This window comes from Microbacterium arabinogalactanolyticum (genome assembly GCF_030268005.1).
GTDB classification, from domain to species: domain Bacteria; phylum Actinomycetota; class Actinomycetes; order Actinomycetales; family Microbacteriaceae; genus Microbacterium; species Microbacterium arabinogalactanolyticum.
In genome coordinates, this window is sequence record NZ_BRZC01000007.1 from 718,739 (window position 1) to 776,409 (window position 57,671).

The 57,671-nt window shown below is 70.6% G+C and carries 48 protein-coding genes and 1 pseudogene (2 of these 49 running past the window's edge); 28 read left to right on the forward strand and 21 right to left on the reverse strand.

Annotated elements, in window-relative coordinates:
• The 5 genes from MIAR_RS15035 to MIAR_RS15055 all read right to left on the reverse strand — a co-directional run.
• Positions 1-679 carry the 5' portion of a DUF624 domain-containing protein gene (locus MIAR_RS15035; protein ID WP_285637634.1) on the reverse strand. The gene continues 2 nt to the left of window position 1, outside the view, so only the first 679 of its 681 coding nucleotides appear in the window; the start codon lies at positions 677-679; only part of the stop codon is in view: it crosses the left edge, with 1 base visible at position 1.
• 3 nt (positions 680-682) lie between these two features.
• Complete coding sequence (locus tag MIAR_RS15040) at positions 683-1,588, reverse strand: carbohydrate ABC transporter permease (RefSeq protein WP_285637635.1); 906 nt, start codon at positions 1,586-1,588, stop codon at positions 683-685.
• Positions 1,588-2,508: a carbohydrate ABC transporter permease gene (locus tag MIAR_RS15045; protein WP_285637636.1), complete on the reverse strand. Its 921-nt coding sequence runs from the start codon at positions 2,506-2,508 to the stop codon at positions 1,588-1,590. Before MIAR_RS15045 ends, MIAR_RS15040 begins: the two co-directional genes overlap by 1 nt.
• A 112-nt stretch (positions 2,509-2,620) precedes the next feature.
• Entirely contained in the window at positions 2,621-3,913 is a 1,293-nt protein-coding gene (locus MIAR_RS15050; protein WP_285637637.1) for an ABC transporter substrate-binding protein, read from the reverse strand.
• A 48-nt stretch (positions 3,914-3,961) separates the two neighbouring features.
• Positions 3,962-5,905, reverse strand: a complete 1,944-nt coding sequence (locus tag MIAR_RS15055; RefSeq protein ID WP_285637638.1) for a DUF2264 domain-containing protein — start codon at positions 5,903-5,905, stop codon at positions 3,962-3,964.
• A gap of 174 nt (positions 5,906-6,079) precedes the next feature.
• Between MIAR_RS15055 and MIAR_RS15060 the strand changes: the two genes are divergently transcribed.
• Positions 6,080-7,102, forward strand: a complete 1,023-nt coding sequence (locus MIAR_RS15060; RefSeq protein WP_285637639.1) for a zinc-dependent alcohol dehydrogenase family protein — start codon at positions 6,080-6,082, stop codon at positions 7,100-7,102.
• 6 nt (positions 7,103-7,108) lie between these two features.
• Here the strand turns inward: MIAR_RS15060 and MIAR_RS15065 are convergent, their stop codons facing one another.
• Positions 7,109-8,074, reverse strand: a complete 966-nt coding sequence (locus MIAR_RS15065) for a LacI family DNA-binding transcriptional regulator (RefSeq protein ID WP_285637640.1) — start codon at positions 8,072-8,074, stop codon at positions 7,109-7,111.
• 65 nt (positions 8,075-8,139) lie between these two features.
• Here MIAR_RS15065 and galT point away from each other — a divergent pair, with 65 nt between their 5' ends.
• From galT to MIAR_RS15085, 4 genes are all read left to right on the forward strand, one after another.
• Positions 8,140-9,318 (forward strand): galactose-1-phosphate uridylyltransferase, encoded by a 1,179-nt coding sequence (gene galT, locus MIAR_RS15070; protein WP_285637641.1) that lies wholly within the window; start codon positions 8,140-8,142, stop codon positions 9,316-9,318.
• Between the two features lie 35 nt (positions 9,319-9,353).
• Positions 9,354-10,541: a galactokinase gene (galK, locus tag MIAR_RS15075; protein WP_285637642.1), complete on the forward strand. Its 1,188-nt coding sequence runs from the start codon at positions 9,354-9,356 to the stop codon at positions 10,539-10,541.
• 149 nt (positions 10,542-10,690) lie between these two features.
• On the forward strand, positions 10,691-11,668 hold the full coding sequence (galE, locus tag MIAR_RS15080; RefSeq protein WP_285637643.1) for a UDP-glucose 4-epimerase GalE: 978 nt from the start codon (positions 10,691-10,693) through the stop codon (positions 11,666-11,668).
• Positions 11,669-11,674: 6 nt separating this feature from the next.
• On the forward strand, positions 11,675-12,208 hold the full coding sequence (locus MIAR_RS15085; RefSeq protein ID WP_285637644.1) for a GNAT family N-acetyltransferase: 534 nt from the start codon (positions 11,675-11,677) through the stop codon (positions 12,206-12,208).
• Positions 12,209-12,371: 163 nt separating this feature from the next.
• Here MIAR_RS15085 and MIAR_RS15090 read toward each other — a convergent pair whose 3' ends face one another.
• The gene (locus MIAR_RS15090) at positions 12,372-13,802 is read right to left on the reverse strand and encodes a gamma-aminobutyraldehyde dehydrogenase (protein WP_285637645.1); all 1,431 of its coding nucleotides are present in this window, start codon (positions 13,800-13,802) and stop codon (positions 12,372-12,374) included.
• Positions 13,803-13,901: 99 nt separating this feature from the next.
• Here MIAR_RS15090 and MIAR_RS15095 point away from each other — a divergent pair, with 99 nt between their 5' ends.
• From MIAR_RS15095 to MIAR_RS15110, 4 genes are all read left to right on the forward strand, one after another.
• Positions 13,902-14,369, forward strand: a complete 468-nt coding sequence (locus MIAR_RS15095) for an Lrp/AsnC family transcriptional regulator (protein ID WP_285637646.1) — start codon at positions 13,902-13,904, stop codon at positions 14,367-14,369.
• Positions 14,369-15,766, forward strand: coding sequence for an NAD(P)/FAD-dependent oxidoreductase (locus MIAR_RS15100; protein ID WP_285637648.1), 1,398 nt, complete (start codon positions 14,369-14,371; stop codon positions 15,764-15,766). The genes MIAR_RS15095 and MIAR_RS15100 overlap by 1 nt, the downstream gene beginning before the upstream one ends.
• Positions 15,763-16,119: a cupin domain-containing protein gene (locus MIAR_RS15105; RefSeq protein ID WP_285637650.1), complete on the forward strand. Its 357-nt coding sequence runs from the start codon at positions 15,763-15,765 to the stop codon at positions 16,117-16,119. Before MIAR_RS15100 ends, MIAR_RS15105 begins: the two co-directional genes overlap by 4 nt.
• A gap of 123 nt (positions 16,120-16,242) precedes the next feature.
• On the forward strand, positions 16,243-16,668 hold the full coding sequence (locus MIAR_RS15110; protein WP_285637651.1) for a VOC family protein: 426 nt from the start codon (positions 16,243-16,245) through the stop codon (positions 16,666-16,668).
• 170 nt (positions 16,669-16,838) lie between these two features.
• Here the strand turns inward: MIAR_RS15110 and MIAR_RS15115 are convergent, their stop codons facing one another.
• On the reverse strand, positions 16,839-18,413 hold the full coding sequence (locus MIAR_RS15115; RefSeq protein WP_285637653.1) for a PucR family transcriptional regulator: 1,575 nt from the start codon (positions 18,411-18,413) through the stop codon (positions 16,839-16,841).
• Between the two features lie 103 nt (positions 18,414-18,516).
• On the opposite strand from MIAR_RS15115, the gene MIAR_RS15120 reads away from it, so the two are divergent.
• The 4 genes from MIAR_RS15120 to MIAR_RS15135 all read left to right on the forward strand — a co-directional run bounded on the left by MIAR_RS15120 (position 18,517) and on the right by MIAR_RS15135 (position 24,036).
• Entirely contained in the window at positions 18,517-20,001 is a 1,485-nt protein-coding gene (locus MIAR_RS15120) for a CoA-acylating methylmalonate-semialdehyde dehydrogenase (RefSeq protein ID WP_285637655.1), read from the forward strand.
• A gap of 13 nt (positions 20,002-20,014) precedes the next feature.
• On the forward strand, positions 20,015-21,400 hold the full coding sequence (locus MIAR_RS15125; RefSeq protein ID WP_285637656.1) for an aspartate aminotransferase family protein: 1,386 nt from the start codon (positions 20,015-20,017) through the stop codon (positions 21,398-21,400).
• A gap of 252 nt (positions 21,401-21,652) precedes the next feature.
• Positions 21,653-22,435, forward strand: a complete 783-nt coding sequence (locus MIAR_RS15130; RefSeq protein WP_285637657.1) for a nucleotidyltransferase domain-containing protein — start codon at positions 21,653-21,655, stop codon at positions 22,433-22,435.
• 164 nt (positions 22,436-22,599) lie between these two features.
• A complete protein-coding gene (locus tag MIAR_RS15135; protein ID WP_285637658.1) occupies positions 22,600-24,036 on the forward strand; it encodes a carboxylesterase/lipase family protein in 1,437 nt (478 codons plus the stop codon).
• Positions 24,037-24,212: 176 nt separating this feature from the next.
• On the opposite strand, the gene MIAR_RS15140 is transcribed toward MIAR_RS15135, so the two are convergent.
• Entirely contained in the window at positions 24,213-27,683 is a 3,471-nt protein-coding gene (locus MIAR_RS15140; protein ID WP_285637659.1) for a bifunctional proline dehydrogenase/L-glutamate gamma-semialdehyde dehydrogenase, read from the reverse strand.
• An 89-nt stretch (positions 27,684-27,772) separates the two neighbouring features.
• Between MIAR_RS15140 and MIAR_RS15145 the strand changes: the two genes are divergently transcribed.
• Positions 27,773-28,666 (forward strand): LysR family transcriptional regulator, encoded by an 894-nt coding sequence (locus MIAR_RS15145; protein ID WP_285637660.1) that lies wholly within the window; start codon positions 27,773-27,775, stop codon positions 28,664-28,666.
• Positions 28,667-28,761: 95 nt separating this feature from the next.
• Complete coding sequence (locus MIAR_RS15150; protein WP_285637662.1) at positions 28,762-30,507, forward strand: PHP domain-containing protein; 1,746 nt, start codon at positions 28,762-28,764, stop codon at positions 30,505-30,507.
• 10 nt (positions 30,508-30,517) lie between these two features.
• Here MIAR_RS15150 and MIAR_RS15155 read toward each other — a convergent pair whose 3' ends face one another.
• From MIAR_RS15155 to MIAR_RS15180, 6 genes and pseudogenes are all read right to left on the reverse strand, one after another.
• On the reverse strand, positions 30,518-31,447 hold the full coding sequence (locus tag MIAR_RS15155) for a DNA-methyltransferase (RefSeq protein ID WP_285637666.1): 930 nt from the start codon (positions 31,445-31,447) through the stop codon (positions 30,518-30,520).
• Between the two features lie 117 nt (positions 31,448-31,564).
• Positions 31,565-32,614 (reverse strand): lipoate-protein ligase LplAB, encoded by a 1,050-nt coding sequence (gene lplAB, locus MIAR_RS15160; RefSeq protein ID WP_285637668.1) that lies wholly within the window; start codon positions 32,612-32,614, stop codon positions 31,565-31,567.
• A 23-nt stretch (positions 32,615-32,637) separates the two neighbouring features.
• Positions 32,638-33,329 (reverse strand): annotated as a pseudogene (gene pnuC, locus MIAR_RS15165) (nicotinamide riboside transporter PnuC).
• 8 nt (positions 33,330-33,337) lie between these two features.
• On the reverse strand, positions 33,338-34,222 hold the full coding sequence (locus MIAR_RS15170) for an alpha/beta hydrolase (RefSeq protein WP_285637670.1): 885 nt from the start codon (positions 34,220-34,222) through the stop codon (positions 33,338-33,340).
• 70 nt (positions 34,223-34,292) lie between these two features.
• The gene (locus MIAR_RS15175; RefSeq protein ID WP_285637672.1) at positions 34,293-34,706 is read right to left on the reverse strand and encodes a PRC-barrel domain-containing protein; all 414 of its coding nucleotides are present in this window, start codon (positions 34,704-34,706) and stop codon (positions 34,293-34,295) included.
• A 115-nt stretch (positions 34,707-34,821) separates the two neighbouring features.
• Positions 34,822-35,580, reverse strand: coding sequence for a copper homeostasis protein CutC (locus MIAR_RS15180; RefSeq protein WP_285637674.1), 759 nt, complete (start codon positions 35,578-35,580; stop codon positions 34,822-34,824).
• 88 nt (positions 35,581-35,668) lie between these two features.
• Between MIAR_RS15180 and MIAR_RS15185 the strand changes: the two genes are divergently transcribed.
• From MIAR_RS15185 to MIAR_RS15225, 9 genes are all read left to right on the forward strand, one after another.
• The gene (locus tag MIAR_RS15185) at positions 35,669-36,100 is read left to right on the forward strand and encodes a MarR family winged helix-turn-helix transcriptional regulator (RefSeq protein ID WP_285637676.1); all 432 of its coding nucleotides are present in this window, start codon (positions 35,669-35,671) and stop codon (positions 36,098-36,100) included.
• Positions 36,101-36,165: 65 nt separating this feature from the next.
• The gene (locus MIAR_RS15190) at positions 36,166-37,497 is read left to right on the forward strand and encodes an MFS transporter (RefSeq protein ID WP_285637678.1); all 1,332 of its coding nucleotides are present in this window, start codon (positions 36,166-36,168) and stop codon (positions 37,495-37,497) included.
• A complete protein-coding gene (locus MIAR_RS15195) occupies positions 37,494-38,687 on the forward strand; it encodes a multidrug effflux MFS transporter (protein ID WP_285637680.1) in 1,194 nt (397 codons plus the stop codon). The genes MIAR_RS15190 and MIAR_RS15195 overlap by 4 nt, the downstream gene beginning before the upstream one ends.
• Positions 38,688-38,728: 41 nt before the next feature.
• Positions 38,729-40,252 carry a molybdopterin-dependent oxidoreductase gene (locus MIAR_RS15200; protein ID WP_285637682.1) on the forward strand — a complete coding sequence of 508 codons (1,524 nt, stop codon included), beginning with the start codon at positions 38,729-38,731 and terminating at the stop codon, positions 40,250-40,252.
• Between the two features lie 88 nt (positions 40,253-40,340).
• Positions 40,341-41,327: an ABC transporter ATP-binding protein gene (locus MIAR_RS15205; protein ID WP_285637684.1), complete on the forward strand. Its 987-nt coding sequence runs from the start codon at positions 40,341-40,343 to the stop codon at positions 41,325-41,327.
• Positions 41,327-42,940 (forward strand): ABC transporter permease, encoded by a 1,614-nt coding sequence (locus MIAR_RS15210; RefSeq protein ID WP_285637686.1) that lies wholly within the window; start codon positions 41,327-41,329, stop codon positions 42,938-42,940. The genes MIAR_RS15205 and MIAR_RS15210 overlap by 1 nt, the downstream gene beginning before the upstream one ends.
• 68 nt (positions 42,941-43,008) lie before the next feature.
• Entirely contained in the window at positions 43,009-43,491 is a 483-nt protein-coding gene (locus MIAR_RS15215) for a GbsR/MarR family transcriptional regulator (RefSeq protein WP_285637688.1), read from the forward strand.
• Between the two features lie 128 nt (positions 43,492-43,619).
• Positions 43,620-45,497: a BCCT family transporter gene (locus MIAR_RS15220; RefSeq protein WP_425561606.1), complete on the forward strand. Its 1,878-nt coding sequence runs from the start codon at positions 43,620-43,622 to the stop codon at positions 45,495-45,497.
• Positions 45,498-45,548: 51 nt separating this feature from the next.
• Complete coding sequence (locus MIAR_RS15225; protein ID WP_285637690.1) at positions 45,549-45,860, forward strand: hypothetical protein; 312 nt, start codon at positions 45,549-45,551, stop codon at positions 45,858-45,860.
• A gap of 69 nt (positions 45,861-45,929) precedes the next feature.
• On the opposite strand, the gene ddaH is transcribed toward MIAR_RS15225, so the two are convergent.
• Together ddaH and MIAR_RS15235 are read right to left on the reverse strand one after the other, a co-directional pair.
• Positions 45,930-46,805, reverse strand: coding sequence for a dimethylargininase (gene ddaH, locus MIAR_RS15230; protein WP_285637692.1), 876 nt, complete (start codon positions 46,803-46,805; stop codon positions 45,930-45,932).
• Between the two features lie 178 nt (positions 46,806-46,983).
• Positions 46,984-50,634: a bifunctional proline dehydrogenase/L-glutamate gamma-semialdehyde dehydrogenase gene (locus tag MIAR_RS15235; protein WP_285637694.1), complete on the reverse strand. Its 3,651-nt coding sequence runs from the start codon at positions 50,632-50,634 to the stop codon at positions 46,984-46,986.
• 79 nt (positions 50,635-50,713) lie between these two features.
• Here MIAR_RS15235 and MIAR_RS15240 point away from each other — a divergent pair, with 79 nt between their 5' ends.
• The 3 genes from MIAR_RS15240 to MIAR_RS15250 are packed head-to-tail and all read left to right on the forward strand — an operon-like array spanning position 50,714 to position 52,547.
• Positions 50,714-51,397: a hypothetical protein gene (locus MIAR_RS15240; protein ID WP_285637696.1), complete on the forward strand. Its 684-nt coding sequence runs from the start codon at positions 50,714-50,716 to the stop codon at positions 51,395-51,397.
• A complete protein-coding gene (locus tag MIAR_RS15245; protein WP_285637697.1) occupies positions 51,394-51,942 on the forward strand; it encodes a DUF4352 domain-containing protein in 549 nt (182 codons plus the stop codon). Before MIAR_RS15240 ends, MIAR_RS15245 begins: the two co-directional genes overlap by 4 nt.
• The gene (locus MIAR_RS15250; protein WP_285637698.1) at positions 51,939-52,547 is read left to right on the forward strand and encodes a hypothetical protein; all 609 of its coding nucleotides are present in this window, start codon (positions 51,939-51,941) and stop codon (positions 52,545-52,547) included. The genes MIAR_RS15245 and MIAR_RS15250 overlap by 4 nt, the downstream gene beginning before the upstream one ends.
• On the opposite strand, the gene MIAR_RS15255 is transcribed toward MIAR_RS15250, so the two are convergent.
• The 3 genes from MIAR_RS15255 to MIAR_RS15265 form a co-directional block, all read right to left on the reverse strand.
• Complete coding sequence (locus MIAR_RS15255; protein ID WP_285637699.1) at positions 52,430-53,884, reverse strand: hypothetical protein; 1,455 nt, start codon at positions 53,882-53,884, stop codon at positions 52,430-52,432. The genes MIAR_RS15250 and MIAR_RS15255 overlap by 118 nt on opposite strands.
• A gap of 38 nt (positions 53,885-53,922) precedes the next feature.
• On the reverse strand, positions 53,923-55,086 hold the full coding sequence (locus MIAR_RS15260; RefSeq protein WP_285637700.1) for a hypothetical protein: 1,164 nt from the start codon (positions 55,084-55,086) through the stop codon (positions 53,923-53,925).
• 63 nt (positions 55,087-55,149) lie between these two features.
• Positions 55,150-55,710, reverse strand: coding sequence for an acyl-CoA thioesterase (locus tag MIAR_RS15265; protein WP_285638539.1), 561 nt, complete (start codon positions 55,708-55,710; stop codon positions 55,150-55,152).
• Between the two features lie 119 nt (positions 55,711-55,829).
• On the opposite strand from MIAR_RS15265, the gene MIAR_RS15270 reads away from it, so the two are divergent.
• Complete coding sequence (locus MIAR_RS15270; protein WP_285637701.1) at positions 55,830-56,336, forward strand: GNAT family N-acetyltransferase; 507 nt, start codon at positions 55,830-55,832, stop codon at positions 56,334-56,336.
• 62 nt (positions 56,337-56,398) lie between these two features.
• On the opposite strand, the gene pntB is transcribed toward MIAR_RS15270, so the two are convergent.
• On the reverse strand, positions 56,399-57,671 hold the 3' portion of the coding sequence (pntB, locus tag MIAR_RS15275) for a Re/Si-specific NAD(P)(+) transhydrogenase subunit beta (protein WP_285637703.1). The gene runs 128 nt beyond the window's last position; only the last 1,273 of its 1,401 coding nucleotides appear in the window; the start codon falls outside the window, past its right edge — the gene reads right to left on this strand; its stop codon occupies positions 56,399-56,401.

Below are 57,671 nucleotides of genomic sequence, written 5' to 3' on the forward strand. Positions count from 1 at the left end.
ACGCTGCCGCTTCGTCCCGAGCGGGCACCTCGCCGAGCACGGGCCGCAGCACGTAGCGCGCGTTCGCCCAGGCGACGTAGAGCGCCGGCGCCGCGGTCAGACCGATCGCGATCGCGGGCATGGTGGTGAACACCGCGATCTGCACGCCGAGCACCGCGAACGTGAGCAGCTGGAAGTACCAGCGCCGCACGCCCAGATACAGGCTCGAGCGCAGCACGTCCCGCAGCCGGGCCGTCGGCACCTCGGCGAGCGCCACGGCTCCGAGCAGGGCGGTCGAGGCGGTCAGCGCCGCCAGGAGCAGCAGCACGGGCACGATCACCACCGAAGCGGCGGAATCCGCCAGCATCCGCACGTCGACCAGCAGCACCACCGCGAGTCCGACAGCCAGCGCACCCAGCAGCATCCCCTTCCGCCAGGTCGCACGCCAGGAGCGCAGATAGGCGCGCACCACCCGGGTCTCGCCCTCGTCGTGCGCCCGGTACGCGCCGAACGCGGCGGTCAGGGCCGGCGCGGCGGGCACCGCAGCGACCGCCAGCAGCGGCCAGGAGCGCATCGGGTCGGTGGTGATCAGCAGCACCACCAGGGGGGATGCCGCCACGAGCACGAGCAGGTTCACCATCAGCCCCAGATACAGCACGCCCAGGATCGAGGCCCAGGTGTCGTGCGCGACGCGCTTCACGGCTCAGCCCTTCATGCCACTGGTCGCGATGCCCTCGACGAAGTACTTCTGCCCGAGCATGAAGATGATCGCGATCGGCACGACCGAGATGCACAGGCCCGCGAAGAGCAGGGCGTAGTTCGTGTCGAACAGGTTGGAGACGAAGCTCTTCAGACCCAGCTGGATCGTCCACAGGTCGGGGTTGCGCAGGTAGATCAGCGGCCCCAGGTAGTCGTTCCACGTGTTCACGAAGGTCAGCAGCGTCAGGCTCGCGATCGCGGGCACCGACAGCGGGATCATGATGCGCCGCCAGATGCCGTACTCGCTCAGGCCGTCCAGCCGTGCGGCCTCGCTGAGCTCCTCCGGGATGGTCTCGTAGTACTGCTTCATCAGGAACACGCCGAAGGCGCCGAACGCCTGGATGAGGATGATCGCCCAGAGCGTGTTGGACACCTTGAGGTTGGACAGCAGGATGAACTGCGGGATCATGTACGACTGCCACGGCACGGCGATCGTGCCGATGTAAGCCAGGAACAGCACATCGCGTCCGGGGAATCGCATGCGCGCGAAGCCGTAGGCCGCGAACGACCCGGTCAGCACCTGCAGGAAGGTCACCACGACCGCCAGCAGCAGGGTGTTGCGGATCCAGGTCAGCATCCCGGACTTCGACCAGATGTCGAGGTAGTTCTGCCAGACGAACGTCTCGGGCCACCACACGATCGGCGCGCTGAACACCTCGTTCGAGGTCTTCAGCGAGCTCAGCAGCATCCAGGCGAACGGCGCGAGCAGGGCGATCGCGGCGACGATCAAGGCGGCGTAGCCGAACACGCGGCCGACGCGACGCGCACCCTGGGAGGAACCGATCGGCGCGGGCTCGGAGAGCCTGCGCATCCGCTTCTCCCCGGTGACCATGAGCTGGGTCTCGGACATCAGGCGCTCCTCCTCTTGTTCCAGAGGAACTGGGCGATGGTGACGATGATGCACAGCAGGAACAGCGCGACAGAGGCGGCGGAGGCGTAGCCGAACTGCGACTCCACGAAGCCCTTGCGGTAGATGAACTGCGACAGCACCATGGTCGCCTGACCAGGACCGCCGTTCGTCATGACGAGGATCAGGTCGAAGATCTTCAGCGAGTTGATGGTGAGCATCACGGTGACGAAGAACATCGTCGGGCGCAGGCACGGCAGGGTCACGTTCAGGAAGCGCTGCCAGACGTTCGCGCCGTCGACGCGCGCGGCCTCGTGCAGCTCGCGCGGCACGGTCTGCAGCCCGGCGAGGAACAGGATCATGTAGTAGCCCATGTCGCGCCAGGTGCTGACGATGACGACGGCGGGCATCGCCCAGTCCTTCGAGGTGAGCCAGCCGGGCGGGTGCGCGATGCCGATCGAGCGCAGCACGGCGTTGATCGGGCCGAAGTCGGGGCTGAACAGCAGGTTCCACACCACGGCGATCGCGACGATCGAGGTGATGTACGGGAAGAAGGCGGCGGTGCGGAAGAACGCCACCCCGCGCAGCTTGCTGTTCAGCAGCAGCGCGAGCCCGAGTGAGACGACGATGGTGAGCGGGATGTGCATCACCGAGTAGTAGATGGTGTTCCAGAACGAGATCCGGAAGCTGCCGTCGCCGAGCAGCCGCTGGAAGTTGGCGAACCCGACCCAGTCGGCCTTGCCGAAGACGTTCCAGTTCGTGAACGCCATGTAGAACAGGATCAGCACGGGCACGAGCGTGAAGGCCGCGAAACCGGCGAAGTTCGGGAGGATGAACGTCCACCCGATCAGGGTGTTCCGGCGGCGCAGCGCCGAGCGCCGGCGCGGCGGCCGGTTCGGGGGCGGGGCGACGGTGCTGGTCATGGGGATTCCTTCGTCGGGCTGAAGACGGATGGCGGACGCGGGGCGGCGGATGCCGGGGTGCGTCACGCGCGGGAAGCGGGGCCGGCCTCGTCGGCCGGCCCCGCGCAGCGGGTCAGTCCAGGCCGACCTCGTTGGAGACGCGGTCCTGTGCCTCCTTGATCGCGGCGTCGACCGGCGTGGAGCCGGACATGATCGCCGTGTGCATGTCGCTCAGGATGCCCTGGATCGCCGCGGTCTTGCTCGAGGTGGGGTTCTCGGCGAGCACCTTGTGCGTCGACCATGCGAACTTCGACAGGTCGTCGGTCGGCGCGCCCTTGACACCGAAGTAGGTGTCGGCGACGGTGCTGCTGTTCAGCGCCGGGGTGATGCCGATGCCGGCGAGTACCTGCGCGGCGTCCTCGCTGGACGCGAAGGCGAGGAACTTCTTCGCGGCCGCGGCCTTCTCCGGGCTGGCTGCGGCGTTGACGCCGAAGCCGGTCGGGTCGCCGAAGGTGACCGGGGTGTTGTCGAGCCCCGCCGTCTTCGCGCTGAGCTGCGGGATCGGCGCGATGCCCCATGAGAAGGCATCCGCGTCGCCCGAGGCCTGCTGCGCGATGAGCGTGGCGACGAACCAGGTGCCCATCGGCATCATCGCGGCCTTCTGCTTGCCGAACTCGCCCTGGTAGGTGAGCTGATTGGCGCTGGAGGTGTTGAAGTCGACGACGTCGCCGTCCTTCTGCAGCTTGAGCACGCGCTCGTAGAACGGCGTCATGTAGTCGTACTTGCCCTTGAGCACGTTCGACCCGGTCTGCGAGTTGGCGAAGCCCTGCACGACCGACTGCCAGCGGTGCAGGTAGGCGCCCTTCGCGCCGCCGGCGCCGGCGGTCAGCTCGGCGGCGGCCTTGTCGAAGTCGTCCCAGGTCCACGAGCCGTCGGGCTCGGCGACGCCGGCCTTCTTGAACAGGTCCTTGTTGTAGAAGAGCACCCAGGAGTCCTGCCGGTACGGCGTCGCGTACGCCTTGCCGTCGACCTTGTAGGAGTCGGCGCCGCCGATGCCCTTGGGCAGCTTCACGTCGGAGACGTCGAGCAGCTGGCCGCCCTCCTGCAGGGTGGTGACGTACTTGACCTCCTTCTGCGTGATGATGTCGGGGCCGGAGCCGGCGGCGAGGTCGGCGGTGATCAGCGTGTTGTAATCCGTCGCGTCGTACTCCTTGAGGTTGATCGTGATGTCGGGGTTCTTCTCGTGGAACGCGTCCGCGAGCGCCTTGAACTCCGGCGTGGTGTCGACGCTCCATGCCGACATCGTGAGGGTGACGGGACCGCTGGAGGCTGCGGGCTTGTCGGCCTCGGTGCTGCCGCTGCATCCGGCGAGCGCCAGCGCTGCCACAGCGGCGATGCTGCCGACGGCGAGGATCCTTCTGTTCATGCTGTTCGTGCTCCTTCGTGATTGCGGTCTGGCCGCGGTTCGGGTGTCTCAGTCTTCGTTCGAGGGGAGTCGGCTGGTGGTGCGGCGGCCGTCCGGCCAGACGACCGTCGCCGCACCGGCTTCGAGGGTGAGGGCGGGTGCGGATGCCGCGGATCCGGCGCCGTCCGCCGCGTCGCCGCTCAGCTGCACCGCCGCGGCGATCCACCGCCCGGTCTCCGGTGTGGTCGCGAGGACGGGCACGGCGGCGTCGGGGCCGAGGGGGCTGGCGTCCTGCCGCCGCTCGATGCCGGGGTCGAGACCGGGGGTGAGCGCCACGAGAGCGCTGGTCAGGTCGCCGAGGCGGGCGGATGCCGCATCCTCGGATGCCGTGGCGACCACCTCGCCCTGCTCTCCGGCGATGGCCCAGCCGCCGATCCGCAGCCGGGCGCCGTCGCTCTCGAGGGCGTCGACGCGGATCAGCCGCACCTCCCACGCGCCCCGCACGATCGAGCAGGTCGTGATCCGCCCGGCGAACACGACCTCGCCGCCGATGCCGGCGCCGTGCCGCGTCTGGACGGGGGCCGGATCGATCCAGTGCACGTGCGCCGACGACGAGGCCACGGCGATGTCGCCGTCGCGCGCGATGCCGAGCAGCGTCAGCCCGGTGCGGTGGGTGGCCCGGCCGGTCGCGTCGACGAGCGCGACGGACTGCTCCAGCGGCTCGGCCCACGCGTCGCCGTTCAGGAGCGGGGACGCGGCGGTGGAGTATCCCAGTCGCGCGTACAGCGGGGAGTCGCCGGCGACCGCCCCCGGCTGCGCGTGGTCGGTGCCGTGGTTGATCACGCGGACGATGCCGTCGGACGCCGTTCCGGAGACGATCCAGCCGGCGGGTGCCACCACGCGCAGGTCGTCGGGGAACGGCGCGGGTTCCGGGGCAGCCCAGACCGGATGGTCGGCAGGAAGCGCGATGCCCAGCATCCCCTTCGACGCCCAGTAGGGCGATCCGGGGCCGGAGTAGCTCTGCGCGAGGCGCCGCCACTCGCCGTGCCAGCCCATCGTGAGCAGGTCGTCGCGGTCCGGAGCCCCGTGCTCGTCGAAGTGCGCGATGATGCCCATCGCGGTACGGCGCAGGATGCCGAGGTCGGTGGACGGGACCTGCGCGAACGCGCCGACCCAGAAGGGAGCGGCGGCGGCGAACCGGTAGATCAGGCTGCGCCCCTCGATCAGCGGGCCGCCGTCGGCGCCGACCAGGTGCACGGCGTCCTGCAGGTAGCCGTCGAGTGCCTCGACGTCGCCGGCGAAGCGCTCGGGGGCTATCTCGCCGGCACCCTGCATGCGAGACCAGAGCACCGGGTACAGGTGCAGCGCCCAGCCGACGTAGTGGTCGTAGTTGCGGTCGTCGCCGTCGGAGAACCAGCCGTCGCCGCGGGCGAAGGAGTCGTGCCTGGCGAGGTCGTCGGCGATGTCGGATGCCGACCAGGGACCGCCGACCGAGCGCAGGAAGGTCTGCACCACGATGCGGAACCACACCCAGTTGTTCTGCGGGTAGGTGGTGTCGCCCACGACGGGCGAGAGGTACTCGATCACGCGCTGCTGGGTCGTCTCGTCGAGCCGGTCCCAGATCCAGGGCCGGGTCATGTCGAGGATGAGCGCGATCGAGGCGGCCTCGACCTTGGCCTGAGGGTGCTCGTCGAGCCGCACCCAGCGCTCTTCGGACGCCGGGTCGACGCCGGCCGCGATCCCGCGGCTGTAGTCGTGGATCAGCCGGTCCACGCCCTCGCCGCGCGCGCCGGCGATGCGGAAGCCCGCGAGCAGGAAGGTGCGGGCGAAGCCCTCCAGGCCGTCCACCGCCGCGCCGTAGCCGCCGGGAGCACCGGGGGGCGTGATGCGGGCGAAGCCGGGCGACGCCCATGCCGCCGCGCCGCTCAGCATCCGATCGGCGAAGGCGACCAGTGCCTCCCTCGATCCGCTCCGCAGCGGGCTGCGATGAGGAGTCGTCGGCGTGGGGGTCACAGGGTCTCCTTCGAACAGCGATCCGCACCCGGGAAAGGGTGACTGTTTCAGGAGATTAGCAATCCGTTTTGATCGCCTCAAGAAGGTTTACGTTCCACCATGAACGTTCATGATCGTTTATCGAAACGTGTCCTCCGCGCCCGGGGAAGCGCTTGCCGGGCGCATAGTGGAAGCATGCGCGCAGTCATCATGCACGGCCCCGGCGACGTCCGGGTCGAAGAGCTCCCCCTGCCCTCCCTCGTCGAGCCGACGGATGCCATCATCCGGCTCGACGCGACCTGCATCTGCGGATCGGACCTCTGGCCCTACCGCGGCATCCAGCCGATCAAGCGTCCCATCCGGATGGGTCATGAGTACATCGGCACTGTTGAGCAGGTCGGCGCGGAGGTGCGAGACCTCGCGGTCGGCGACTTCGTGGTCGGCTCGTTCATGGCATCCGACGGCACCTGCGAGATCTGCCGTGCCGGCTACCAGTCCCGGTGCATCCACGTGGTGGGAATGGGCTCGGTGGGAACGCAGGCCGAGTACGCGCGCGTCCCCTGGGCCGACGGCACGCTCGTGAAGGTGACCGGCGACCTGACCCCCGAGCGCCGGCGCAGCCTGCTCGCCGCATCCGATGTGCTCGGCACCGGGTGGTTCGCGGCGGTCGCCGCCGAGGCGGGGCCGGGAAAGACGGTCGCCGTGGTGGGCGACGGCGCGGTCGGGCTGTGCGGCATCCTCGCCGCCCGGCAGCTGGGCGCGGAGCGGATCATCGCGATGTCCCGGCACGCCGACCGGCAGGAGCTCGCGCGCCGGTTCGGCGCGACCGACATCGTCGAGGAGCGCGGGGATGCCGGGGTGGAGCGCATCAAGGAGCTCACCGGCGGCTACGGCGCGCACTCCACGATCGAGGCCGTCGGCACGCAGGAGTCCATGCAGCAGGCGATGCGCGCCACCCGCGCCGGCGGGCATGTGGGCTTCGTGGGTGTCTCGCACGACGTGACGATCGACGGCAGCGAGCTATTCTACTCGGGTGTCCACCTGCATGGCGGACCGGCGCCGGTGCGCCGCTGGCTGGCCGACCTGGTCGAGCTCATCATGACGGATGCCATCGACCCCGGTGTCGTGTTCGATCTCACACTCCCCCTCGACGAGGCCGCCGAGGGCTACCGGGCCATGGATGAGCGCCGCGCCACGAAGGTGCTGCTCGAGTTCTGACCCGCCTCAGGCGCTCGCGCGCACGATGAGCGCGGGCGCCAGGAGCGAGGTCGCCGCGCGGCCGCCCTCGATGTCCGCGATCAGCACCTGCACGGCCTGCTCGCCCAGCGCGTCGAAGTCCTGCCGCACGGTGGTCAGCGGGGGCTGGAACTGAGCGGCATCCGCGATGTCGTCGAAGCCGATCACCGCGACATCCTCGGGAACGCGGCGTCCGGCGTCGGCGAGAGCCCGCAGCGCGCCGAGCGCCATCTGATCGTTGGCCGCGAAGATCGCGGTGGCCTCGGACAGCTGCCCCGCGCGCGCGTGACCGGATGCCGCGCTCCAGTCGCCGCGCACGATCTCGGGCGCAGCGATGCCGGCGGCGGCGAGCGCCTGCCGCCAGCCGCGCTCGCGTTCGGCGGCCGCGAACGAGCCCTCGGGGCCGGCGAGGTGGTGCACGATGGCGTGGCCCGCGGCGAGCAGGTGCTCCGTCGCGGCGCGGGCCCCCGCGGCGTGGTCGGTGCCGATCACCGTGAAGCGCTCGTCGGGCGCGGAGTCGACCACCACCAGGCGGAGGCCGGCGGACGCCGCGTCGCGGGCCAGCGCGGTCGCCTCGTTGAGCACGATCGCGCCGTCCACGCCCTGATCGCGCAGACGGTCGAAGGCGTCATCGATGTCGCCACCGGCGCCGAGCGTCACGACGGTCACCGCATAGCCGTGGGAAGCCGCGGACTCGGCCACGGCCTGCAGCATCCGCGAGTTGCCGACCGTGGCGAGTGTCTGCGCGACCAGGCCGAGCGTGTGCGTGCGTCCGGTGCGCAGGGCGCGCGCCGCGCGGTTCGGGCGGTAGCCGAGCTCGGCCATCGCCTGCTCCACGCGCGCGCGGGTGTCCGGGTCCACCTTGGGGCTGTCGTTGGCGACCCGGGAGACGGTCTGACCGGACACGCCGGCCCGCTGGGCGACCATCGCCATCGACACGCGCCTGTTCGGCATCCGCTTCCCTCCGCCGCAACTCCGGATTGTTGACGTTACCACGGCCGAAGCGGTACCGTGTTGACGTGAACATCGAAGAATCTCCGGAGTTGCGGATCACCGAGCTCGGCGCGGGCGTCGTCAAGCGCGCCACCCGGCTGGCCGACGGACGCGAGCTGTTCTACTACGACGACCCCGGCACCTCCCTCGACGCGGAGCGCGCGATCGACGCCCGCACCCTCGACGAGCGTCCCGAGACCGCGACCATGCGTCAGGACGTGCTCTCCGGCGACTGGATCACCTTCGCGACCAAGCGGCAGAACCGGGTCATGATGCCCGGCGCCGACGCCGACCCGCTGGCGCCGCAGACGCCGACGAACCCGTCCGAGGTGCCCTCGCGCTACGACGTCGCGGTGTTCGAGAACCGCTCCCCCGCCTTCGGCCCTGCGCTGACGGATGCCACGGACACCGCGCCCGCGGCATCCGACCCGCCCCGCGGTCTCGACGACATGGCGCACCTCGGCATCGGCCGCACCCGCACCAGCGCAGGACGCTGCGAGGTCGTCTGCTTCAGCCCCGAGCCCGAGGGGTCGCTGGGCACCCAGTCCGTCACCCGCGCGCGCACCATCATCGAGGCGTGGGCGGACCGCACCGCGGCCCTGTCGGCGCTGCCCGGCATCGAGCAGGTGTTCCCGTTCGAGAACCGCGGCGAGGCCATCGGCGTGACCCTCCCGCATCCGCATGGCCAGATCTACTCCTACCCGTACATCACCCCGCGCACGCAGCGCCTGCTCGACAGCATCGCGCGCACCGCACCCGACCTGATGACGCGAGTGCTCGAGTCGGAGCAGTCCTCCAGCCGCGTCGTGCTGCAGAACGAGCACTGGACGGCGTTCGTGCCCTTCGCCGCCCGCTGGCCGCTCGAGGTGCAGGTCATGCCGCACCGGCACGCCGCCGACTTCACCGAACTGACGTCCGCGGAGCGGGATGCGCTCGCCCCGCTGTTCCTGCGGCTGCTGCGCGGCGTCGACGCGCTGTACGAGACCCCGACCGCGTACATCGGCGCCTGGCATCAGGCTCCGGTGAACGTCGGCCGCGACAGCATCCGGATGCGATTCGAGCTGACCAGTCCGCGCCGCGCCGCCGACAAGCTGAAGTTCCTGGCCGGTACCGAGGCCGCCATGAACGCCTGGAGCGCCGAGATCCTCCCCGAGGACACGGCGGCCCGCCTGCGCGACGCGATCGACACCATCCCCGCCCTCTGACCCGCCGCACCACTTTCTTCAGCCCTGGAGTCCCCATGACCGCACTCACCGCCGCCCGTGACCTGTTCGCGTCGTCCTTCGGGCACGAGCCCGACGGCGTCTGGTCCGCTCCCGGACGCGTGAATCTGATCGGCGAGCACACCGACTACAACGAGGGCTTCGTGCTGCCGTTCGCGATCCAGCACCGCACGTACGCGGCGGTGGCGCCGCGCACCGACGACCGGATCCGGGTGACCTCGAGCTTCGCGCGCCTGACCGTCGAGTGCGCGCTGGACGACCTGGAGAGCATGTTCCCCGTCGAGTACCAGGGCGCCGACCGTGACGTCCCGGAATGGTCTGCGTACGTGCTCGGCGTCGCGTGGGCGCTGCGCGCGTCGACGGGCTCAGCGTCCCCGCAGCGCGGCGTGGACATCGCGATCGCCTCCGACGTGCCGGTCGGGGCGGGGCTGTCCTCCTCGGCCGCGATCGAGGGAGCCGTGGCATCCGCCCTGAACGACCTCTGGGAGCTGGGACTGGATCCGGTCGCCCTCGCCCAGGTCGGTCGCAAGGCCGAGAACGAGGCCGTCGGCGCACCGACCGGGATCATGGATCAGATGTCGTCGATGCTCGGCCGACCGGATGCCGCGACCTTCATCGACTGCCGCAGTCTGGAGGCGAAGTCCGTTCCGACGGGCTTCCGCGACGCCGGGCTCGAGGTGCTCGTGATCGACACGCGGGTCACGCACGCCCACTCCACCGGCGGCTACCGGGAGCGCCGGGAGTCCTGCGAGCGGGGCGCGCAGCTGCTCGGCATCCGCTCCCTGCGCGACGCGAGCGTCTCCGACCTGCCGCGCGCGGCCGAGATCATGGACGACGTCACGTTCCGCCGGGTGCGGCACATCGTCACCGAGAACCAGCGCGTGCTCGACACGGTCGCCGCCCTCACCGAGCAGGGGCCGCAGGCGATCGGCGACCTCCTGGTCGCCTCGCACGCATCCATGCGCGACGACTTCGAGATCTCGGTCGCCGAGCTCGACACGGCAGTGGACACCGCGCTGGCGAACGGCGCGATCGGCGCCCGGATGACCGGCGGTGGCTTCGGCGGAGCGGCGATCGCGCTGGTCTCGCACGCGGATCTGCAGCGGGTGTCGGATGCGGTCGAGCGGGCGTTCGCGGATGCCGGCTTCACCGCGCCGCATATCTTCACGGTCTCGCCCTCCGAGGGCCCCCGCCGCGACGCCTGACCCCGCCCACGCGAGATTCCCGCCCCTGTTGGCCTACCTCGCCCCCGCTGATTTACGTGAATGAACAGGGGCGAAGTAGCTGAGCAGGGGCGAGGACGATCACATTTGACACAATGGAACCCGCGCGTCCGCGCGACGGAAGGAGACCCATGTCCTGGCTTGTCACCGGCGGTGCCGGCTACATAGGAGCGCACGTGGTGCGCGCACTGGCATCCGCGGGTCTCACCCCGGTCGTACTGGACGACCTGTCCAGCGGGCGTCCGTCTTTCGTGCCCGAGGGCGTGACGCTGGTCGAGGGCAGCATCCTCGACCGCGAGCTCATCGAGCGCACCCTGCGCGAGCACAATGCGGAGGGCGTGATCCACGTCGCGGGCTTCAAGTACGCCGGCGTCTCCGTGCAGCGCCCGCTGCACACGTACGCGCAGAACGTGGAGGGCACCCGGGTGATCCTCGAGGCCATGGAGGCCGCGGGCGTCGCGAACATCGTGTTCTCCTCCAGCGCCGCCGTCTTCGGCACCCCCGACGTCGAGCTCGTCACCGAGGACACCGTCAAGCGGCCGGCCAGCCCGTACGGCGAGTCGAAGCTCATCGGCGAGTGGCTGCTGCACGACCAGGGCGTCGCGACGGCGACATCCGAGAAGCCCCTGCGGCACACCTCGCTGCGCTACTTCAACGTGGTCGGCTCCGCTGACCCGACGGTCTACGACGTGAGCCCGCACAACCTGTTCCCGATCGTGTTCGAGGCGCTGCTCGAGGGCCGCACCCCGCAGATCAACGGCGACGACTACGACACCCCCGATGGAACCAACGTGCGCGACTACGTGCACGTCGGCGACATCGCGGCCGCGCACGTCGTGGCCGCACAGCGCCTCGCCGCAGGCGAGTCGATCGAGCCCGCCTACAACCTCGGCTCGGGCGACGGGCTGAGCGTGAAGCAGATCATGGATGCCATGGTGCGCGTCACCGGCATCGACTTCGTCCCCGCGATCGGTCCGCGCCGCCCCGGCGACCCCGACCGCATCGTCGCAGCTGGCGACCTCGCCGACCGCGACCTGGACTGGACGATGCGGTACACGGTCGACGAGATGGTGCGCTCGGGCTGGGAGGCCCGGCGCAACGCCGGCTGAGCTCCGATGGTCCTCGAGCTTCGCCCCGCGGCCGTCGCGGACGCCGACGGCATCGCCGAGGTGCACGTGCGCTCCTGGCAGGCGGCCTATCGCGGGCTGATGCCGCAGGAGGTGCTCGACGGCCTGTCCATCGCCGAGCGGGCCGCGAACTGGGCGCGCATCCTGGGCGAGACCGGGCGCGGATCGCAGACGCTCGTGGTGCTCGACGGTTCCCGGGTCGTGGGGTGGGCGAGCTTCGGCGACGCCAGGGATGCGGATGCCGATGGTGCCGGCTCAGCGGTCGGCACCGGCGAACTGTGGGGCATCTACGCGCACCCCGACGCCTGGTCCACCGGCGTCGGGCACCTGCTGATCTCCGCCGTCGAGGACGCCCTGCGGGAGGCCGGTCATGAGACCGCGTACCTGTGGGTGCTCGCGGGCAACGACCGGGCATCCGGCTTCTATGAGCGCCACGGCTGGCACGCCGACGGCGCGAGCAAGGTCGACGAGCGCCCGGGCCTCGTGCTCAACGAGCTCCGCCACGTGAAGCGCCTGGCCTGAAGCACCGCGCCGGCGTCTATCGGCCCACCACAACCCGCGCGCCCGGACACAGGAGGATTGCTGAGCACAGGAGAATTCCAGTCCGGAATGTCCTGTTCTCAGTAATCCCCCTGTTTTCGGAGACTCCCGGGTGGCGGCGCCGCCGGGCAGCGCACCCGCCCGCTCAGTCCAGCGCGGTCATCACGTGCTTGATGCGCGTGTAGTCGTCGAAGCCGTACTGCGACAGGTCCTTGCCGTAGCCGGAGTGCTTGAAGCCGCCGTGCGGCATGTCGGACACGAAGGGGATGTGGGTGTTCACCCACACGCACCCGAAGTCCAGGTCGCGGGTGAATCGCAGGGCGCGGCCGTGGTCGCGGGTCCACACGGATGCCGCCAGCGCGTACCGCACGCCGTTCGCCATCGCGAGCGCCTCGTCGTCGGTCTCGAAGGACTGCACGGTCAGCAGCGGGCCGAACACCTCGTCCTGCACGGCCTCGTCATCCTGCCGCATGCCCGAGACGATGGTCGGCTCGAAGAAGTACCCGCGCTCGCCCTGCCGGCGGCCGCCGGTCTCGATCCTCGCGTGCGCGGGGAGGCGATCGACGAAGCCCTGCACCTGCGCGAGCTGCGCGGCGCTGGAGAGCGGCCCGAAGAACACGCCCTCCTCGTGCGGGCCGCCGGTGCGGGCGTGCGTGCGCGTGCGGTCCACCAGCATCCGCACCAGTTCGTCATGCACCGAGGAGTGCACGAGCACGCGGGTCGCGGCCGTGCAGTCCTGCCCGGCGTTGAAGAACGCCGCTGCCACGATCCCCTCCGCGGCCTTCTGCAGCAGGGCGTCAGAGAAGACCACGGCGGGCGCCTTGCCGCCCAGCTCCAGATGCACGCGCTTCAGATCGTTCGCGGCTGATGAGGCGACCGCCATGCCCGCGCGCACCGATCCGGTGATCGCCACCATCTGCGGCACGGGATGCGCGACCAGCGTCGCCCCGGTCTCCCGCGCCCCGAGCACGACGTTCAGCGTGCCTGCCGGGGTGTGCTCGGCGACGATCTCGGCGAGCAGCAGCGTGGAGCGCGGGGTGGACTCGGCGGGCTTGAGCACCACCGTGTTGCCTGCGGCGAGCGCCGGGGCGATCTTCCACACCGCCATGTTCAGCGGGTAGTTCCAGGGCGTGACCTGCCCGATCACCCCGATCGGCTCGCGCCGCACGTAGGAGGTGTGTCCGGCGAGGTACTCCCCGGCGGCTCGCCCCTCCAGACTGCGGGCGGCCCCGGCGAAGAAGCGCAGCTGGTCGACGGACTGCTCGATCTCGTCGGCAACGAGCGTGGCGCGCGGTTTTCCGGTGTCCTGCGACTCCAGGTCGGCGAACTCCTCGGCCCGCGCGGCCATGGCATCCGCGATCCGGAACAGCGCGAGCTGGCGCTCGGCCGGCGTCGTGTCGCGCCAGATCGTGAACGCTGCAGCGGCGGCCGCGTAGGCGGCGTCCAGGTCATCCGCGTCGGAGAGGGGGATACTGCCGTCGACCTCGCCGGTCGCGGGGTCGATGAGGTCGAGGGTGCCGGTGCCGTGGGCATCCCGGAAGGACCCACCGATGTGGTTCTGCAGCGTCGTCAGCATGCCGACACTCTACTCATGCGAATGCGGAATCAGAAGAAAACTTCGCCCTAGACAATGGATTCGGTTGATTCGGTATTCATATAGTGTCAGAATCAGCACATGAGCGACAAGATGAAGAGCGTGGCGCTGGACGACGTCTCCAAGCGGATCATCGAACTGCTGCAGCAGGACGGCCGGCGCCCCTACGCCGAGATCGGCCGTGCGGTCGGTCTCAGCGAGGCGGCCGTCCGCCAGCGCGTGCAGCGGCTGACGGATGCCGGAGTCATGCAGATCGTAGCGGTCACCGATCCCCGTCAGCTCGGCTTCGCACGGATGGCGATGATCGGCATCCGCACCGCAGGGGATCCGCGCGAGGTCGCCGAGGCGGTGAAGGCGTTCGACGAGATCGCCTACGTGGTCGTGACGCTGGGCACCTTCGACGTGCTCGCCGAGGCGATCTGCGAGACCGATGAGGACCTGCTCGAGCTCGTCAGCAACCGCGTGCGCGCCATCCCGGGCGTCACGCACACCGAGAGCCTCATCTACGCGGGCCTTCACAAGGACTTCTACAACTGGGGCACGCGCTGATGGGCACCACCGTCTTCGAACGGTTCCGACCCGCGGATGCGGCGATCACCGCATCACTGCGGGACGCGAAGCACGCGCCGTTCTGGCTCGACGACGTCGAGCGTCCCTCCTACCCGGCACTCACGGGCGCCGCGCAGGCCGACCTCGTCGTCGTCGGAGGCGGGTACGTCGGTCTGTGGACCGCCGTGCGCGCCAAGGAACGCGATCCGCAGCGCTCGGTCATCGTGCTCGAGGCCGCGCGCGTCGGCTGGGCGGCGTCAGGCCGCAATGGCGGGTTCTGCGAGGCGAGCCTGACGCACGGCTACGAGAACGGCCTGAGCCGCTGGCCCGAGGAGATCGAGCAGCTCGAGCGCCTGGGCCTGGAGAACCTCGACGGCATCGAGCAGACCGTGCAGCGGTACGGCATGGATGTGGACTGGGAGCGCACCGGCCAGCTGGCGATCGCGACCGAGCCGCACCAGATCGAGTGGCTGGAGGGCGACGGCTTCCTCGACCAGGATGCCGTGCGCTCCGAGGTGCACTCCCCCACCTACCTCGCCGGCAACTGGGACCGTGAAGGCTGCGCCATGGTGCATCCGGCGAAGCTCGCCATCGAGCTGGCCCGGGTGGCCGTCGAGCTGGGCGTCGTGATCCACGAGCAGAGCCGGGTGACCGGCATCTCGGGCAACGGCCGTCAGACCGTGACCGTCGCCGGCGGCGCGACGGTGACCGCCGACCATGTGGCGCTCGCGACCAACGTCTTCCCCTCGCTGCTCAAGCGCAACCGTCTGATGACCGTCCCGGTGTACGACTACGCGCTGATGACCGAGCCGCTCACCGCCGAGCAGTACGACGCGATCGGCTGGAGGAACCGGCAGGGTCTGGCCGACAGCGCCAACCAGTTCCACTACTACCGGCTCAGCGCGGACAACCGCATCCTGTTCGGCGGCTACGACGCCATCTACCACTTCGGCGGCAAGGTGCGCGCCGAGTACGAGGAGCGGCCCGAGTCGTACCGCCGGCTCGCCTCGCACTTCTTCACGACCTTCCCCCAGCTGGAGGGGCTGAGGTTCACGCACCGCTGGGCCGGCGCGATCGACTCGTGCAGCCGGTTCTGCGCGTTCTACGGCACTGCCCGCGGCGGGCGCGTCGCCTATGCGACCGGATTCACCGGACTCGGCGTCGGCGCCAGCCGGTTCGGCGCCGACGTCATGCTCGACAAGCTGGCCGGGATGGAGACCGAGCGCACGCGGCTGAAGATGGTGCGCACCAAGCCCATCCCGTTCCCGCCCGAGCCGGCCGCGTCGATCGGCGTCAACCTCGTCCGCGCATCGATGGATCGCGCCGACCACAACGAGGGCAGGCGCGACCTGCTGCTGAAGACGCTCGACGCCGTCGGCATGGGCTTCGACTCGTGAGCGCGCTTCCGCTGGAGGTCGCGGGCGTCGTGACGGATGCTCTGTCGCCGGCGCTTCCGCACGGGCCGCTGCCTGCGGACGTGGTGCGCGAGGGCGCTCCCGGCACCGGCATCCGCGTGCTCGGCGCCTTCCGCGATGTGGAGCTCGGCATCTGGGAGATGAGCGAGGGCGCTGCCGTCGACACCGAGGCCGACGAGGTGTTCATCGTGCTGTCCGGCGCCGCGCGCGTCGACTTCATCGCACCGGCGCTGCCCTCGATCGAGGTGCGGACGGGGTCCGTCGTGCGGCTGACCGAGGGCATGCGCACCCTGTGGACCGTGCACGAGACCCTGCGCAAGGTGTACGTGGCCTGACGCCTTCCGAAGCGGAGGGTGCGGAGGTATGCTCACAGCGGGGACCTCGTCCGCGCGCCCAAGCGGCGCGGCGTTGTGCTGGGCCGACGCGAGGATGACAACACCCCGGAGCTGGGGCTCATCATGTTCGAGAAACTCAGGGCGACGGCCGTCCTTCCGGCGACAGACCTCGATCGCGCCAAGCGCTGGTGGCACGACGTGCTGGATCGCGACCCGGTCTACACGGACGCCGAATCTCAGAACCTGTTCTACGACGTCGGCGGCGCGGTGGTGCTGGTGTACCGCACCGATTTCGCGGGCACGGCGAAGAACACCGCCATCAACCTCGCGACCGACGACCTGGATCGCGATGTGGCGGCGCTGCGGGAACGCGGCGTCGAGTTCCACGAGTACGACTTCCCGGGACTCAAGACCGTAGACGGGATCGCGGATCTCGGCAGTGAACGCGGAGCGTGGTTCAGCGACAGCGAGGAGAACATCTTCGCCCTCGGCCAGCCATCGCCCGAGATGATGGAGCGCGTGATGGGCGGGACGCGCACCGACGGGTGAGGCCGACCCGCGCACGGCGGTCGGCGGCCTGGTCGCCGGCGCCACCGATTTCGAGCAGTTCAGCGCAGGCTGAACAGCGAATCACGGCCTGCTGGGGCGCCCGGACCGCGATGAACGGCTGAGCGCCGAGCGGCCAGCTGACGATCCCCCGAAACTGTCCTGGGAGATCGTCAGCGGCCGGAGGCCAGCAGCGCCAGGTGCAGGGCCGAGAGGGTCTCGCCGTCGTCGAGGTCGGCGCCCAGCAGGTCGGCGATCAGCGCGATGCGCTGGTAGAACACCGACCGCGAGAGATGAGAGGCTGCTGCCGCGGCCGTGCGGCTGCCGGGATGCGAGACGACCGCGCGCAGCACCCGCACCAGGTCGCCGTCGTGCTGCTCGTCGTGGCGGATGAGCGGGGCCAGCATGCGCTCGCTGTGCTCCTGCAGGCGGTGGTCGTCGCCGAGCTCGGTGACCAGCCGGGTCAGCGGACGGTCGTCGACCCGGCGCACCTCCCCTGCGCTCAGTCGAGCCGCGAGCAGTCGGGTCGGGCGCACGGAGGCCAGCAGCTCGGCGACCGTCGCGACGTCCGGCCCCACGGCGAGCCCGACGCCGGATGCCTCGGATGCCCGGCGCAGCAGGGCGGCTGCGAGCGAGACGGATGCCGAGACCAGCACGACGCCGTCGCCGCCGTGCACCGCCCCCAGCGCGCGGACGTCGAGATCGCGGCCTGAGGTCGACGCGCCACCTGTACTCGCTGCGCCGATCGCCGCGACCAGCGCACTGACATCCGCGGCATCCGCTCCCGCCGCGATCAGCACGCTGAGCACGCGCCCCCGCACCGGCAGTCCCGCCGCGTGAAGCCGGGCCGCCACATCGTCCGCGCCGGTGTGCCGCCCGTTCACGACCGCGTCGACGAGCTCGCGGGCCGGCAGCTCCGCCCACGCCTCCGGGCCGTCGGCCAGGCGCGCGAGCGCCAGCGCGGTCGCCGCGAGCTCGAGCACGGTCGTGCGCCCGGCGGGGTGCGCGGGCCCCGGCAGTGCCACCAGCGTCCCCCAGCGCACCCCTCGCGCCTCGACGGGCACGGCGAGGAGGCCGTCGCCGATGCGGGAGCGCGCCGGCCAGTCCGTCAGCACGACGGATACCGTGGCATCCCGCATGTCGGCGGTCACCACCTCGCGCCCGAGGGTCTCGAGCACCACCGGCGCCCCCAGCACCCGCGCGGTCTCGCGCACGACGGTGTCGGCGGGAGCCCCGCGCAGGGTGAGCCCGGTGAACAGCTCGTGCAGGCTCTGGCGCTCCTGCAGCGCCTCCAGCTGACCGGCGATGATCCGGCGGTGCACGGCCTCGGTGACGGCGACGAACTTGACCACCTGCTCCAGCGCGATCAGCGCCAGCCCGCGCGACCGGCACGCCGCGACCAGCGCCGGAGGCGCCACCGGGAAGCGCGCGCCCAGCTCCATCACGATGCCCGCGATGCCGGCATCCGCCAGGCTGTCGACCACGCCCCGCAGCGCGGCATCCGCACCCGGCCATCCCGCCGCGGTGGTGAGGAGCAGCTCGCCGCCGTCCAGCAGCTGCGCCACCTGATCGCTGTCGGAGACGTGCACCCAGCGCACCGGTGCGTCCAGCGCATCGCCGCCGACGAGCACCTGCGGGTCGCCGCGCAGCAGCACCTCAGCGTCGAGGACATCGCGTACGCGTGGCAGCGCGGCAGCATCCGGACGATCTGTCCGATTGTCGGCGAAGTCCTGACGATCTGCGGGCATGACGTCAGTCTCGCCGCTGTCAGCATGGGAAGCAAGCCGCCGGTCATTCTGTGCGGCCACCCGACGAGCACAACGTCCACGAACTCTCGATGAGGAGCATCCTGTGAGCACCATCCGCCACTTCATCGCCGGCACCGACGCCGGCGCAGCCGACCGCACTCTTCCGGTGTACGACCCCGCCACAGGCGAGGCGCACCGCCAGGTCGCCGCGGCCAGCACGGCGGAGGTCGAGCACGCGATCGCGGTCGCCAAGGAGGCGCAGCGCGCCTGGCGCTCATCGTCCCTCGTCAAGCGCGCCGACGTGTTCTTCCGGCTGCGCCAGATCCTCACCGAGCGCGCCGACGAGCTCGCCGCGATCGTCACCAGCGAGCACGGGAAGGTGCTCTCGGATGCCGCCGGCGAGGTCTCGCGCGGCATCGAGAACGTCGAGTTCGCCGCAGGCCTGCTGCACCACCTGAAGGGCGAGCGCGCCGAGCAGGTGTCCCGAGGAGTGGACGTGCACTCGGTCAAGCAGCCGGTGGGCGTGGTCGCCTGCATCACCCCGTTCAACTTCCCCGTGATGGTGCCGCTGTGGATGGTCGCGTCCGCGATCGCCTGCGGCAACGCCGTGGTGCTCAAGCCCAGCGAGAAGGATCCGTCGGCGGCGATCTGGCTGGCCAGGGCGTTCCAGGAGGCCGGCCTGCCGGATGGCGTGCTCAACGTCGTCAACGGCGACAAGGTCGCGGTCGACGCCCTGCTCGACTCCATGGAGATCGGCGCCGTGAGCTTCGTCGGCTCCACGCCCATCGCCCGCTCCATCTACGAGCGCGCCTCCGCGAACGGCAAGCGGGTACAGGCCCTCGGCGGCGCCAAGAACCACATGGTCGTCATGCCGGATGCCGACATCGACGGAGCGGTGACGGCCGCGATCTCGGCGGCGTACGGCTCCGCCGGCGAGCGCTGCATGGCCGTGTCGGTGCTGGTCGCCGTCGGCGACATCGCGGACGACCTGGTGGAGGGCATCCGCTCCCGCATCGGCGAGCTGCGCATCGGCCCCGGCACCGACCCGGCCAGCGAGATGGGCCCGCTGATCACCCGCGAGCACCGCGACAAGGTCGCCTCCTACGTGGCGGCCGCCGCCGCCGAAGGCGGCACGGTCGTGGTCGACGGCACGCAGCGCGCGTTCGAGGGCGACGGATTCTTCACCGGCGTCTCACTCATCGACAACGTCACCACCGACATGAAGGTGTACCAGGACGAGATCTTCGGGCCGGTGCTCTCGGTGGTCCGCGTGAACAGCTACGAGGCGGCCGTCGAGCTGATCAACGCCAACCGGTTCGGCAACGGCACCGCGATCTTCACCCGCGACGGCGGCACCGCCCGTCAGTTCGAGTACGACATCGAGGTCGGCATGGTCGGCATCAACGTGCCGATCCCCGTGCCGGTGGGCGCGTTCTCGTTCGGCGGCTGGAAGGACTCGCTGTTCGGCGACTCGCACATCTACGGCCCCGAGTCGATCGGCTTCTACACCCGCTCCAAGGTCGTCACCACCCGCTGGCCCGACCACACCCCCGCCCAGCTCGACCTCGGCTTCCCGAGCAACCACTGAAAGGCGCACGATCATGGCACAGTTCACCGACCGCCACGGCGTCACGCACCCTCTGCCCGCCCCTGAGGCAGAGGCCCAGGTGCGGGCCGATGACCGCGCTCACGTGTTCCACTCCTGGAGCGCGCAGGCGCTCATCGACCCGATGCCGGTCGCGGCGGGCGAGGGCTCGACGTTCTGGGACTACCAGGGCAACGCCTACCTGGACTTCTCGAGTCAGCTGGTCAACCTGAACCTCGGGCATCAGCATCCGGATCTCGTCGCCGCCATCCAGCAGCAGGCGGGGCGCCTGGCGACCATCCAGCCGGCCCTCGCGAACGACGTGCGCGGCGAGCTGGCCCGGCTCATCTCCGAGGTGGCCGGCGACGGCTTCGAGAAGGTGTTCTTCACGAACGGCGGAGCGGATGCCAATGAGTACGCGGTGCGCATGGCGCGCCAGACCACCGGCCGCCGCAAGGTGCTGTCGATGTACCGCAGCTACCACGGCTCCACGTCCACGGCGATCTCGCTGACCGGCGACCCGCGGCGCTGGGCGAACGAGGTCAGCGATGCGGGCGCGGTGCGGTTCTTCGGCCCGTACGCATACCGCTCCGCGTTCCACTCCGAGTCGGAGGAGCAGGAGGGCGAGCGCGCGCTCGCGCACCTGGAGCAGACCGTGCAGCTCGAGGGGCCGTCCACGATCGCGGCGATCATCATCGAATCGGTCGTCGGCACCAACGGCGTGCTCGCACCGCCGCCGGGCTACCTGCAGGGCGTGCGCGAGCTGTGCGATCGGTACGGCATCGTCTACATCGCCGACGAGGTGATGGTCGGCTTCGGGCGAGTGGGCGAGTGGTTCGGCTTCCAGGCCTACGGCGGGCAGCCCGACCTGATCACCTTCGCGAAGGGCGTGAACTCCGGGTACGTGCCGCTGGGCGGCGTGGTCATCTCGGACCGCATCGCAGCGCACTTCGACGAGGTCTCCTTCCCGGGCGGGCTCACCTACTCCGGGCATCCGCTGGCCTGCGCGGCCGGCGTGGCGACGTTCGAGGTGTTCCGCCGCGACGGCATCCTGGAGCGCGTGCGCGACCTGGGCGAGCGGATCGTCGAGCCGACCCTGCGCGGGTGGGCGGAGACGCACCCGAGTGTCGGAGAGGTGCGCGGCCGTGGCCTGTTCTGGGCTGTGGAGCTGGTGCGGGATCGCGAGACCCGCGAGCCGCTGGTGCCGTTCAACGCGGCGGGGGCGGATGCTGCGCCGATGGCGGCATTCGCCGCTGCCGCGAAGAAGGCGGGCGTCTGGCCCTTCGTGCACTTCAACCGCACGCACATCGCCCCGCCGCTGGTGATCACCGAGGAGGAGCTGGTGCGCGGCCTGTCCGCGATCGACGAGGCCCTGACCGTGGCGGACGGGTACACCGTCTGAGCGCAGCAGGCACCGCCTGACACGCAGCAGGATCGTCGAGACCCCCCTTGCCGTCGAGACCCCCAGGTACGGACGTCCGCAGCTGGGGGTCTCGACGCTATCCGGGGGTGTCGGCGGGCGCCGAGTCCCCCAGAGGGACGCGCGCCTCGGTTGCCCTCACACGGTGCTCCTGCAATGCTGGGTGCATGAACCTCTCGCTCTGACCCATTCCGCCGCGGCCGTCCGGCCCGCCCGTCAGAAGAGAGTTCACGCATGCCTGCTTCCGAGCACATCTCCGAGTTCATCGACCGCATCGCGGACACCTTGTACGCCCTTCCCGGCGTGGAGGCAGTCGCGCTCGGCGGTTCCCGCGCCCAGGGCGCGGAGCGCCCCGACAGCGACTGGGATGTCGCGGTCTACTACCGGAGCGGATTCTCGCCGGACTCCGTCAGAGCCCTGGGGTGGCCAGGTCAGGTCACCGATCTGGGCGGGTGGGGCCCGCTCTTCAACGGCGGCGGCTGGCTGACCGTAGACGGCCGCGCAGTCGACCTGCACTACCGCGACCTGACCCTCATCGAGCGCATCCATGCGGATGCCTGCCACGGCGACTTCACGATCGAGCCGCTGCTGTTCCATCAGGCCGGGATCCCGAGCTACATCCTGCTCGCCGAACTCGGCATCAACCGGCCGCTGCGCGGCTCCCTACCGGTCTGGGAGTACCCGCCCGCGCTGCGGGCCTCGGCTCCGCCGATCTGGTGGAACGGCGCCTACCTCACCCTCCACTACGCGGAGGCCGGCCACGCCCGGCACGGCCGGGTGGCGCAGTGCATCGGCCTGCTCAGCCAGGCGGCCTGCCGGACGGCGCACGCGATCCTCGCGCATCGCGGCGAGTGGGTCACGAACGAGAAGCGGATGCTGGATGCCGCGGGCCTTCGCGCCGTGGACCGTCTGGTCTCCGGCCTCGGCCCCGACTCGGATGCCCTCGTCCGCGCGGCGCGCGACGTGCGCGAACTCCTGACGAACGCAATCCGTGCGGAAGGCATCACCACGGACTGAGCGTGTCACGCGTGGGTGATGCGCGTGCTGCACGCCGCCGCCGACGGACTGCAGTCGGCCTGGATGCTCGACCACTCGATCGACATGGCGGCGGACCTCGAAGAGCTGCTGCGGGTGCTCCGCCCGGCCTGACAGCGACGGGATCCGGCGGTAGCCTGAACGCGATGGACGAGATCGCGCACACCGCCGAGGGGCCCGTCCGAGGAGTCGGTCGCGCCGACGGATCACTCGCGTTCCTGGGCATCCCCTACGCCGCTCCGCCGACGGGAAAGCGGCGCTTCCAGCCGCCGCAGCCGGTGACGCCCTGGACCGAGCCGCTCGATGCGACCGCCTACGGGCCGACGCCGCAGCGCCGCCCGGAGGACAATGCGATCATCCCCGAGCCGAGCGTTCCAGGCACGGCGACGCTGAACCTGAACGTGTTCACGCCTGCCCTCGACGGCGGCGCACCCGTGCTGGTCTGGATCCACGGCGGCGGCTACTCGGCGGGCTCCTCCGCGAGCCCGTGGTACGACGGCGCGTCGTTCACCCGCGACGGCGTCGTGCTGGTGACCATCTCGTACCGGCTCGGCTTCGACGGGTTCGGCGTGATCGACGGCGTCCCCGACAACCGCGGTGTGCGCGACTGGATGGCGGCGCTGGAGTGGGTGCGGCGCAACATCGCCTCCTTCGGCGGCGACCCGGGCCGCGTGACGATCGCGGGCCAGTCCGCCGGCGGCGGCGCCGTGCTCACGCTGTTCGGGATGCCTGCCGCACAGCACCTGTTCCACGCCGGGATCTCGATCAGCGGAGCACTCGGCGACCTGCCCCGCGAGCGCGCCCGGGCGCGCAGCGAGCTGCTCGCCTCGATGGTCGGATGCGAACCGACCCTGGAGGGCTACCGCGGCGTGAAGGAGCGCGCGCTCACCCGGCGCCAGTTCGAGGCATCCCTGCTCGGCAAGAAGGGAATGGCGGCCACCACCGCCACGCTCACCGACGGCCTCCCCTGGGGACCGGTGATCGACGGCGACCTCATCACCCGTCCGACGGTCGACTCGTTCGCCGCGGGGAACGGGGCAGGCAAGCCGCTGCTGCTGGGGGCCACGGACGACGAGTTCACCATGATCTTCGACAACGCGCCGCGGGCCCTCAGATGGGTGCCCGTCCCGCTCGCACTGCGCGTCGTGGAGAAGGCCGGCGCGCTGCGCCGCCGGTGGCGGCGGTCCAACCGTGCGCGGCGCGGCGCGGGGCCCGCGCTGGGGCGCTTCGTCACCGATCGCATCTTCCGCTCGCTGGTCGTGCGGGTCGCGGAGACGCGGCGGGATGCCGGCACCTGGGTCTACCGCTTCGCCTGGAGCTCTCCTGTGAACGGGTGGTCGCACCACTGCCTCGACGTGCCGTTCTGGTTCGACTGCCTCCGCGAGGAGCACGTCGCGAAGATGACGGGCGCGCACCCGCCGCAGTCGCTGGCCTCCGAGATGCACTCGGCGGCCGTCGCATTCGTGACCTCCGGTGATCCGGGTTGGCCGGCCTGGCGCAGCGAGCCGGGCATCACGCGGATCTTCGGCGATCAGCCCGCTCTCTCGCGCAGCGCCTACGACGACGCCCTGCCCCTGGTCTAGCAGCGGCGTCCTGTCCCAGAAGCGGAGGGTGCGCAGCATCCGCACCCGCCACTACTGCGACACAGGTTCCGTCCTGCCCGGATGCGCGCCAGGCACCGGCACGCGGATACGACGACGCCCTGCCGCAGGACCCAGAGCACCAGGGGCCTGCGACAGGGCGACGGGTTTGTCGCAGCTCAGCGCACCGGCTCGAGCAGCGGGATCTCGTAGCGGTGCGGCGTGCCGAAGCGGTGCGCGGTGACCGACACGGCCTGCTCGCGCAGGAAGGTGAGCAGCTCCACACGACCGGCGGCGACCACCGGGTTCGCGTAGATCGCCAGGCTCGGCGAGCCGTTCACGGCCGCGGCGGTCGCTGCGGCGGTGGTGCCGATCACGCGGACGCGACCGCCAGCGCCGGACAGGCGACGCGCGTGCGCGCCCCAGGCATCCGCATCCTCGGTCACGACGGTCACGCCGTGCGCACCCAGCCAGGTGACGACGGCGGCGGGCAGAGCGGATGCTGCGCTCACAGTGACGCGCGAGCGGGCCCGCAGGCCGGCGGCGACGACGCGCACCAGCTCGGCCATGCCCCTTCCCGCCATCGAACCCTGTCCCTCGTAGCGGACCGTGACCGGCAGCGCCTGGTAGCGCAGCGCGTTCTGCTCGGTGACCAGACCGGTCGCGTCGCGCACGACACCGAACTCGGTGCCCCACGCGTCGATGTCGGTGGCGAGCGCACCGCGCAGCCACGCGGCGTCGTCGCCCTCCACGAGCGCAGCGGCCGAGAGGCCCAGCTCGTCCAGCGGACGGGTGGTCTTCACCGGGGCATCCGTCCACTCCGACAGGCCGACGAGGTAGTTCGGGCCGCCGGCCTTGGAGCCGGCGCCGACGGCGGCCTTCTTCCAGCCGCCGAACGGCTGGCGCTGCACGATGGCGCCGGTGGTGCCGCGGTTGACGTACACGTTGCCGGCCTGGATGTTCGCCAGCCACTGCTGGATCTCGTCCTCGTCCAGCGAGTGGATGCCGCTGGTCAGGCCGTAGTCGATGTCGTTGACGATGTCGATGGCCTCGGTCAGCGTCTCGGCGGTCATGACGCCGAGCACCGGACCGAAGTACTCGACGCGGTGGAACTCGCTGCCGCGCTGCACGCCGTCGCGGATGCCGGGGGTCCACAGCTGGCCCGCGTCGTCGAGCTTGGTGGGCTCGAGCATCCAGGACTGGCCGGGGTGCAGCTCGGTGAGGGCGCCGAGCAGCTTGCCCTCGGCCGGGCCGATCAGCGGGCCGATGCGGTTGGAGCCGTCCTCGGGCATGCCCACCTCGTAGGCGCGCACGGCGTCGACCAGCTGGCGGCGGAAGCGCTCGGACTTGGCGGCGGAGCCGACCAGCACGACGAGCGACGCCGCCGAGCACTTCTGACCGGCGTGGCCGAATGCCGAGTAGGCGACGTCCTTGGCGGCGAGGTCCAGGTCGGCCGACGGGGTGACGATGATGGCGTTCTTGCCACTGGTCTCGGCGAGCAGGGGCAGGTCCTGGCGGAAGCCGCGGAACAGCTCGGCCGTCTCGTAGCCGCCGGTCAGGATCACGCGGCCCACGGCCGGGTCGCTGACCAGCTGTGTGCCCAGCTCGCGGCCGTCGAGCTGCACGTACTGCAGCACGTCGCGCGGCACGCCGGCCTCCCACAGCGCCTCGATCATGACGGCGCCGGAGCGGCGGGCCTGACGGGCGGGCTTGATGATCACCGGTGAACCGGTGGCCAGGGCCGAGAGGGTGGAGCCGGCGGGGATCGCGACCGGGAAGTTCCACGGCGGGGTGACCACGGTCAGGCCGACCGGGTGCATCTCGGCGCCGTCGACGTCGGCGAGCGCCTTGGCGCTCTCGGCGTAGTAGTGCGCGAAGTCGATCGCCTCGGAGACCTCGGGGTCGCCCTGCTCGATGACCTTTCCGGCCTCGGAGCCCATGACCTCGAGCAGCTCGGCGCGGCGCGCCTCGAGCACGTCGCCGGCGCGGTGCAGGATCTCCGCACGACCGGCGGCGCCGAGTGCGCGCCAGGCCTCGCCCGCGGCGACGGCGGTCGCGATGCGCTCGGAGACCTGCTCGGCCGTGGTGAGGGTGTTCGCGGCGACGGTGTCGTTCCCGAGGTTCGAGGCGACCATGCGGGCGCGGATCGCGTCGGCCCACTCGCGGTTGGCCGCCAGCGATGGGTCGGTGTCGGGCGTGTTCACGAAGCCGTCGCGCGGTGCCGGAGCTGCGGGCAGCTGACGGTTCTGCGTGCGGTTCGGGCCGGGCACCTCGGTCGGCATGGCGGCGACGGATGCCAGGAAGCGCTCCTTCTCGCGCTCGAACAGCTTCGGGTCGGCGTCGAGGTCGAACACGGCGGACATGAAGTTCTCGTGGCTCGCACCCTCCTCCAGACGGCGGATGAGGTAGGCGATCGCGACGTCGAACTCGTCGGGGTGCACCACCGGCGTGTAGAGCAGCAGCGAGCCGACGGTGCGCTTCACGACGGCGGCCTGAGCGGACGCCATGCCCAGCAGCATCTCGAACTCGATGCCCTCCTGCACGCCGCGCTTGGAGGCGAGCAGCCAGGCCATCGCGATGTCGAAGAGGTTGTGACCGGCGACGCCGATGCGCACGTTGCCGATGTGCTCGGGGCGCAGGGCGTAGTCGAGCACGGCCTTGTACGAGGCGTCGGACTCCTGCTTGGTCGACCAGGTGGCCAGCGCCCAGCCGTGCGACTCGGCGTCGACGGTCTCCATGGGCAGGTTGGCGCCCTTCACGACGCGCACCTTGATGGGGGCGCCGCCGTCGGCCACACGCTTGGCGGCCCACTCCTGCAGGCGGATCATGGCGGAGAGGGCGTCGGGCAGGTAGGCCTGCAGCACGATGCCGGCCTCGAGGTCCTTGAACTCGGGACGGTCGAGGATGCCGGTGAAGACCGCGATCGTGAGGTCGAGGTCCTTGTACTCCTCCATGTCGAGGTTGATGAACTTCTTGGGGCCGCGGGCGGGCTTGGCGGCGATCTCGTAGAGCGGGTGCAGCGCCTTGATGGCATGCGCGACGGCCTCGTCGAACGCCCACGGGCTGTGCGGGGCGACGGTCGAGGAGACCTTGATCGAGACGTAGTCCACGTCGTCGCGGAGCAGCAGGCGGCGGGTGCCCTCCAGGCGGCGGACGGCCTCGTCCTTGCCGAGGATGGCCTCGCCGAGCAGGTTGACGTTGAGCTTGACGCCCTGGGTCTCGCGGATGTGCTTGATCGCGGCGCCCAGCTTCTCGTCGCGGGCGTCGACGATCAGGTGGCGCACCATCTGGCGCAGCACGGCGCGTGCGGAGGGGACGACGATGCCGGGGAGCATGGTGGCGGTGGCGCCGCCCAGGCCGATCGCCCCCTTCATGATGCCGGGGAGGAAGGCGGGGGTCAGCGGCACGAGCTCCTTGAGCTTCGCGGCGGCGACCTTCAGGTCCTCGGGGCGCACGACGCCGTCGACGAAGCCGACGGTGAAGTCCAGGCCGTTGGGGTCGCGCAGCACGCCGGCGAGACGCTGGCCGGCGGCATCGACCGGAACCTCACGGCTGTCGACCAGCCACTTCTTGACGAGGGCGACGGCGTCGTCGGCCAGTTCGGCGAGGTCGTTGACGGATGCTTCGGAAGCGGACACAGGGGTGCTCATGCTCCCAGGATGCCGCGTTCGAACCTCTATGAAAAGCGATGATTGATGAAGGATAATGTTCGTTGTCATCGATGAATCGGGGGACGGGGATGTTCGAGCTGAGACGCCTGCGGCTGCTGCATGAACTGGCGCTGCGCGGCACGATCGCCGAAGTCGCCGCATCGCTCTCCTACTCCCCCTCGACGGTGTCGCAGCAGCTCTCGCTGCTGGAGCGCGAGGCCGGCGTCGCCCTGCTGGAGCCGGACGGCCGTCGGGTGCGGCTGACGCCGCAGGGGCGGATGCTGGCCGAGCACGCAGCACGCGCTCTGGAGCTCGACGAGGCGGCCCGAGCAGCGCTGGCCGCGCACGCCGGCTGGGAGACCGTGCGGCTGTCGGCGATGCCGACGGCGGCGGAGACCATCGTTCCGGCGGCGCTCACCGTGCTCGCGGAGCGCGCACCGGGGCTGCGCGTGGAGCTGGCCGAGCTGCCGCCCGAGGAGAGCCTGTTCGAACTGTGGGCCCGCCGGTTCGACCTGGTGATCGCCGAGCAGTACCCGGGGCACACCCGCGAACTGCGCGACGGCGTGGTGCACGATCTTCTGGGCGAGGACCCGATCCGGATCGTGCTCCCCCCCGCCGAGCGCCCGACGCCACTGCCCGACCTGCGCGACCGCGCCTGGGTGATGGAGCCAGAGGGCACGGCCGCCCGGCAGTGGGCGGTGCAGCAGTGCCGGGCGGCGGGGTTCGAGCCCGACATCCGCTATGAGGCGGCCGACCTGACCGCGCACGTGCGACTGGTGGCATCCGGTCACGCCGTCGGCATGCTGCCCGATCTGATCTGGGGCGACGAGCCGAGCCCGCTGACGGTCGCAGAACTGCCCGGCTCCCCCGTGCGCGAGGTGTTCACCGCCGTGCGCGCGTCGTCGCGCGCCGACGAGTCCGTCGCGCTGGTGCGCACCGCCCTGCGCGAGGCCTTCACCGCGCACCACCGCGTCGCGCCCTGAGCCGGCGGGCGGTCACGGGACGGACATCCGATGTTTCCTCCTCGTCCATCCACGGTGCCTAGTGTCCCGAGGGTCCCGACCCCGAAGGAACCCTCATGTGCGACCACGACGCGCCCATCTCCCGTCCGATCGACGCCGACGCTGAGCTGGCCCGGCTCGGATTCTCCCGCCGCGGCATGCTTCGGGCCGCGGGCATCGCCCTCGCCGCGGGAGGGCTGTCGGCAGTGGTCGGCGAGGCCACGACCGCCTCGGCCTCGGCCGCCGCCGGCCGTCCGCAGACCGCTCCCCCGCTGACCTGGCTGGTCGGCGATCACCACGTGCACACGCAGTTCAGCCATGACGCGAAATACCGGATGGCGCAGCAGCTCGACGCCGCGCAGCGCTACGGCGTCGACTGGCTCGCGTTCACCGAGCACAGCAACTTCGCCCACGCGGAGCGCGGGCTGCCGACCGCGCGCGAGCAGATCCAGCGCGAGCGCGACGCACGGCGCATGCTGATCTTCCAGGGACTGGAGTGGTACATCCCCGGCGCCGAGCACGCCTCGGTGCTGGTGGCGCCCGGCACCGACGACGCGCGTGTGCTGCGTGCGTTCGAGCTGGCCTGGGACGGCAAGCTCAACGGCTGGGAGCGTCCGGCGAATGCCGCACAGGCGGCCGACTTCCAGCGCAGGGCCGCCGAGGCGATCGCCTGGCTCGGCGCGCAGAAGCGGGCCGGCCTCATCGCGGATGCCGTGGCGCTCGCCAACCACCCGATGCGCCTGGGCATCGACTCCCCGCACGAGATCCGCGCCTGGCGCGACGCCGACCCGCACATCATGATCGGCATGGAGGGCGCTCCCGGCGCCCAGGGCTCCGCGATCAGCCAGTACTCGGGTCCGGGCGATCAGCGCGGCGAGTACGTCAACGCCCCGCGTCCGGACAGCTGGCCCGGGTACCCCGCCGACGCGTACCGGCCCTATGGCGGGTTCGACTGGGCGACGGCGACGGTCGGCGGGCTCTGGGATGCCCTGCTCGCCGAGGGCCGGCCCTTCTGGATCACCTCCAACTCCGACAACCACCTGACGGTCAAGGACACCTGGCGGATCGGCGACTACCCGGCGGGCGAGCCCTACGCGAGCCTGCCGAACGAGTTCGACCGCTGGGCTGTGCTCGGCAAGCGCCCCGACCCGGTCGACACCGGGGTGCCGCAGGGCGGCAGCGACTTCTGGCCTGGACAGTTCTCCCGACTGCACACCGGCGTCACCTCGCGCACATACGCGGGCGTGCTCGATGCGATGCGCCGGGGCCGCATGTGGGTGGACCACGGCCACCTGCTCGCCGGGCTCGACGTGCAGGCGCAGGCCACCATGCCCGGCAAGGGCCACGGCCGCGGCAACGGTGCGGGCAACGGCTGGGGCAACGCGGCAGGGCGCTCAGCCACCCTCGGCGACACCCTCACGGCGCGCCGCGGACAGGACGTGGTCGTGACGATCACCGTGTCCACCACCGAGTACGCCAACGCCGCCGGCATCCGCCCCGAGCTCGCGCACGTCGACCTGATCGCGGGCCCGGTCACGGGACCTTCGACGGATGCGGATGCCGTGCGCGCCCCGGAGACCCGCGTCGTGCGGCAGTTCGACACCACCGGACGCCGGGGCACCTTCACGCTGACGCACGTGTTCGAGAAGGTCGACCGCCCGTTCTACGTGCGCTTCCGCGGCAGCGACGGCAACCGCAACGGCGTCGGCTACCACGGCGCCTCGGTCGATCCTGCGGGGCCCCTGCGGCACGGGGACGGCGAGGGCGACCCGTGGAAGGACACCTGGTTCTACGCGAACCCGATCTTCGTGCAGGTGGGCTGACGGGCGGCGCTCAGAGCGCGCGCACGGTCGCGTGCGGCATCCGCTCGCGCATGACGCGCACCGCCTCGGGGTTGTGGTCGACGAGCACGGCGTCGCGGCCGAGGGCGGATGCCACCGCACCGGTCGTGCCCGATCCGGCGAACAGGTCGAGCACCCTGTCGCCCGGTCGTGACGACGCCTGCACGATGCGGCGCAGCACGCCCTCGGGCTTCTGCGTCGGGTACCCGGTCTTCTCGCGTCCCGTGGTCGGCACGATCGTGTGCCACCAGACGTCGGTGGGCAGCTTGCCGCGGGCGGCCTTCTCGGCCGTGACCAGACCCGGAGCCATGTAGGGCTCACGGTCCACGGCATCCGAGTCGAAGAAGTGCCCGCCGGGCGTCTTGACGTAGACCAGGATCGTGTCGTGCTTGGTGGGCCAGCGCCGTCGCGACTTGGCCCCGTAGTCGTAGGCCCAGATCAGCTCGTTCAGGAACGCGTCGCGGCCGAACACCGCATCCAGCATGACCTTGGCGTAGTGCGCCTCGCGGTAGTCCAGGTGCAGGTACAGCGTGCCGTCGTCGGCGAGCAGCCGCCAGGCCTCCTCGAGCCGCGGCATGAGGAAGTCGCCATAGTCGTCGAAGCGGTCGTCGTAGGCGCGCAGCATTCCCCGCACGCGTTCGTAGGCCAGGCCGTGGAATCCGTGCCTGACCTCCCTCTCGCCCGCGCGCCCGCCAGAACTCCGGAGATCCGTGGCCGAACCGGGCGATCCCGCGGCATCCGCGCCGGTTTCGGCCGCATTCTCCGGAGTTGTGTCCGCCCGCCGGGCCGTCACGACCTGCCGTTCCTGCGCACGGCCGGTGTTGAACGGCGGGTCGAGGTAGACGAGGGAGAAGGATCCGGATGCCAGGGTGCCGGCCGCCTCGAGGTTGTCGCCCTCGATGATCTCGACCGAGCCGGGCATTGCGGGCGCTTCGCGCGGAGATGTGCGCTTCATGCGGACGGAATCCGAGGGCTGATCCGCGGCAGGCGCACTTTCCCGCGCGAGGCGCTCGGTGTCAGCGCTCACTGCGCGCCGCGTTCACGGAACACGGTGCAGCCACGCATCGGTGGCGAACTTCGACTCGACCAGGGCCTCGGCGTCCGCATACTCATCCGCCGTGATCGCACCGTCCTCGGCGCCGGTCAGCGCGCGGAACGTCTCCTTGAAGCGCTCGATGATCTCGCTGCGCTCCATGCCGGTCTGGGTGCGCAGCGGATCGACGCGCTTGGCAGCGGAGGTGGTGCCCTTGTCGCTGAGCTTCTCGCGGCCGATGCGCAGCACCTCGGTCATGGTCTGGCCGTCGATGTCGTACGAGATGGTCGCGTGGTGCAGCACGCCGCCGTTCGCGAGACGCTTCTGCGCGGCGCCGCCGATCTTGCCGGTGGGCGAGGCGATGTCGTTGAGGGGCTGGTAGGTCGCGTCGATGCCGACCGAGCGCAGCGCCTGCAGCACCCAGTCGTCGAGGAACGCGTAGGAGTCGGCGAAGGTCATGCCCTGCACGAGGGATGCCGGCACGTAGAGCGAGTAGGTGATGATCTGGCCCGCGGCCATCATCATCGCGCCACCGCCGGAGATCCGGCGCACGACGTCGAAGCCGTGGCGAGCCGCGCCCTCCGGGTCGACCTCGTTGCGGTACGACTGGAACGAGCCGATCACCACGGCGGACTCGTCCCACTCCCAGATGCGCAGCGTGGGACGGCGGCGCCCCTCGCCCACGCGCGAGGTGAGCACCTCGTCGAGCGCGAGGTTCATCCGAGGCGAGACAGCCTTCTCGTGCACGATCTCCCAGTCGAAGTCACGCCAGCCGGGAGCGGTCACCAGGGCGCGGCGCACCACCGTGCCGACCGCCTCGGGGGTGAAGCCCAGCAGCTGCGCGCCGTCGGGCAGCGCACCGCGCACCGCGGCGGCGATCGTGGAGACGTCGGCTTCGACGGGCATCCCCTCGACGGCGGCGTTGATCGCCTCCAGTGCCGTGTCCGGCTCGAGGAAGAAGTCTCCCGCGAGGCGGAAGTCGCGGATCAGTCCGTCTTCGACCTCGAGGTCGACGACGACGAGCTTGCCACCGGGAACCTTGTACTCACCATGCACCGCTCCAGCTTAACGGCGCGCTCTCAGGCGCGGACGGTCGGGTCGGGCAGGCCGGTGTCGATGCGGGGCTTGTCACCGCGCGACGCCTTCATCCACACGAAGAAGCCGACGATGGTGAAGCCGCCGTAGAACAGGTACATGAACGCGGTCGCGTAGTAGCCGGCCGAGAACAGCAGCGGCACGCCCACAGCATCCACCGCGACCCAGATCAGCCAGAACTCGACCCATCCCTTGGCCATCGCCCAGGTCGCCAGCAGCGACCCGACGAAGGTCCAGGCGTCGCTCCACACCGGCTCGTACGAGCCCAGCATCCGGAAGATCGGGGTCAGGCCCGCCGTGCCGACGAGCAGCGCGCCGATCAGCAGCACGCGCGTGCGCCCCGAGGCCCAGCGCGGCACGATCGCGTGCCCCTCGCCGTCTCTCGCCTGCTTCCAGCGCACCCAGCCGTAGATCGAGACGGCGATGAACATCACCTGCCGGCCGGCCTGGCCGAACAGGTTCGCGGTGTGGTCGGTGCCGAACACGCTGCCCAGGAACACCGTCAGGAGCAGGGCAGGGCGTTGCCGATGATCCCCACGGGCCAGGCCCACAGCCGGCGGCGCATCGCGCCGAGAGCGGATGCCAGTCCGAAGACGTTCCCGACCACCTCGCGCACCAGGAGCGACGACGATCCGACGGGGATCTGCGCGTTGAAGGCGTCCAGCAGCCAGTGCAGGACCTCGCTCACCGAGTGCTCGCGGCGGGGACGTGCCTGTCGAGCCAGGCGAGCACGTCGGCGCGCACCTGATCCTGCTGCAGCTCGTTGAAGATCTCGTGCCGGGCGTCGGCGTAGACGAGCGTGGTGACGTCGCTCAGGCCGGAGCGGTTCCGGTACGCGTCCGCGAGCTTGTGCACGCTGTGCGGCCCGCCGACCGGGTCGTCACGGCCGACGAGCAGCAGCACCGGCACGTCCCTGCCGAGGTCCTTCTTCGGCCGTCCGTACATGCGCGCCGCCTCGATCGGGCCGAAGAGCTTCAGCAGCGGGGTCTCGACCGTGAGGGGGTCGTCGTGGAAGGCCTGCCACACGGCCGAGTCGCGCGAGAGCCACTCCAGGCCGTCGGCGTCCGGCCCGTCCCACTGCTTGTTCAGGGGCAGCGGATTCATGTCGGTCGGGGTGCGGTACGCGGAGCCGGAGAGGATCACAGCCGAGTAGGCCTCCGGATGCTGGTTGAACAGCATCTGCGAGAGGAACGACCCCCAGGAGTGCCCGAGCAGCACGATCGGGAGCCCGGGACGCTCGCTCTGGATGACCTGCGTGAGCTGCCAGCATGCCGCGACGGTAGCCCGCATGCCGCCCTTGCCGAGGTGGCCGAGCCTTGCGGGGCCGTTCCACTGCCGGATGCCGGTGCGCCCGTGCCCGCGGTGATCGTCGGCGTACACGTGGAAGCCCGCGGCCGTGAGCTCGGCGATGAGCGCCTCGTACCGGCCCGCGTGCTCGCCGACGCCGTGCAGCAGCTGCACGACTCCTCTCGCCTCGCCCTGCGCCTCGTACACGTCGTAGACGATCGCGATGCCGTGGGCGTCGGTGAACTCCGCTGTTCTCTTGGCGACGCTGCTCTCAGAAGACATGCCCCGAGTCTACGGATGCCGGGCGGCCGGCATCCGCTCGTTTCGCAGCGACGCCGCGGGCCGCGAGCGCTCAGCGGTGGAACGGGTACATCGGATAGACGTAGCCGGCCGACCAGAACGGCGCGAGGCCGTAGTAGCCGAACACGTCCTCGTTGTACGCGACGTCGTTGATCAGCTCGGGGTCGTAGGCGGGGGCGGAACGCAGCTTTTCCCGGCTCTGATCGATGCGCACCTCGTGCTCGGTGACGTCGGTCACGGCGTCCACCGGGATGTAGGACTTCTGCTCGCCGAGACCCAGGAACCCGCCCGATCCGACGACCAGGAAGCGCACCTTCTCCTCGGCGGTGTCGACGAGGAGGTCGTCGACCTTTCCGAGGTCCTCGCCCCCGACGTCCTTGACGTCGCGGCCGCGGATGTCGTCTTCCTTCGCGAGGGTCTTGTCGCTGTCGCCGAGGGCGATCAGCTCGTGCTCGTTGACGTTCATGGCACTCTCCTTCCAGGTCGTGAAACCTTCTCAGGAGATGCCGCGTCAGGGCAGGGGCTGGCCTCGCCCGAGCAGGCGGAGTAGCCTCAGCGGTGCGGCGTGCGGTCGCGCCGTGTCAGGCCGCGGACGTCTCCGCGGCGCGCAGAGCGGCGACGATCGCGAGCGCCGTCTCGCGGTCGGTGACCTCGTATCCGCCGACACCGTCGCTGGCGGATCCCATCCGCACACCCCCGTCGGCGTGAACCGTGCGCTTGGCCGAGAAGTGCACGGCGTCGACCCCGGTCGCGGCGATGGCGGCGACGGTGTCGACGTCGATGCCGCTGCCCGCCATGACCTCGATGCCGCCGGCGGCCTCGGCGACCAGCGCCCGCAGCGTCTCGATCCCGTCGATGGCCTGCGAGGCGCCGCCGGAGCTGAGCACGCGGCGCATGCCGAGCTCGCGCGCCGTCCGCAGGGCGGCGATCGGGTCGGGGGTCACATCGATCACGCGGTGCAGCGTGACGGATGCTCCGCGTGCGGCGTCCACGATGCGCGCGAGCGCCTCACGGTCCAGCGCGCCTGTCTCGTCCTGGCATCCGACGACCACGCCGTGGGCGCCGGCGGCGAGCACGTCGCGTACGTCGTGCACGATCACGTCGATGGCGTCCGCGCTGTACTGGAATCCGCCGGCGCGCGGGCGGATGAGCACGTGCACCTCGGGCCCGCCGTCGCCGACGGCGGCGAGCACGCTGCGCAGGGTCCCCCGTGACGGGGTCAGTCCGCCCAGCGCGAGTGCCTGCGCGAGCTCGATGCGTGCGGCTCCTGCCTCGCGGGCGATGCGCGCCCCGGCGGGGTTCTGGACGGCGAGTTCGAACGCGAGGGGCACGAGAAGCATTTTCGCACTCGGAGGCCTGATTCCCAAGATGGTGAACATTATTTTCATGCTTCCCCATCGCGACAAACTTAGTTAGGCTATCTAAGTAATGACCGAGGACTTCGCCGCCACCGCATCCGAGCTCCGATTCGCCCTCTTCCGTCTGACCCGACGCCTGCGCAGCGTCCGCGCCTTCGACGCGATGAGCGATGCCCAGCTCGCCGCTCTCGGCGCGCTCCGCGCACACGGACGACGCACCCTCTCCGGCCTCGCCGAGCACGAGCGGGTCACCGCCCCCACGATGAGCGCGACCGTCAACGGCCTCGAGGAGCTCGGCCTCGTCGTTCGGGTTCCGGACGAGGACGACCGCCGCCGCGTCTACGTCGAGATCACCGCCGAAGGCGAGAAGGTCGTCATCGCGACGGTCCGCCGCCGCGACGAGGCCCTGGCCGACATGATCACCGGTGTCGGTCTCGACGCCGACGAGCTCGCCGTGCTGCGCGCGGCCGCCCCCGTTCTGCGGAAGCTGGCCGAGTCATGATCCCCACGCCTTCTCGCCGCGTCGCTGTCGCGCCGCGCCGAGCCTCCGGGCGCGGGGTCCCCGCGATGTTCCGCTCCTTCCGTTCGTTCAACTACCGCACGTGGTTCCTCGGTGCGATCGTCTCGAACATCGGCGGCTGGATGCAGTCGACGGCCCAGGACTGGGTGGTGCTCACGGAGCTGACCCACAACGACGCCGCGGCCATGGGCGCGACCATGGCCCTGCAGTTCGGCCCTCCGCTCGTACTGGTGGGACTGACCGGGTGGGTCGCTGACCGGTTCGACCGGCGCAAGATCCTGCTGGCCACCCAGACGGCCCTGATGGTGCTGGCGATCGGGGTCGGTGTGCTGCTGCTGACCGGCATCCTGACCCTGCCGCTGATGCTGTGCTTCGCCGCGGCCTTCGGCGTGACCAACGCGTTCGACGCCCCCGCCCGTCAGGCGTTCGTGTCGGACATGGTCAGCGTCGAGGACACCTCGAACGCCGTCGCCCTGAACTCGGCGTCGTTCAACATGGCCCGCCTGATCGGCCCGGCCGTGGGCGGAATCGCGATCGTGGCGCTCGGATCCGGCTGGGTGTTCATCGCGAACGCGGTGACGTTCCTGGCGATGCTGATCGCGCTCCTCCTGATCCGCAGGGGCGAGCTGAACCCGCGGGTGAAGAGCGGACGGAAGGGCGGTGGGCTGGCTGCCGGGGTGCGGTACGTGCTCAGCCGGCCCGATCTGAAGGTCGTCTTCGTGATGGTCTTCCTGCTCGGCGCGTTCGGCATGAACTTCCCGATCTTCGCGTCGACCATGGCACTGGAGTTCGGGGAGGGCGCCGCGGGCTACGGCGTGCTCAGCTCGGTGCTCGCCATCGGTTCGCTCGCGGGAGCATTGCTGGCGGCCCGACGCGACCGGGCCCGCGTGCGGGTGATCGTGCTGTCGGCAGCGGGCTTCGGCGCCGCCTCGCTGGTCTCGGCGACCATGCCCGTGTACTGGATGTACGGCGCCGTGCTGGTCTTCGTCGGTTTCTCGACGGTCACGATGCTCACCACCGCGAACGGATACGTGCAGACGACGACGGATGCCGCGCTGCGCGGCCGCGTGCTGGCGCTGTACATGGCGGTGGTGATGGGCTCCACACCTATCGGCGCGCCGATCGCCGGCTGGGTCGCCGACACCTTCGGGCCGCGGATGGCCATCACCGTGGGCGGTGTCGCAGGTCTCTTCGCAAGTGCGATCGGCCTGGCCTGGATGCTCTGGTCGGGGCGGCTGCACCGCGCCGAGCGCACCCGGTTCCTGCTCACTCTCGACGAGACGCGGCCACTGCAGGTGGTCAGGGCGATGTCGACGTCGTTCGATGAGAAGTCCGCGGCGACCACGCCGATCCAGCTGCCGCGCAAGAACACGGAGTGACCGTGCGGCAGCATCCGCGCTCGCTCATGCTGGCGCTCGGCGCACTGACCGCGTTCGGGCCGATCTCCCTCGACGTCTACCTGCCGTCGCTCCCCCAGCTCGGCGCCGAGTTCTCAGCATCCGAGTCGCTCAGCCAGCTGACGATGAGCGCCTGCATGATCGGGCTCGCCCTCGGTCAGCTGCTGTGGGGGCCGATCAGCGACAGGTACGGCCGGCGGATGCCGCTGATCCTCGCGATCGCGGGGTTCACCGTGACCTCGGTGGCGTGCACCTTCGCGCCCTCGATCGAGGTGCTGATCGGCATCCGGGTGGTGCAGGGGCTGTGCGGGGCGGCCGGCATGGTCATCGCCCGGGCTGTCGTGCACGACCTGTTCTCGGGCGCCGACGCGGTGGCCGCGTTCTCGACGCTCGCGGCGGTGATGGGCGTGGCCCCCGTGCTCGCCCCGCTGGTCGGCGGCGTCGTCGCGTCGTTCTCCGGCTGGCGCGGTGTCTTCGTCGCACTCGCGGTGATCGGCCTGCTGCTGCTGGCCGTGGCGGCGTTCGCGGTGCCGGAGTCGCTGGATGCGGGTCACCGCACGACCGGGGGCCTGATGAACGACTTCCGCGGGATCGGCGCCGCGCTGCGGAACGGTCCGTTCCTCGTGGCGGCACTGACGCTCGGCGTCGCCTCGATCGCGCTGTTCACCTACCTGCAGCTGTCGCCGTTCGTGCTGCAGACCCAGTACGGGCTGAGCGCGCAGGGCTTCGCGGTGGTCTTCGCGGTGAACGCCGTCGGCATCACCGTGTCCGCCAACCTCAACCGCCGGCTGGCGCGCCGGGTACCGGGTGCACGGATCGTGCGCTGGTCGCTGTCGATCGGCGTCGCCGGCGCGCTCGCCCTGACGCTGGCGGGCGCGCTGGACTCGCCGCTGCCCTGGCTGCTGGTGCCGCTGTTCGTCGCGGTCAGCATGCAGGGCCTGAACAACCCGGCGCTGACCGCGATCGCGCTCGGACACATCCGGCACAGTGCGGGGTCGGCGTCCGCCGTGCTCGGCACGATCTCGATGCTGCTGGGCGCTTTCGCGCCGCCTCTGCTGTCGCTGTTCGGGGTCACCGCGACGACGCTCGGGGCGACCATGCTCGCCGCCTTCGCGGTGGCACTGGCGCTCGTGGTGTTCACAGGGCGGCCACGAGATCTTACGGATTCGTGAGATCTGGCCGCGGGAGCTGTCTGCGCTCTTAACCTGAGAGCATGAGCGGCTCTCGAGGATGGCGCGCGGCCGCGGCGGGGATCGCTGCGGTGGTTCTCGGCGCGGGGGCGGGCGAGCTGGTCGCGACGTTCGCCGCACCGGCATCCAGCCCGTTCGCGGTTGTCGGCGGCGCCCTGATCGACCTCGCTCCGGCCTGGGCGAAGGACACCGCGATCGCGTGGTTCGGCACATCCGACAAGGCGGCCCTGCTGGTCGGTATCGCCGTCGTGCTGCTGGTCGTCGCGGGGCTCGCCGGACTCGCCGAGGCGCGGTGGCGGCACTCCGGCGTGACCGCGTTCGCGGCGCTCGGCATCGGCGCCGGCATCCTCGGGCTGACCCGACCGGAGGCCGGGATGCTGGCGTGGCTTCCGTCCGTGCTCGCCGGCGCGGTCGCGGCCTTTGCACTGCGGATGCTGCTCCGCCGTGCGGACGATGCCGGGGCTGAAGGTGAAGCGCAGCCGTCACGTCGAGCGTTCCTCACCTGGACGATCGGCACGGCCGCCGTGGGCGTGGCGATGGCTGTCGTCGGCGGGCTGGGGCGGGCGGGCTCCACGGTCGTGACGACGGTGCGCGAGGCGCTCAAGCTGCCGAAGCCGGCGGTTCCGGCGCCGGCGATCCCGGCATCCGCGTCGCTCGACGTCCCCGGGCTCACCCCGGTGATCACACCGAACGCGGACTTCTACCGCATCGACACGGCGCTCGTGGTGCCGTCGGTCGACCCGTCGAGCTGGAAGCTGCGTATCCACGGCATGGTCGCGCAGGAGGTGACGCTCACGTGGGACGAATTGCTCGCTTTGCCCCTGGTCGAGAGCGTCGCGACCCTGTCCTGCGTGTCGAACGAGGTCGGCGGGAACCTGATCGGCAACGCGGTCTGGCTGGGCTATCCGATCCGCGAGCTGCTGAAGCGCGCGGCTCCCGACGCGGATGCCGACATGGTGCTCTCCACGTCGGTCGACGGCTTCACAGCCGGAACGCCCCTCGAGGCGCTCACGGACGAGCGCGCCGCGCTGCTCGCGATCGGGATGAACGGGCAGCCGCTCCCCCTCGAGCACGGCTTCCCGGTGCGGATGGTCGTGCCAGGCCTGTACGGGTACGTGTCCGCGACGAAGTGGGTGACCGATCTCGAGGTGACCCGGTTCGACAGGGCGAGGGCGTACTGGACCGACCGCGGATGGTCGGAGAAGGGCCCGATCAAGCTGGAGTCCCGCATCGACGTGCCCCGTGAGGGGCGTACGTTGTCCGCTGGCGACTCCGTGATCGCCGGAGTCGCCTGGCAGCCGGGCACCGGGGTCTCCGGCGTCGAGGTGCAGGTGGACGACGGCGACTGGCAGCCGGCCGAACTCGCGACCGCGATCTCCGACGACACCTGGGTGCAGTGGCGGCTCCCGTGGCGCGCGAAGGCCGGCGAGCACAGCATCCGCTGCCGGGCGATCGCCGGCGACGGCACGGTGCAGACCGACACGATCGCGCCCCCTGCGCCGGACGGCGCGAGCGGATGGCACACGATCGGCGTCAGCGTCTCCTGATCGATCGGCGACGGCCGCGTGAGGGTTCCGTGAGGATCGCACTTCACGCTATTCACGAATTCGTGAAATGGGTGTACGGTCGCCTCTCATGAACACCATCATCAGCACGCGCGGTCTGACCAAGACCTACGGTCGCGTGCACGCCCTCGACGGACTCGACCTCGAGGTGGAAGCCGGCCAGGTGCACGGCTTCCTCGGCCCGAACGGCGCGGGAAAGTCCACCACCATCCGCATCCTGCTGGGGCTCGCCCGCAAGTCGGGCGGCACGGCATCCGTCTTCGGCCTCGAGCCCTGGGGCGACGCCGTGCAGATCCATCGTCGCGTCGCGTACGTGCCCGGCGACGTCAGCGTCTGGCCGAACCTCTCCGGCGGGGAGGCGATCGACTTCCTCGCCCGCCTGCGCGGGGCGAAGACCAAGGATGCCGCGTACCGCGCCGAGCGGGAACGCCTGATGACCGCATTCCAGTTCGACCCGCGCAAGAAGGGGCGCGCCTACTCGAAGGGCAACCGCCAGAAGGTCGCCCTCATCGCCGCGTTCGCCGTGCCGGCCGACCTGTACATCCTCGACGAGCCGACCAGCGGCCTGGACCCGCTCATGGAGGTCGTGTTCCGCGATGAGGTGCAGCGCCTGCGCCGCACCGGCGCCACTGTGCTGCTCTCCAGCCACATCCTCTCCGAGGTGGAGCTGCTCTGCGACCGGGTGTCGATCATCCGTGAGGGAAAGATCGTCGAGTCGGGCACGCTCTCCGAGCTGCGCCACCTCACGCGCACCGAGGTGTCGTTCGAGGCCGCATCCGCCGACGCCCTCGCCGGCATCCCCGAGGCGCACGACGGCACCGTCGAAGAGGGCCGCGCGCGGTTCACCGTCGACAGCGACGCGATCCCTTCCGTGCTCCCGGTGCTCGCCCAGCGCGCTGTCACCGGCCTGCGGATCGAGCCGCCCTCCCTCGAGGAGCTGTTCCTGCGGCACTACGGCGACGACCTCGCCGCCCTGCGCGCCGCTGAGGAGGACTCTTCGGATGCAGGTGCCGGCACCCGCGCCTCACGGCGGGCGGCCGCGAAGGGGACGCGCTGATGTTCCGCTCGCTTCTCCGTCAGCGACTGCGCCGTGACTGGCTGCAGCTGCTGCTCTGGATCCTCGCGACAGTGCTGATGGCGTACTCGGGCTTCGCCGGCGTCGCCCAGTCGTACGCCACGCACAAGGACCGCGTCGAGGTGCTCGCCGCCGTCATGGCGAACCCGGTGATCATGATGTTCCGCGGGCTTCCGTCCGGGGCATCCGAGGGGCAGTTCCTGTCCTTCGAGATCCTCCCCTGGCTCACCATGCTCGCCGCCCTGATGAGCACCTTCCTCGCTGTCCGCCACACCCGCGGCGATGAGGAGGCGGGTCGCACCGAACTGCTCGCCGCCACCCCCGCGGGCCGGGCGCTGCCGACCGTCGCCACGATCGTCCACGGCGTGGCCGCGAACGTCGTGCTCGGCGTGCTGGTCGCGCTCGCACTGGCCGGCTCGAAGCTGCCCGCCGCAGGCTCCTGGCTGACGGGTGCGGTGTCGGCCACGACGGGCATCGCGTTCCTCGGCATCGGCCTCATCGCCGCGCAGCTCATGCGCACCTCGCGCGGCGCGAACTCCCTCACGGTCTGGATCCTGGTCGGAACCTTCCTGATCAACGGGATCGGCAACGTCGCAGGCACGCCGAGCGACGACCTCACCCGCATCTCGAGTTCGGGACTCGTCTGGCTCTCGCCCTTCGGATGGGCCGAGCAGGCCCGCCCCTTCGACACCGACGATGCGTGGCCCGCCCTGCTCGGGCTCGGCTTCGGACTCGTGCTCGCCGTCGGATCGGTGGCGCTGCAGTCCCTGCGCGACATCGGCGAGGGCTTCATCCCCGCCCGCCCCGGCCGCGTCTTCGCCCGACCCGCTCTGTCCAGCCCGCATGCGCTGGTCTGGCGGCTCACGAACGGCGCGATCATCGGCTGGGCCGTAGGCGGTGCGCTCACGGGCGTCCTCGCGACGAAGCTCTCCGGCCTGGCCGGGCAGATCTCCGGCCAGAATCCCGCGGTGCAGCAGATCCTCGACAAGATCGGCAAGGCCGGCAACCTTGAGGAGACCGTGGTCTCGGTGTTCTTCACGATGATGGGCATCCTGGCCGCGTGCGCCGCCGTGCAGATCCTCGCCCGCGCGCGACAGGAGGAGGCGCACGGCACCGCCGAGATCGTGCTGGCGCAGCCCGTGGGTCGCGTGCGCTGGCTGCTGGACTACCTGCTCGTGGCGACGATCGCGATCGCGATCATCGTCGCCGCGACCATGCTCGCCGCATTCGCCGGCCTCGCCGGGAACGAGGATGCCTCGGCGCTGGCGAAGGTCGTGACCGTCGTCGGGCTCGGCCAGGGCCTCGCCGCGTGCGTGTTCACGGCGCTCACGGCCCTGGTGTTCGTGCTGCTCCCCCGCGGCACGATCGCCATCGCCTGGGCGCTCGTGATGCTGGCGACGGTCTTCGGCCTGTTCGGACCGCTGTTCGGGCTGCCCGAATGGACGACGCGCTTCTCGCCGTTCGCCGTGACGCCGATCATCTCCGACGGGACCACCGACCTGCGCGGCATGTGGTGGCTGGTGATCATCGTCGCGGTCGTGGCCACGGCATCCCTCAGTCTCATGCGCCGGCGCGAGCTGCGCCCCGCAGCGTGACCGCTGCGCCGATGGCCGACCGCCCGCCGACCGGCCGGCCACCGGCATCCGGATGAAAGGATGAACGCATGAGCGAGGACGTGACGCACGCGGGCGTGGATGCCGCCGAGAGCGCGGCCGCCGCGATCACCGCGGTCGGCTTCCCGCGGATGCCCGCGCGCGTCATGATGGCGCTGATCGCCGCCCCCTCCGAGGGGTACACGGCATCCGAGCTCGGCGACCGGCTGGGCGTCAGCGCCGCCGCGGTCTCGGGTGCCGTGCGCTACCTGCAGACGCTGCATGTGATCCGCAAGGTCTCGCGTCCTGACCAGCGCCTGGCGCGTTACGAGATCATCCCCGACACCTGGTACGTGATGATGTCGAACAACTCCCCCGTCTACAACCGGCTCGCCGCCTACATCGACGAGATCGGCGCGGCGCACGCCGAGGACCACGCGGCCCGCCTGCGCGCCGAGGAGATGGCCGAGTTCTTCCGGTTCATGTCCCTGCGGATGCCTCAGCTCGTCGACGAGTGGGAGACGCTGCGCGCCGAGCGCCGGCTGCAGGGCTGAGAGCACCGGCCCGGCGTGCGCGCTCGGGAACTCGTCGACGAGTGGGAGACGCTGCGCGCCGAGCGCCGCCTGCAGAGCTGAGAGCAACCCCCTGTCCCCTCGGGCATGTGCTGTATACCGTGGAGGGCATGAGCGGAAACAGCAGCGAGCCGGATCCGATGACCACCGCAGGGAACGAAGCGGGTACTTCGCGACGCGAACCACAGGTGCTGAGATGGGTCTTCTGGCCCGCCGCCGTGATCGTCCTGGCGTTCGCCCTGTTCGCTCTGCTCGCGCCGCACATCGCAGAGGCGCTCTTCAAGACCGTCCAGACGACGATCGTCAACGCCTTCAACTGGTACTACGTGCTGATCGCCGCCTTCTTCGTGGCGTTCTGCCTCTTCCTCGGCTTCAGCAGGTTCGGCGACATCAAGCTGGGCCGCGACGACGAGGAGCCCGAGTTCTCGCTGATGAGCTGGTTCTCCCTGCTGTTCGCGGCGGGAATGGGCATCGGCCTGGTCTTCTACGGGGTCAGCGAACCGCTCTCGCACTTCACGAATCCGCGCCCCGGCGTCACCGGCACACCGGAGCAGCTGGCCCAGGCCGCGCTCGGCCAGACCTACCTGCACTGGGGTGTGCACGCCTGGTCGATCTACGTGGTGATCGGACTCGCCCTGGCCTACGCCATCCACCGGCGGCGACGTCCCGTGTCGATCCGGTGGACCCTGGAGCCGCTGCTCGGCAAGCGCGTCGAGGGCGGCTGGGGGCACGCGATCGACGTGATCGCCCTGGTCGGCACCCTGTTCGGCGTCGCCACCTCGCTGGGACTCGGCGTGCTGCAGATGAGCGCCGGCCTGCACTCCGCCGGGTTCGCGAACCCCGACGAGACCACCCAGGTGGTGCTCATCCTGGTCATCTCGGTGTTCGTGCTGATGTCGGTGCTGTCCGGCGTGACCAAGGGCATGAAGTGGCTGTCGAATGCGAACCTCGTGCTCGCCGGCCTGCTGGTGATCTATCTGCTCGCGGCGGGGCCGACGGAGTTCCTGCTGCGCGAGTTCGTGCAGTCCCTCGGCTACTACATCCAGAACTTCGTGGGCCTCTCCTTCAACGTCAGCGCGTTCCAGGGCGCCGCCGGCGAGCAGTGGCAGGCGTCCTGGACGTCGTTCTACTGGGGCTGGTGGATCTCGTGGGCGCCGTTCGTGGGGATCTTCATCGCCCGCGTCTCGAAGGGGCGCACGGTGCGTGAGTTCGTGATCGGGGTGATCCTGGTGCCCACGCTGATCGGCGTGCTGTGGTTCTCGGTGCTCGGGGGCTCGGCCCTGGCTATGGAGCTCGCGAAGCCCGGCTCCCTCACCGGCCCCGACGGAACGGTCGACCTGCAGGGCGCGCTGTTCGCGATGCTGCAGAACGTGCCCGGCGCCACCGTGGTGAGCATCGGCGCCATCCTGCTGCTCGCGATCTTCTTCATCACCTCGGCCGATTCCGGGGCACTGGTGATGGGCATGATCGCCACCGGCGGCAAGCCCGAGCCGAAGCGCTGGATCCGCACGTTCTTCGTCGTGATCACCGCGCTGCTCGCGATCTCCCTGCTGCTGTCGGGCGGGCTCACCGCGCTGCAGACCGCCGCCATCACCATCGCGCTGCCGTTCAGCATCGTGATGCTGCTGATCTGCTGGTCGACCGTGGTCGCGTTCACCCGCGAACGACGTGCCTACGCGAAGGCCGAACGGGCGCAGTTCATCGACCGCATCGGCGAGTACTACGGTCTCGAGGTCGAGTCGCACGACGCGACCGGCGTGCTCGGCGCGCAACCGCGCTGGATGCGGCGGCTGCAGCGCCGGTTCGGGCTGCCCGTGGCGCCGACCGAGCCGATCCGCATCACTCCCGGCGCGCTCTCGCTCGAGAGCCACGGCGATGCCTCGCCCTCCACCCTCGACGTCGACGATCTGGTGGGCGGCGATGAGCTCGCCGGCCTCGACGATCCCGACGTGAAGCAGCAGGATGCGGGTCCGTTCCTGAAAGAGTGACGCCTGTCAACGCCCTCCCCGCGGCGAGCGCCACCGGCTACCGTCACGGACATGGACGAACGGCAGAGCAGTCAGGATCAGGACGCCGGGCAGCAGCCGCACGCGCCGGGGCAGGATCCGGCGGGCAGCGGCGAACCGCACGAGGCACCTCAGTCGGCGGATGCTCCGGATAGGAGCGAGGGCGCGCACACCGGCATCCCCGAGGACAACCCGGCGCACAACACCGCCCCCGACGGCATGCCCGGCGATGAGGACGGTGCGCCGCTCGGCGGGGATGAGCGCACCGAGCAGCAGCTCGGCGCCGACACCGCGGTCGAGCGCGATGCGCTGAAGAGCCTCGACCCGGATGACACGCCGGCCTGAGACCTCCGGAACGCACTTCGGCGCCGACGGTGAGAACCGCCGGCGCCGATGGGGCCTTCTGAAGCCGGGTCAGGCCCCACGCAGCTCCAGGGTGCAGCACTTGATGCCGCCGCCGCCGAGCAGCAGCTCGGACAGGTCGACCATGATCGGGTTGTAGCCGCGCTCGCGCAGCTGCTTCTCGAAGCCGGTGGCGCGCGGCGAGATGATCACGTTGTAGCCGTCGGAGGCCGAGTTGAGACCGAACACGGCGCCGTCCTCATCGGCGACGAGGATCGCGTCGGGGAAGCGCTCCTCGAGGATGCGACGGGATGCCTCGTCGAAGGCGTTCGGCAGGTAGGCGACGTTCGCGTGCTCCGGGCCGCCGTTCTCCTCGCCGACGACCGGGTCGAGCACAGTCAGCGCGGTGTCGAGGTGGTAGAAGCGCGGGTCGACCAGGGTGAGCGTCACGACCTCGCGGTCGAAGACCTCGTGCACCTCGCGGTGGCTGTCACCCGCCGAGCGGAAGCCGGTGCCGGCCAGGATCACGTCGCCGGCGAGCAGGAAGTCGCCCTCGCCCTCGTTGACCTCCTTAGGCAGCACGGTGTCGAAGCCGTGGGTGCGGAACCACTCGGCGAACGCGGGCGCCTCGCCCTGGCGCTGCTCGTAGTAGAACTCGGGCACGTACGCTTTGCCGCCGATGGTGAAGCCGCCGTTGGCCGTGTACACCATGTCGGGGTAGCCGGCGAGCGCCTCGATGAGCTCGACCTCGTGCCCGAGCTCCAGGTACAGGTCGTACAGCTTCTGCCACTGCGCGACGGCCTTGGCGGTGTCGGTCGGTGCGGCCGGGTCCATCCAGGGGTTGATCTTGTAGTCGACCGTGAAGTACTCGGGCCGGCACATCAGGTAGCGGCGGTGGTGGGCCTTGCGGGTCGCGGTGCCGGTGGCGGCGGTCTCAGGCGTGGACATGGGTGCTCCTCTGGAGAAGGTGCGGCGGACGCTGTCCAGGGGCCCGGCGGAAGTTCGACCCGCCCACGGTGAGTGGAGCGCGGGGAAGATGCGACACAGGCACGCCAGTTGTATTTTCGCATCCGGATGCCGAGATCGCCACTCTTTTCGCTGAGAGTCGTGTCGGGCGGTGCCCGCTTCAGATCACTTCCGCACTCCAGGGATCCGGGGTGCCGAAGCGATGCGCGGTGATCGAGATCGCCTGCTCGTGTACGAACGGCAGCAGCTCGAGCCGGCCGGCCGAGGTCACCTCGTTGTCGTACACCGCCAGATCGGGGTCTCCCTCGACGGCATCCGCGAGCGCGCGGTGCAGGTCGGCCACGGCATCCCGCCCGCCGATCAGACGCACCCGGCCCACCCGGGTCGCCTCCAGGGCAGGACGGCGGATCCGCTCGATCCACTCCTCATCGCTCTCCACCGCGACGGGCACCTCGAGCGCGCCGAGTTCGGCGCGCACCCCCGCGGGCACGCCGTCGGGCACCGACACGAAGAAGTCCGCCCCGGAGCGGATGCCGGCGAGCACCACCCGCAGGATCGCGGCGAGGGATGCATCCGACGCGGCCCGCACCGTCACCGGCAGCGGCCGGTACCGGAACAGGTTGCGCTCCACACCCAGCTGCGAGACGTCGCGCACCTGACCGAACTCGCGGTCCCAGGCCACGGCGTCCGAGAGCGCCGCCTGCCGCAGCCACTCGAAGGAGTCGAAGTCGAGCGAGGGCTGCGCCGCCTCGATGAGTCCGGAGATCTTCACGTCCAGGCCGCGCAGATGCAGCGTGCTCGAGGACTTGCCGCGGGGACGCGACCGCCACGAGCCGAGCCCGATCAGGTAGTTCGGACCGCCGGCCTTCGCGCCGGGGCCGACCGAGGAGCGCTTCCACCCGCCGAACGGCTGACGCTGCACGATCGCGCCGGTGATCCCGCGGTTCACGTACAGGTTGCCGGCCTGCACCTCGTCCAGCCACAGCGCCAGATCGGCGGGATCCTGGGTGTGCAGGCCCGCGGTCAGCCCGTACGCCACGGCGTTCTGCATCCGGATCGCCTCGGACAGCGTCGAGGCGTGCATGATGCCGAGCACCGGCCCGAAGAACTCCTCACGGTGGGTGCGGGAGCCCGGCTGAACGCCCACGCGAATGCCGGGACTCCACAGCCTTCCGCTGTCGTCCAGCGAGCGCGGCTCGACCAGCCACTGCTCCTCGCCCTCCAGCTGGGTGAGCGCCCAGGCGAGCTTGCCCTGCGGCTTCTCGATCACCGGTCCGACCTCGGCCTGCGGATCCCCGGGCCAGGCCACGCGCAGCGAGCGGGTGGCGTCGACCAGCTGCCGCGCGAAGCGCTTGGAGCGGCCCACCGGCCCGACCAGGATCGCCAGGGACGCCGCCGAGCACTTCTGCCCGGCGTGCCCGAACGCGCTGTGCACCAGGTCGGCGACGGCGAGGTCGAGGTCGGCGGTCGGGGTGATGATCATGGCGTTCTTGCCGCTGGTCTCCGCGAGCAGCGGAAGGTCGTTCCGCCACGACCGGAAGAGCGCCGCGGTGTCCCACGAACCCGTGAGGATCACGCGATCCACGTCCGGATGCGAGATCAGCTGCTGCCCGAGCTCGCCCTCCTCCACGTCGGCGAGCACCAGCACATCGCGCGGGATGCCCGCCTGCCACAGCGCCTCGGCGATGACCGCCGCGCAGCGCCGTGCCTGCGGCGCAGGCTTGAAGACGACGCCCGACCCCGCGGCGAGCGCGGCGAGCACCCCGCCGGCGGGGATGGAGATCGGGAAGTTCCAGGGCGGTGTCACGACGGTCACCCGGGAGGGCTCGAACGTCGCGCCGGCGATGCCGTCCAGCTCGCGGCAGGTGGCGGCGTAGTACTTCGCGAAGTCGACGGCCTCGCTCACCTCGACGTCGCCCTCGGCGAATGTCTTGCCGGTCTCGATCGCGGCGACCTCGATGAGCTCGGCGCGGCGGCCGGCGAGGGCGGCCGCGGCGCGCAGCAGCACCTCGCTGCGTTCGGATGCCGGGCGGGAGCCCCAACCGGATGCCGCGTCCCGAACGCGCGTGACGGTGTGCGCCAGCATCCGCTCGTCGTCGATCCGCGAGGCGCGCAGGGCCGCGACCCCGAGATCGGACAGGCCCGCCGCGGAGACGCGCTCGAAGATCCCGCGCGCCCACTCCCGGTTCGCGGCGAGTGCCGGGTCGCTGTCCGGTGTGTTCACGAACCCGGGCGCACCGGCGGCGGAGCCGGCCACCTCCTGACGGGAGTACACCGCGGTCTGCAGGAACGGGTCGTCGTCGGCTCCGTACTCGTCGTCATCTCCCGAGGAGCCGCGGGCGATGCCGAGCACCAGACCCGTGAGGTCCTCGGTCTCGGCTCTGGGCCTGGTCATCGGACGCACCGACTCGTGCAGCGGCGCCGTGCGGTTCTGCACCCGGCGCGGACCGATCTGCAGGGAGTGATCGCGGGCACGGCTGACCGAATCGACGAAACGCAGACGCTCGCGCTCGAACAGCGAGCGATCCTGCGCCAGATCGAACGCGGCCGAGAGGAAGTTCGAGGGCGACGCGTTCTCCTCCAGGCGGCGCACCAGGTAGCTGATCGCCACGTCGAACTCGTGCGGATGCACCACCGGCACGTACAGCAGCACCGGTCCGACCGTGCGCGAGACTGCGGCGACCTGGGCCTGCGCCATCCCGAGCAGCATCTCGAACTCCACCGAGTCCTGCACGCCGCGCTCGCCCGCGAGCAGCCAGGCGAAGGCGATGTCGAACAGGTTGTGCCCGGCCACGCCGACACGCACCGCGGCGACGTTGCGCGGCTGGAACGCCTCGTCCAGGCAGCGCAGGTAGTTGGCGTCGGTGTCGAGCTTGGAGCCGTAGGGAGCCTGCGTCCAGCCGTGCATGACGGCGTCGACCTTCTCCATCGCGAGGTTCGCGCCCTTGACCAGGCGCACCTTGACGGGCGCCCCGCCGTGCTCCACGCGGTCGCGCGCCCAGGCGGTGAGCTCACGCATGGCGGGCAGCGCGTCGGGCAGATAGGCCTGCAGCACGATGCCCGCCTCGAGTCCCTTCAGCCGCGGGTCCTCGAGGATGCGGGTGAACACCGCGATGGTCAGGTCGAGGTCCTTGTACTCCTCCATGTCGAGGTTGATGAAGGTGCCGTTCGACGCGGCCGTCAGATACAGGGGCGCGAGGCGCTCGATCACGTCCTCCACCACGTCGTCGAACGCCCACATCGAGATGCGGCTCATGACCGCCGAGACCTTCACCGACACGTAGTCGACGTCGTCGCGACGGATGAGCTCGTGGATGCCGTCGAGCCGGCGCTTGGCCTCGCCCTCGCCCAGCACGGCCTCACCCAGCAGGTTGAGGTTCAGCCGATGACCCGTGCCGCGCAACTTCTCCAGCGCGGCGCCGAGCTTCTCGGGGCGGGCATCCACGATCAGGTGACCCACCATCTCGCGCAGCACCCGCCGCGCGATCGGCACGGTCGGCAGCGGCAGCACGGGCGCGACCCCGCCGCCCAGACGCACGACGCCGCGCAGGTACCAGGGCAGGAACCCGGGAGCGAGCGGTGCGACGCGGTGCAGGTTGGATGCCGCGGCCGCAGCGCTCTCGGGCCGCATGACGCCGTCGACGAACCCCAGGGTGAACGGCAGGCCGTTCGGATCGCGCAGCACGCCGGCCAGGCGCTGCGCTGCGGGATCGATGGGGATCGACGCCTCCTCCTGCACCCAGCGACGGGTGAGTTCGACGGCGGCGTCCTCCAGACGCGCCCCGGGTGCGACGGACGGCTGCTCAGACATGTTCCCAGCGTAGGTCCCGACCGCGCGGGAAGGCGGCTGAACCCGGTGGCACCGGCGGAAGTCACCCTATGCTGATCTCGTGAACGCCGCCCCGCCCTCGCCTGCAGTCGAAAGGCCCGTGCAGGAGAGGACTCTGCTCACGCGGGTGCGGCGCATGGCGAGCCTGATCCCGACGCCGTGGCTGATCACGGCCGGCGGCGCGGTGCTGCTGGCTGCGACGGCGGCGTTCGGCGGCCTGCAGACGGTGCCGCCGAAGCCGGTCCCCGTCGTGTCCGTCGGAGAGCAGTACTCCGGATCGGATCTGGAGATGACGGTCCAGGGGGTGGAGCTCCGCGCGAAGGGCGGCAATGCGGCATCCTTCCCCGACAAGGAGAAGCACGAGAAGGTGCTCGCCGTGATCGTGGATGTGGTGAACACCTTCGACAAGCCCCGATTGGCGAGCGGGAGCGGCACTCCGTCGCCCGCCGTCGACGGCATCCACGTCGACGGCATCGACGAGAAGCCGCTGATCGCCTACGCCGATGGCAGCTCCGGGTCGGTCTGGCTGCAGCCCGACGTCCCGGTGCGGCTCGTCCTGTCGTGGGTCGTCGGGCCGGATGAACTGCACGACGGCGACGAGGTGCGCCTGACCCTTCCCGATTCCACGCACAGCGTGGGCACCAATGTGCAGCGTGGCGTGGACATCTGGGACGAGGTGGTGGTCGGCGCCACCGTGACCACGACCGTGCAGGAGATCCCCGCGAGCGAGGAGGATGCCTCATGAAGAAGGTGCTCCCCTGGCTGCTGACGCTCGTGCTGCTCGCCGGCGCATGGGTGCTGAACGCCGTGGCCCTGCCGGACGGCTCGTCCGAGGCGAGCTTCCTCACCCCCGCCACGGTCGGCCACGCCGCGACCGCGCGCAACCTCACGCTCACGGTGACGGATGTGCGCGCGGCTCGGAGCATCGCCGACCCGACGGGAAAGACGCTGGAGAGCACCTGGGTGGTGGTCGATGTGGATGCCGAGGCACTCGACTCCCAGTACGGCGCGACGCTCGGGTTCGCTGAGCTGACGGTCGGCGAACGCACGTTCCGTGCCACCGAGCGCATCGAGAGCTTCTTCCGCGCGCGGCTCGTCCCCGGTGTGCCGCGCAGCGGCGCGGTGGCCTTCGAACTGCCCTCGGATGCGCTGAAGGGCACGGGAACGCTGCGTCTGGGCATCCCGTCGGATGCCCGCTACGACGGCCTCGTCGAGCTGAGGGTCGACCTCGGCGACATCCCCGTGGAGGATGCCATCACCCTGCCCGCCACGGACTGGACCCGCTCATGACGATCCCCACGCCCGCCGTCGCAGAGGCCCCGGAACACCGGACGCCCGCACCGAGGCAGCCCGGATGGTGGCGCACCAACCGCCTGGCGCTCATCGCGCTGCTCGTGCTGATCCCGGCCATCGGCATCGGTGTGGGATGGAACGAGTGGTACTCCTACTACGGCTACGGGGCGCGGAAGGTCACCGCGGTCGAGGTCCCGGACAAGGGGACGGTGAAGGTCGCCGGCGCCGAGTGGGGTCCGATCCGCAGCGGCGAGATCAAGGACACGAGCACGCTGAACATGCCGGAGGGCACCCGCCTGCTCGCGGCGATCGTGCCAGTGACGCCCGACGGCAGGGCCGTCTCCTGCGAACCGCCGATGCTCGTGCAGCAGAGCACCGGACGCGAATGGACGCCGATGCGCTCCGAGGTCGGCATCCCGTACAGCTACGACGAGAACGACACCTGCGTCAGCGACCTCGCCGACGAGAAGGACCCGGAATCGGCTCAGCCGTTCTCGCTGACCGTCGGGTTCGTCGTGCCGGACGATGTCACCGGCCCGTTCTGGCTCGACGTCGACCCGCGCGGCGACGGCCGGTTCGTCAGGTTCTCCATCGACCCCTGACCCCCGGTGGTCTCAGGCTTCAGGCCGGCCTCGAGCACGGCATCCGGCAGCACGCCGGCGGCATCCGCCACGGCACGCACGTCGGCCTCGGCCTGCTCGACCACGCCGGCATCGACCTTCTTCTGCTGACGATGGCGCAGTCGCCCCAGCGTCGCGTCGTACGCCCCCGCGATCACCGCGACGCGCAGCGGCTCCGTCAGCAGCACCGGCACCAGGGAAACCAGCGGGAGCGCGATGCCCCAGAACACCAGTTCGTGCGGTCCGACCAGGCGCACGGCGCCGTACTGCAGGTAGGTCTCCAGGGTCTTCACCGCGACATGGAGCAGCGCGTAGGAGGCGATCAGCACGGGACCCGCCCGCCACATCAGCAGCAGCGCGCGCCCGATCGGCACGAAGCGCGAGCCGAGCTCGTCGCCGAGGTCCTTCAGCCGTCGCATGATCGGGTTCGGCACCACGGCGGCGTGCTCGCGCAGGTTCGCCAGCAGCTCGTTCTCTATGCGCAGCTTCTCGGCGACGATCGCCTGCCCGTAGACCACGCCGCCGACCGTGAGCCAGGCCAGCGGGGCCAGCAGGATGGGCCCTGCCTCTCCGAGCAGCCAGCCGATGCCGTCCCAGGCCCAGCGCAGCGGGGCGACGGCATCCAGCACGTTCTCGCGCACCTGTTCCAGCCACGCCATCGCGGCACGGGTGTCCACCCAGGCCTTCACTCGGTCGGTGATGTCGCCGATCACGATCACCGAGAAGAACACCCAGACCACCTCGAGGTACACCGCGATCAGCGACACCCAGCCGGGGATGCGCTGCTGCCACTTCGTCCACGCCCAGCGGGCGGCGAAAGCGACCACGATGATCGCGATCGTCCACACGTTCAGCGGCAGGTTCAGCACCGTGTCGTCGGTGCTCAGTCTCTGACCCGGGGCCAACGCAGCCTGGAAGATGATGTCCGTGCGCTCGTGCAGGGCGCGCGCGGAGTACGCCACCACGTCATCCCTCAGCAGTCCCTGCCCCCAGTACACGGCGAGGAAGGGCAGGATGCCCGCGAGCAGCGCGGTGAGGAATGTCTTGCGCCGATCGGCGGCCGACTCCGGCAGCGGGGCGATCCCGTTGAGTTCGCGCAGTCCATCCCGCAGCACCAGGAACATCGCGACGTAGCTGATCAGCCGCGCGAGGATCGCGATCGGGAGGATGAGGAAGCCCACCGTGGCGGAATGCGCGCCGACGATTCCGGCGACCTGCACGATGACGTAGTGCACGGCGATACCGCCGAGGTACCACGCGAGCATCGCGGGCCAGTGCCGGGCCAGCGTGCGCCCGGCCGTGACGAGGATCGCCTTCACGGCATCACGCTATCGCGAGTCGTGGAGCGGGCGCGTGCTCAGCGCCACTCCCAGCTGTCCAGGAGCTGCTGCAGCTGCTCCTCGCCGTTCGAGTAAGGAGTGGTGATGCTGATCAGGAACAGCTTGCGCTGGTCGCCCCCGATGTCGTACGGCTGGGGCGAGAACGTGGTCAGGACCACCTTCATCTGCGTCTCGGCCACATCGCTGTCGATGCGCGTGATGTTCGCCGGCACGCCACCGAGCGTGGTCTCCTCGTGCAGGCTCGAGATCGTGCCGCCGACCGTGCTCAGGTAGGGCTTCTCCAGGGCATCCACCGTCGCGCTCAGGTCGGCGCCGTCGGAGTACTGGGCGGCCGTGGCCGAGCTGACCGGCTCCACCGTGATCTGCCCGGCGGTCTCGCCGTAGCCGGTGGGGACGAAGTTGCCGCTCTCGTCGTACTCGCCCCACAGCTCGAGCTGGCCGTAGCAGTTGCCTGCCTCCTCCGCCGAGATGTTGTCGGTGAAGTGCTTCGGACCGTCGTAGCTCCAGCACGGCGTCTCGATGAGCTGGCCGGACACCGCCGCGGCCTCGGCCTCGTCGAAGGCGCCGTCGTCGGGGGCGGCCGAGGGCGTCTCGACGGACCAGGGATCGGAGGAGCTGCTCGACGTGTCGTTCCACGGCGCGACGACGAAGATCATGGTCGTCATGAATGCGCCGAAAAGCAGCGCGATGCCGGCGAGGATCGTGCCGATGATGCCGAGCACCTTGCCCCTGCCGCTGCGGATCGCGAGGATGCTGAGCACGAGCCCGACGAGCGCGAGGACGACTCCGACGATCGGGATCCAGCCGCTCAGGAAGGCGACGCCCGAGACGATGATCGCGGCGATCGCGAGTCCGCCGACGCCGGGGTTCGGGAGCTGTCCGGGGGCCGCGCCGTATCCCGGGTAGGAAGTGACGGGATAGCCCTGCGGGCTGTAGGCGGGCTGCTGCGCGTAGCCGACGTAGGGCGGCTGCTGCGGTGCCTGCGGCTGACCGGGCTGGGGCGCGCCATAGCCGGGCTGCGCGTAACCGGGCTGCGGCTGGCCGGGCTGCGGCTGATACGTCGGCTGCTGAGGAGCCGGCGGCTGGTTCACCGGCGGAACCGCGCCCGGAGGCTGGTACTGCGGCGGGACAGGCGGCTGCTGCGGCTGCGCGGGCTCGCCCGCGTTCGGATCGTACGACATGATTCCCCCTCGATGACGCCTCTCAGCTTAGAGGGGACGGTCCGCCCTCCGGGGGCGTGAGGCTCATCTCCAGATGCTGGGCGCCGGCTTCCTCGTCGGGGGCAGAGCGGATGCCGTTGCCCAGTCGTGGATCCAGTCGTCGATGTCGGGCACCCCGGCGGGGGTGCCGACTGCGGCGAACAGCTCGTCGTGGCCCACCGTGCCGCCGGAGCGGCGCATCATCCGGGCCCGCACGATGACCCGCGCGTACACCTCGCCGTCGACGACCGCGCGGTGCTCCATGAACACCGCCTTCTCGTCGTGACCGATGAAGCGGGACTCGACGTCGAACCGCTGCCACAGCTGCAGCGACTTGCGGAAGGTGACCGTCTCGCTGGAGACCACGGCGTACCAGCCGCGCTCCTTCATGGCGTCGAACAGCCCGGTGCGGATGAGCAGGTCCCAGCGTCCCAGGTCGAACAGCGACAGGTACCGGCCGTTGTTCATGTGCCGCAGGATGTCGATGTCCGTCGGGAGGGTGGTGAGGCGGATGCGGCCGACCTCGGCGGAGTCCAGCGTGCGTCCCCGACGCACGCGGCTCCGCGCCTGAAGGATGACGAGGAGGGTGCGCCAGATCACATTCACGAGCATCGACAGTAGCTATCGGCAACCACTGCCGCAATCCGGTTGTCGGATGACGACATACGCGTCATGCACGGTCCACTCGATTTCACCTGCCGCGAAAGCGCGCGTAGAGTCGCGGCATGAGCGCCGAAGCCCAGCCCGAGATCATCGTCCGTCCGGTCCGCGATGCGGATGCGGAGGCCCTGGGTCGCGTGCACGCGCAGTCGTGGCACGAGACCTACGACCACCTGATCAGCAAGGCCGCACTGGAGCGGATCTCCCCCAAGCGCCTCGCGGAGCTGTGGGTGAACTGGGCCCGCCAGGGCGAGGACTTCAAGATGAGCGCCGCGCTCGTCGACGGCGAGATCGTGGGCTTCGTGGGCTCCGGCCCCGCCCGCGACAAGGATGCACCGTCGCTGCGCGAGCTGTACTTCATCTACCTGCTCGATGCGTGGCACGGCACCGGCATCGGCCAGAAGCTGTTCGACGCCGCCGTCGACAAGGACGAGTCCCTGTACCTGTGGGTCGCCGAGGACAACCCCCGTGCGCACCGCTTCTACGAGCGCAACGGCTTCACCCTCGACGGCGCCGCTCACACCGAGCCGTTCCTGGGCGAGACCCTCACCGAGGTGCGCTTCGTGCGCTGAGCGTGACTGCGTGAGTGCGGCCCTCCCGGATCTCCGGGAGGGCCGCACTGTCTTTCCGTCCGTCACAGCGCGTGGATGATGTCCTCCACCCGCTCCTTGGCGTCACCGAACAGCATCTGCGCGTTCTCCCGGAAGAACAGCGGGTTCTGCACGCCCGCGTACCCCGCGGCCATCGAGCGCTTGAACACGATCACGTTCTCGGCCTCCCACACCTTGAGCACGGGCATCCCCGCGATCGGGCTGCCCGGGTCCTCGGCCGCCGCCGGGTTCACGGTGTCGTTCGCGCCGATCACCAGGACGACGCTCGTCGAGGCGAAGTCGTCGTTGATCTCGTCCATGCCCAGCACGATGTCGTACGGCACCTTCGCCTCGGCCAGAAGCACGTTCATGTGGCCGGGCAGGCGACCGGCGACCGGGTGGATGCCGAAACGCACGTCCACGCCGCGCTCGCGCAGACGGGCGACCAGGTCGGCGACCGGATACTGCGCCTGCGCCACGGCCATGCCGTAGCCCGGGGTGATGATCACGCTGGACGCGCTCTCGAGCATCGCGGCGGCGGACTCGGCGGTGAGCTCGCGGTACTCGCCGAAGTCCTCGTCGCTCGAGGCGGATGCCACGATCCCGAACCCGCCCGCGATCACCGAGATGAACGACCGGTTCATGGCCTTGCACATGATGTACGACAGGTAGGCACCCGAGGAGCCCACCAGCGCACCGGTCACGATCAGCAGGTCGTTGTTCAGGAGGAAGCCGGCCGCGGCCGCCGCCCACCCGGAGTAGCTGTTCAGCATCGAGACGACCACGGGCATGTCGCCGCCGCCGATCGAGGCCACCAGGTGCCAGCCGAGCGCGAACGAGAGCAGGGTGACGGCGATCAGCAGCCAGAGCTGCTGGTCCATCACGAACCAGACCGTGAGCACGAGGAACAGCACCAGGGCGCCGATGTTCAGGGCATTCTTGCCCGGCAGCACGAGCGGGCGCGACGAGATCTTCGCGGACAGCTTCAGATAGGCGACGATCGACCCGGTGAAGGTCACGCCGCCGATGAAGATGCCGATGAACACCTCGGCGTTGTGGATGCCGACCAGGTTCTCCGCGATGGGCTCGTGCGCCAGATACCCGTTCCAGCCGACCAGCACGGCCGCGATTCCCACGAAGCTGTGCAGCATGGCGATCAGCTCGGGCATCTGGGTCATCTGCACGACCTTGGCGCGCCACAGCCCGATGGCGGCGCCGACGAGCACGCCCGCGGCCATCAGGGTGAGCCCGAGCGCGGAGCCCGCACCGCCCCAGGCATCCGCGACCGTGAGGGCGAGGGTCGACAGCAGAGCGATG

Bases quoted from the DNA above. Each gene is read 5' to 3' on its own strand.
- MIAR_RS15040 (WP_285637635.1), bottom strand. From the start codon at position 1,588: ATGTCCGAGACCCAGCTCATGGTCACCGGGGAGAAGCGGATGCGCAGG.
- MIAR_RS15045 (WP_285637636.1), bottom strand. From the start codon at position 2,508: ATGACCAGCACCGTCGCCCCGCCCCCGAACCGGCCGCCGCGCCGGCGC.
- MIAR_RS15050 (WP_285637637.1), bottom strand. From the start codon at position 3,913: ATGAACAGAAGGATCCTCGCCGTCGGCAGCATCGCCGCTGTGGCAGCG.
- MIAR_RS15060 (WP_285637639.1), top strand. From the start codon at position 6,080: ATGCGCGCAGTCATCATGCACGGCCCCGGCGACGTCCGGGTCGAAGAG.
- MIAR_RS15065 (WP_285637640.1), bottom strand. From the start codon at position 8,074: ATGCCGAACAGGCGCGTGTCGATGGCGATGGTCGCCCAGCGGGCCGGC.
- galK (WP_285637642.1), top strand. From the start codon at position 9,354: ATGACCGCACTCACCGCCGCCCGTGACCTGTTCGCGTCGTCCTTCGGG.
- galE (WP_285637643.1), top strand. From the start codon at position 10,691: ATGTCCTGGCTTGTCACCGGCGGTGCCGGCTACATAGGAGCGCACGTG.
- MIAR_RS15085 (WP_285637644.1), top strand. From the start codon at position 11,675: ATGGTCCTCGAGCTTCGCCCCGCGGCCGTCGCGGACGCCGACGGCATC.
- MIAR_RS15090 (WP_285637645.1), bottom strand. From the start codon at position 13,802: ATGCTGACGACGCTGCAGAACCACATCGGTGGGTCCTTCCGGGATGCC.
- MIAR_RS15095 (WP_285637646.1), top strand. From the start codon at position 13,902: ATGAGCGACAAGATGAAGAGCGTGGCGCTGGACGACGTCTCCAAGCGG.
- MIAR_RS15100 (WP_285637648.1), top strand. From the start codon at position 14,369: ATGGGCACCACCGTCTTCGAACGGTTCCGACCCGCGGATGCGGCGATC.
- MIAR_RS15110 (WP_285637651.1), top strand. From the start codon at position 16,243: ATGTTCGAGAAACTCAGGGCGACGGCCGTCCTTCCGGCGACAGACCTC.
- MIAR_RS15115 (WP_285637653.1), bottom strand. From the start codon at position 18,413: ATGCCCGCAGATCGTCAGGACTTCGCCGACAATCGGACAGATCGTCCG.
- MIAR_RS15125 (WP_285637656.1), top strand. From the start codon at position 20,015: ATGGCACAGTTCACCGACCGCCACGGCGTCACGCACCCTCTGCCCGCC.
- MIAR_RS15130 (WP_285637657.1), top strand. From the start codon at position 21,653: ATGCCTGCTTCCGAGCACATCTCCGAGTTCATCGACCGCATCGCGGAC.
- MIAR_RS15135 (WP_285637658.1), top strand. From the start codon at position 22,600: ATGGACGAGATCGCGCACACCGCCGAGGGGCCCGTCCGAGGAGTCGGT.
- MIAR_RS15140 (WP_285637659.1), bottom strand. From the start codon at position 27,683: ATGAGCACCCCTGTGTCCGCTTCCGAAGCATCCGTCAACGACCTCGCC.
- MIAR_RS15145 (WP_285637660.1), top strand. From the start codon at position 27,773: ATGTTCGAGCTGAGACGCCTGCGGCTGCTGCATGAACTGGCGCTGCGC.
- MIAR_RS15150 (WP_285637662.1), top strand. From the start codon at position 28,762: ATGTGCGACCACGACGCGCCCATCTCCCGTCCGATCGACGCCGACGCT.
- MIAR_RS15155 (WP_285637666.1), bottom strand. From the start codon at position 31,447: ATGCCCGGCTCGGTCGAGATCATCGAGGGCGACAACCTCGAGGCGGCC.
- MIAR_RS15170 (WP_285637670.1), bottom strand. From the start codon at position 34,222: ATGTCTTCTGAGAGCAGCGTCGCCAAGAGAACAGCGGAGTTCACCGAC.
- MIAR_RS15175 (WP_285637672.1), bottom strand. From the start codon at position 34,706: ATGAACGTCAACGAGCACGAGCTGATCGCCCTCGGCGACAGCGACAAG.
- MIAR_RS15180 (WP_285637674.1), bottom strand. From the start codon at position 35,580: ATGCTTCTCGTGCCCCTCGCGTTCGAACTCGCCGTCCAGAACCCCGCC.
- MIAR_RS15185 (WP_285637676.1), top strand. From the start codon at position 35,669: ATGACCGAGGACTTCGCCGCCACCGCATCCGAGCTCCGATTCGCCCTC.
- MIAR_RS15190 (WP_285637678.1), top strand. From the start codon at position 36,166: ATGTTCCGCTCCTTCCGTTCGTTCAACTACCGCACGTGGTTCCTCGGT.
- MIAR_RS15200 (WP_285637682.1), top strand. From the start codon at position 38,729: ATGAGCGGCTCTCGAGGATGGCGCGCGGCCGCGGCGGGGATCGCTGCG.
- MIAR_RS15205 (WP_285637684.1), top strand. From the start codon at position 40,341: ATGAACACCATCATCAGCACGCGCGGTCTGACCAAGACCTACGGTCGC.
- MIAR_RS15210 (WP_285637686.1), top strand. From the start codon at position 41,327: ATGTTCCGCTCGCTTCTCCGTCAGCGACTGCGCCGTGACTGGCTGCAG.
- MIAR_RS15215 (WP_285637688.1), top strand. From the start codon at position 43,009: ATGAGCGAGGACGTGACGCACGCGGGCGTGGATGCCGCCGAGAGCGCG.
- MIAR_RS15220 (WP_425561606.1), top strand. From the start codon at position 43,620: ATGAGCGGAAACAGCAGCGAGCCGGATCCGATGACCACCGCAGGGAAC.
- MIAR_RS15225 (WP_285637690.1), top strand. From the start codon at position 45,549: ATGGACGAACGGCAGAGCAGTCAGGATCAGGACGCCGGGCAGCAGCCG.
- ddaH (WP_285637692.1), bottom strand. From the start codon at position 46,805: ATGTCCACGCCTGAGACCGCCGCCACCGGCACCGCGACCCGCAAGGCC.
- MIAR_RS15235 (WP_285637694.1), bottom strand. From the start codon at position 50,634: ATGTCTGAGCAGCCGTCCGTCGCACCCGGGGCGCGTCTGGAGGACGCC.
- MIAR_RS15245 (WP_285637697.1), top strand. From the start codon at position 51,394: ATGAAGAAGGTGCTCCCCTGGCTGCTGACGCTCGTGCTGCTCGCCGGC.
- MIAR_RS15250 (WP_285637698.1), top strand. From the start codon at position 51,939: ATGACGATCCCCACGCCCGCCGTCGCAGAGGCCCCGGAACACCGGACG.
- MIAR_RS15260 (WP_285637700.1), bottom strand. From the start codon at position 55,086: ATGTCGTACGATCCGAACGCGGGCGAGCCCGCGCAGCCGCAGCAGCCG.
- MIAR_RS15270 (WP_285637701.1), top strand. From the start codon at position 55,830: ATGAGCGCCGAAGCCCAGCCCGAGATCATCGTCCGTCCGGTCCGCGAT.